This window comes from Faecalicatena sp., from assembly GCF_058819085.1.
Genome location: NZ_JBZUUL010000038.1, coordinates 1 through 57671, shown reverse-complemented (window position 1 = coordinate 57671; position 57671 = coordinate 1). Strand labels below are relative to the sequence as shown.

50 protein-coding genes (1 of these 50 running past the window's edge) are annotated in these 57671 nt (G+C 46.3%); 8 read left to right on the top strand and 42 right to left on the bottom strand.

What is annotated here, in order from left to right; translation table 11 throughout:
* Together AC4OGX_RS17740 and AC4OGX_RS17735 are read right to left on the bottom strand one after the other, a co-directional pair.
* A protein-coding gene (locus AC4OGX_RS17740; RefSeq protein WP_493331999.1) for a helix-turn-helix domain-containing protein crosses the window boundary here: on the bottom strand, positions 1 to 56 show its 5' portion. It extends 241 nt beyond the left edge of the window; the window shows 56 of its 297 coding nt (coding positions 1-56); it begins with the start codon at positions 54 to 56; the stop codon falls past the left edge of the window.
* Between the two features lie 84 nt (positions 57 to 140).
* A complete protein-coding gene (locus AC4OGX_RS17735) occupies positions 141 to 317 on the bottom strand; it encodes a hypothetical protein (RefSeq protein ID WP_493331998.1) in 177 nt (58 codons plus the stop codon).
* Between the two features lie 503 nt (positions 318 to 820).
* Here AC4OGX_RS17735 and AC4OGX_RS17730 point away from each other — a divergent pair.
* The gene (locus tag AC4OGX_RS17730; protein ID WP_493331997.1) at positions 821 to 1006 is read left to right on the top strand and encodes a hypothetical protein; all 186 of its coding nucleotides are present in this window, start codon (positions 821 to 823) and stop codon (positions 1004 to 1006) included.
* Between the two features lie 254 nt (positions 1007 to 1260).
* On the opposite strand, the gene guaA is transcribed toward AC4OGX_RS17730, so the two are convergent.
* Entirely contained in the window at positions 1261 to 2553 is a 1293-nt protein-coding gene (gene guaA / locus AC4OGX_RS17725) for a glutamine-hydrolyzing GMP synthase (protein WP_493331996.1), read from the bottom strand.
* 149 nt (positions 2554 to 2702) lie between these two features.
* Here guaA and AC4OGX_RS17720 point away from each other — a divergent pair, with 149 nt between their 5' ends.
* Genes AC4OGX_RS17720 through asnB form a run of 3 tightly spaced genes read left to right on the top strand, consistent with a single transcriptional unit; the run spans position 2703 to position 6089 of the window.
* Entirely contained in the window at positions 2703 to 3599 is an 897-nt protein-coding gene (locus AC4OGX_RS17720) for a dipicolinate synthase subunit DpsA (RefSeq protein WP_493331995.1), read from the top strand.
* A gap of 6 nt (positions 3600 to 3605) precedes the next feature.
* Complete coding sequence (locus tag AC4OGX_RS17715) at positions 3606 to 4184, top strand: dipicolinate synthase subunit B (RefSeq protein ID WP_493331994.1); 579 nt, start codon at positions 3606 to 3608, stop codon at positions 4182 to 4184.
* Positions 4185 to 4238: 54 nt separating this feature from the next.
* Positions 4239 to 6089, top strand: coding sequence for an asparagine synthase (glutamine-hydrolyzing) (asnB, locus tag AC4OGX_RS17710; protein ID WP_493331993.1), 1851 nt, complete (start codon positions 4239 to 4241; stop codon positions 6087 to 6089).
* A 157-nt stretch (positions 6090 to 6246) separates the two neighbouring features.
* Here the strand turns inward: asnB and AC4OGX_RS17705 are convergent, their stop codons facing one another.
* From AC4OGX_RS17705 to AC4OGX_RS17680, 6 genes are all read right to left on the bottom strand, one after another.
* On the bottom strand, positions 6247 to 7263 hold the full coding sequence (locus AC4OGX_RS17705) for an Rpn family recombination-promoting nuclease/putative transposase (protein WP_493331992.1): 1017 nt from the start codon (positions 7261 to 7263) through the stop codon (positions 6247 to 6249).
* A gap of 371 nt (positions 7264 to 7634) precedes the next feature.
* Positions 7635 to 8306, bottom strand: coding sequence for a YoaK family protein (locus AC4OGX_RS17700; protein ID WP_493331991.1), 672 nt, complete (start codon positions 8304 to 8306; stop codon positions 7635 to 7637).
* A 123-nt stretch (positions 8307 to 8429) separates the two neighbouring features.
* Entirely contained in the window at positions 8430 to 11120 is a 2691-nt protein-coding gene (locus AC4OGX_RS17695; RefSeq protein ID WP_493331990.1) for an ABC transporter permease, read from the bottom strand.
* On the bottom strand, positions 11117 to 11824 hold the full coding sequence (locus AC4OGX_RS17690; RefSeq protein ID WP_493331989.1) for an ABC transporter ATP-binding protein: 708 nt from the start codon (positions 11822 to 11824) through the stop codon (positions 11117 to 11119). The genes AC4OGX_RS17695 and AC4OGX_RS17690 overlap by 4 nt, the downstream gene beginning before the upstream one ends.
* Before the next feature lie 100 nt (positions 11825 to 11924).
* Positions 11925 to 12863: a sensor histidine kinase gene (locus tag AC4OGX_RS17685; RefSeq protein WP_493331988.1), complete on the bottom strand. Its 939-nt coding sequence runs from the start codon at positions 12861 to 12863 to the stop codon at positions 11925 to 11927.
* A complete protein-coding gene (locus AC4OGX_RS17680) occupies positions 12860 to 13546 on the bottom strand; it encodes a response regulator transcription factor (RefSeq protein WP_493331987.1) in 687 nt (228 codons plus the stop codon). The genes AC4OGX_RS17685 and AC4OGX_RS17680 overlap by 4 nt, the downstream gene beginning before the upstream one ends.
* A gap of 256 nt (positions 13547 to 13802) precedes the next feature.
* Here AC4OGX_RS17680 and AC4OGX_RS17675 point away from each other — a divergent pair, with 256 nt between their 5' ends.
* Positions 13803 to 15143: an MATE family efflux transporter gene (locus AC4OGX_RS17675; RefSeq protein ID WP_493331986.1), complete on the top strand. Its 1341-nt coding sequence runs from the start codon at positions 13803 to 13805 to the stop codon at positions 15141 to 15143.
* 143 nt (positions 15144 to 15286) lie between these two features.
* Here the strand turns inward: AC4OGX_RS17675 and ebgA are convergent, their stop codons facing one another.
* On the bottom strand, positions 15287 to 18361 hold the full coding sequence (ebgA, locus tag AC4OGX_RS17670; RefSeq protein WP_493331985.1) for a beta-galactosidase subunit alpha: 3075 nt from the start codon (positions 18359 to 18361) through the stop codon (positions 15287 to 15289).
* Positions 18362 to 18411: 50 nt separating this feature from the next.
* Positions 18412 to 19875, bottom strand: a complete 1464-nt coding sequence (locus AC4OGX_RS17665; protein ID WP_493331984.1) for an amino acid permease — start codon at positions 19873 to 19875, stop codon at positions 18412 to 18414.
* A gap of 390 nt (positions 19876 to 20265) precedes the next feature.
* Here AC4OGX_RS17665 and AC4OGX_RS17660 point away from each other — a divergent pair, with 390 nt between their 5' ends.
* The gene (locus AC4OGX_RS17660) at positions 20266 to 21135 is read left to right on the top strand and encodes an AraC family transcriptional regulator (protein ID WP_493331983.1); all 870 of its coding nucleotides are present in this window, start codon (positions 20266 to 20268) and stop codon (positions 21133 to 21135) included.
* 131 nt (positions 21136 to 21266) lie between these two features.
* On the opposite strand, the gene AC4OGX_RS17655 is transcribed toward AC4OGX_RS17660, so the two are convergent.
* The 4 genes from AC4OGX_RS17655 to AC4OGX_RS17640 form a co-directional block, all read right to left on the bottom strand.
* Positions 21267 to 22112, bottom strand: a complete 846-nt coding sequence (locus AC4OGX_RS17655; protein ID WP_493331982.1) for a MerR family transcriptional regulator — start codon at positions 22110 to 22112, stop codon at positions 21267 to 21269.
* A 138-nt stretch (positions 22113 to 22250) separates the two neighbouring features.
* Complete coding sequence (gene recQ / locus AC4OGX_RS17650; RefSeq protein ID WP_493331981.1) at positions 22251 to 24125, bottom strand: DNA helicase RecQ; 1875 nt, start codon at positions 24123 to 24125, stop codon at positions 22251 to 22253.
* 13 nt (positions 24126 to 24138) lie between these two features.
* Positions 24139 to 24504 carry an MGMT family protein gene (locus tag AC4OGX_RS17645; RefSeq protein WP_493331980.1) on the bottom strand — a complete coding sequence of 122 codons (366 nt, stop codon included), beginning with the start codon at positions 24502 to 24504 and terminating at the stop codon, positions 24139 to 24141.
* A 37-nt stretch (positions 24505 to 24541) separates the two neighbouring features.
* On the bottom strand, positions 24542 to 25033 hold the full coding sequence (locus AC4OGX_RS17640; protein ID WP_493331979.1) for a peptide deformylase: 492 nt from the start codon (positions 25031 to 25033) through the stop codon (positions 24542 to 24544).
* A 156-nt stretch (positions 25034 to 25189) separates the two neighbouring features.
* Here AC4OGX_RS17640 and AC4OGX_RS17635 point away from each other — a divergent pair, with 156 nt between their 5' ends.
* On the top strand, positions 25190 to 26563 hold the full coding sequence (locus tag AC4OGX_RS17635) for an MATE family efflux transporter (protein ID WP_493331978.1): 1374 nt from the start codon (positions 25190 to 25192) through the stop codon (positions 26561 to 26563).
* Between the two features lie 436 nt (positions 26564 to 26999).
* Here the strand turns inward: AC4OGX_RS17635 and AC4OGX_RS17630 are convergent, their stop codons facing one another.
* The 16 genes from AC4OGX_RS17630 to AC4OGX_RS17555 all read right to left on the bottom strand — a co-directional run bounded on the left by AC4OGX_RS17630 (position 27000) and on the right by AC4OGX_RS17555 (position 43507).
* On the bottom strand, positions 27000 to 27842 hold the full coding sequence (locus AC4OGX_RS17630) for a class II fructose-bisphosphate aldolase (protein ID WP_493331977.1): 843 nt from the start codon (positions 27840 to 27842) through the stop codon (positions 27000 to 27002).
* A 1-nt stretch (position 27843) separates the two neighbouring features.
* Positions 27844 to 28812, bottom strand: coding sequence for an N-acetylglucosamine kinase (locus tag AC4OGX_RS17625; protein ID WP_493331976.1), 969 nt, complete (start codon positions 28810 to 28812; stop codon positions 27844 to 27846).
* Positions 28813 to 28822: 10 nt separating this feature from the next.
* Positions 28823 to 29653 (bottom strand): carbohydrate ABC transporter permease, encoded by an 831-nt coding sequence (locus AC4OGX_RS17620; protein WP_493331975.1) that lies wholly within the window; start codon positions 29651 to 29653, stop codon positions 28823 to 28825.
* A 3-nt stretch (positions 29654 to 29656) separates the two neighbouring features.
* A complete protein-coding gene (locus AC4OGX_RS17615) occupies positions 29657 to 30367 on the bottom strand; it encodes a carbohydrate ABC transporter permease (protein ID WP_493331974.1) in 711 nt (236 codons plus the stop codon).
* A 247-nt stretch (positions 30368 to 30614) separates the two neighbouring features.
* Complete coding sequence (locus tag AC4OGX_RS17610; RefSeq protein WP_493331973.1) at positions 30615 to 31346, bottom strand: GntR family transcriptional regulator; 732 nt, start codon at positions 31344 to 31346, stop codon at positions 30615 to 30617.
* 118 nt (positions 31347 to 31464) lie between these two features.
* A complete protein-coding gene (locus AC4OGX_RS17605) occupies positions 31465 to 32643 on the bottom strand; it encodes an SIS domain-containing protein (RefSeq protein ID WP_493331972.1) in 1179 nt (392 codons plus the stop codon).
* Between the two features lies 1 nt (position 32644).
* Entirely contained in the window at positions 32645 to 33649 is a 1005-nt protein-coding gene (locus AC4OGX_RS17600) for an NAD(P)-dependent oxidoreductase (protein ID WP_493331971.1), read from the bottom strand.
* Positions 33650 to 33661: 12 nt separating this feature from the next.
* Positions 33662 to 35035 (bottom strand): family 4 glycosyl hydrolase, encoded by a 1374-nt coding sequence (locus AC4OGX_RS17595; RefSeq protein ID WP_493331970.1) that lies wholly within the window; start codon positions 35033 to 35035, stop codon positions 33662 to 33664.
* Positions 35035 to 35994 carry a hypothetical protein gene (locus AC4OGX_RS17590; RefSeq protein ID WP_493331969.1) on the bottom strand — a complete coding sequence of 320 codons (960 nt, stop codon included), beginning with the start codon at positions 35992 to 35994 and terminating at the stop codon, positions 35035 to 35037. Before AC4OGX_RS17590 ends, AC4OGX_RS17595 begins: the two co-directional genes overlap by 1 nt.
* A 17-nt stretch (positions 35995 to 36011) precedes the next feature.
* The gene (locus AC4OGX_RS17585; protein ID WP_493331968.1) at positions 36012 to 36791 is read right to left on the bottom strand and encodes an SDR family NAD(P)-dependent oxidoreductase; all 780 of its coding nucleotides are present in this window, start codon (positions 36789 to 36791) and stop codon (positions 36012 to 36014) included.
* A 36-nt stretch (positions 36792 to 36827) separates the two neighbouring features.
* Positions 36828 to 38501, bottom strand: a complete 1674-nt coding sequence (gene ilvD, locus AC4OGX_RS17580; RefSeq protein ID WP_493331967.1) for a dihydroxy-acid dehydratase — start codon at positions 38499 to 38501, stop codon at positions 36828 to 36830.
* Between the two features lie 11 nt (positions 38502 to 38512).
* Positions 38513 to 39235, bottom strand: a complete 723-nt coding sequence (locus tag AC4OGX_RS17575) for a polysaccharide deacetylase family protein (RefSeq protein WP_493331966.1) — start codon at positions 39233 to 39235, stop codon at positions 38513 to 38515.
* A gap of 1 nt (position 39236) precedes the next feature.
* Positions 39237 to 39635 carry a hypothetical protein gene (locus AC4OGX_RS17570; protein WP_493331965.1) on the bottom strand — a complete coding sequence of 133 codons (399 nt, stop codon included), beginning with the start codon at positions 39633 to 39635 and terminating at the stop codon, positions 39237 to 39239.
* Positions 39636 to 39653: 18 nt separating this feature from the next.
* Positions 39654 to 40379 carry a polysaccharide deacetylase family protein gene (locus tag AC4OGX_RS17565; RefSeq protein WP_493331964.1) on the bottom strand — a complete coding sequence of 242 codons (726 nt, stop codon included), beginning with the start codon at positions 40377 to 40379 and terminating at the stop codon, positions 39654 to 39656.
* Complete coding sequence (locus AC4OGX_RS17560) at positions 40369 to 42156, bottom strand: MATE family efflux transporter (RefSeq protein WP_493331963.1); 1788 nt, start codon at positions 42154 to 42156, stop codon at positions 40369 to 40371. The genes AC4OGX_RS17565 and AC4OGX_RS17560 overlap by 11 nt, the downstream gene beginning before the upstream one ends.
* A 25-nt stretch (positions 42157 to 42181) precedes the next feature.
* Positions 42182 to 43507 carry an ABC transporter substrate-binding protein gene (locus tag AC4OGX_RS17555; RefSeq protein ID WP_493331962.1) on the bottom strand — a complete coding sequence of 442 codons (1326 nt, stop codon included), beginning with the start codon at positions 43505 to 43507 and terminating at the stop codon, positions 42182 to 42184.
* A gap of 214 nt (positions 43508 to 43721) precedes the next feature.
* Between AC4OGX_RS17555 and AC4OGX_RS17550 the strand changes: the two genes are divergently transcribed.
* Entirely contained in the window at positions 43722 to 44579 is an 858-nt protein-coding gene (locus AC4OGX_RS17550; RefSeq protein ID WP_493331961.1) for a helix-turn-helix transcriptional regulator, read from the top strand.
* A gap of 47 nt (positions 44580 to 44626) precedes the next feature.
* Here AC4OGX_RS17550 and dmpG read toward each other — a convergent pair whose 3' ends face one another.
* From dmpG to AC4OGX_RS17495, 11 genes are all read right to left on the bottom strand, one after another.
* Positions 44627 to 45646, bottom strand: a complete 1020-nt coding sequence (gene dmpG / locus AC4OGX_RS17545) for a 4-hydroxy-2-oxovalerate aldolase (RefSeq protein WP_493331960.1) — start codon at positions 45644 to 45646, stop codon at positions 44627 to 44629.
* The gene (locus AC4OGX_RS17540; RefSeq protein ID WP_493331959.1) at positions 45636 to 46520 is read right to left on the bottom strand and encodes an acetaldehyde dehydrogenase (acetylating); all 885 of its coding nucleotides are present in this window, start codon (positions 46518 to 46520) and stop codon (positions 45636 to 45638) included. Before AC4OGX_RS17540 ends, dmpG begins: the two co-directional genes overlap by 11 nt.
* 33 nt (positions 46521 to 46553) lie before the next feature.
* Positions 46554 to 47480 (bottom strand): 1-phosphofructokinase, encoded by a 927-nt coding sequence (gene pfkB / locus AC4OGX_RS17535; protein ID WP_493331958.1) that lies wholly within the window; start codon positions 47478 to 47480, stop codon positions 46554 to 46556.
* Between the two features lie 124 nt (positions 47481 to 47604).
* Complete coding sequence (locus AC4OGX_RS17530) at positions 47605 to 48372, bottom strand: IclR family transcriptional regulator (RefSeq protein ID WP_493331956.1); 768 nt, start codon at positions 48370 to 48372, stop codon at positions 47605 to 47607.
* Positions 48373 to 48387: 15 nt separating this feature from the next.
* Positions 48388 to 49278, bottom strand: coding sequence for a fumarylacetoacetate hydrolase family protein (locus AC4OGX_RS17525; RefSeq protein ID WP_493331955.1), 891 nt, complete (start codon positions 49276 to 49278; stop codon positions 48388 to 48390).
* A 137-nt stretch (positions 49279 to 49415) separates the two neighbouring features.
* Positions 49416 to 50252, bottom strand: a complete 837-nt coding sequence (locus AC4OGX_RS17520) for an N-acetylmuramoyl-L-alanine amidase (protein ID WP_493331954.1) — start codon at positions 50250 to 50252, stop codon at positions 49416 to 49418.
* Positions 50253 to 50581: 329 nt separating this feature from the next.
* The gene (locus AC4OGX_RS17515; protein ID WP_493331953.1) at positions 50582 to 53785 is read right to left on the bottom strand and encodes a UvrD-helicase domain-containing protein; all 3204 of its coding nucleotides are present in this window, start codon (positions 53783 to 53785) and stop codon (positions 50582 to 50584) included.
* 42 nt (positions 53786 to 53827) lie between these two features.
* On the bottom strand, positions 53828 to 54442 hold the full coding sequence (locus tag AC4OGX_RS17510; protein WP_493331952.1) for a hypothetical protein: 615 nt from the start codon (positions 54440 to 54442) through the stop codon (positions 53828 to 53830).
* A gap of 62 nt (positions 54443 to 54504) precedes the next feature.
* Positions 54505 to 54969 (bottom strand): low molecular weight protein-tyrosine-phosphatase, encoded by a 465-nt coding sequence (locus tag AC4OGX_RS17505; RefSeq protein ID WP_493331951.1) that lies wholly within the window; start codon positions 54967 to 54969, stop codon positions 54505 to 54507.
* A 238-nt stretch (positions 54970 to 55207) separates the two neighbouring features.
* The gene (locus tag AC4OGX_RS17500; protein WP_493331950.1) at positions 55208 to 56158 is read right to left on the bottom strand and encodes a protein NO VEIN domain-containing protein; all 951 of its coding nucleotides are present in this window, start codon (positions 56156 to 56158) and stop codon (positions 55208 to 55210) included.
* Positions 56133 to 57575, bottom strand: a complete 1443-nt coding sequence (locus AC4OGX_RS17495) for a DEAD/DEAH box helicase (protein WP_493331948.1) — start codon at positions 57573 to 57575, stop codon at positions 56133 to 56135. The genes AC4OGX_RS17500 and AC4OGX_RS17495 overlap by 26 nt, the downstream gene beginning before the upstream one ends.
* Positions 57576 to 57671: the final 96 nt, after the last annotated feature.

Below are 57671 nucleotides of genomic sequence, written 5' to 3'. Positions count from 1 at the left end.
TCAGATGCCTTGTAACCATAAATTGCCCTTGTTCTTTTTAAAACATCACCTATCATCTTCTTTCCCCTTTCTTCAAAATATATATGTTAAGTCTAATGACTATTACTCAAAATTAGATAGACCTTTCTGTAGCCTTCCTCTTACTTAAAAATCTGCAATAGATACTGTACAATCTGCGTAAGCATCCACAAAGCTTCAATACCACGAAAGGTCAATTTGAAAATTTTTCCTCTCAGCCTTTTCCACTTCTTTTCAGATTTTTTGTTAGGTTTACGAGGCGCTACCTGAACATTCTGCACGAACAGCTTCTTTTTCATTAAATCATCTCCTTTAGAAGTTAGTAATATAGTTTCTAACCTCCATCCCGAAAGGAGAATGGTGCATACAGAACAGCCTATCTAATTCATTGCGCATCGCCGAGCTTCCCGAGCTCGGCGATGCGTTCGGTGCGAGCGTGCCACGGGTCTTTACGTACCATGCCGGCCCCTAACGATAGAGTACTCAATTGGTACTCCTCAAGTGCAGACGCACTCCATTTTATGGGATTTTGACCTCAATATGTATGACATATTGTTTAGCTGTATCTATACAATACCAAATCTTTTATTTGCTGTCAAGAACAAAATTCGCTATTTGCGAATTTTGTTTCATATATAACAATAATAAATAGCACGAACAGCATTCTTTTGTTTTCTAATTTCTTAAACAAATAATTAAAATAGCTTTTTTACACTATTATTCCTATTTATCCTTAATGCCAATATTATAACCTTCCTATCTGTTTCATGCTGTATTCATCGCAGATAGAAGGATACCGCTCATGGATCAAACATACATTAATGAACTCAGGCAAAAATATATCAAAAACCCACCAGAAGGAATGACACCTAAACTGGTCAGAAATATGACTCACTCCGATTTATTGGATATGCACTACTTCTTAACAGAAGATGATGATCTTGACGATGATGAATTTGAAGAAGGATTCTATATTGACCTTTTTTAACCACCGTCTATATCATTATGCCCGTCAGAAGCGGGCATTTTTCATGCAAGGGTTCTCTAATCGGAGAACTTTCCTTTAATAGCACAAAAAACCTTACCGATTTTCAACTTCATTTCTGAAAATCAGTAAGGTTTCTCTATGTTATTGAAATATTATTCTTTGAATATAGAGCCAAATGTTGCCAAATCGTTACCAGCCACTAAGCAAATATGCTTGCAACCCGTATAAATACTGAACTTTTCAAAGTCATTTCATCACTCAAATTCTATCGTTGCCGGCGGCTTCGGAGACATATCATAGCATACGCGGTTCACGTTCTCAACCTCCGCCAATATTCTTTCCGTGATCTTCTCCAGTACTTCCCAGTCCACCTTTTCGATGGACGCTGTCATTGCATCGATGGTATTGATCGCTCTTACGATCACCATATACTCGAAGCATCTCTCATGATTCTTCATTCCCACGGATTTGAAATCCGGCACAACAGTAAAGTACTGCCATACCTTTTTATCCAGTCCGGCCTTTTCAAACTCTTCTCTTAAGATCGCATCGGACTCTCTTACTGCCTCCAGGCGATCGCGTGTGATCGCACCCAGACAGCGTACTCCCAGTCCCGGTCCCGGAAACGGCTGGCGGTATACCATGTGCGGCGGCAGACCAAGCTCGATTCCGCATGCACGAACTTCATCCTTGAATAACTGCTTTAACGGCTCTACTAATTCAAACTGTAAATCCTCCGGCAGACCGCCTACGTTGTGGTGGGATTTTACCATCTTAGCAGTCTTCGTTCCGCTCTCGATAATATCCGGATAAATAGTTCCCTGTCCCAGGAAGTCAATTCCATCCAGCTTACGTGCTTCTTCCTCGAATACACGGATGAATTCACCGCCGATAATCTTACGTTTCTCCTCCGGATCTGCAACACCTGCAAGCTTACCAAGGAAGCGCTCTGTCGCATCCACATAAACCAGGTTCGCGTGAAGCTGGTTCTTAAACACCTCCACGACACTCTCGGATTCATTTTTACGCATCAGGCCATGGTTTACGTGTACGCATACCAGCTGCTGTCCGATTGCTTTTAATAAAAGTGCTGCAACTACAGAAGAATCTACTCCGCCGGAAAGCGCAAGCAGAACCTTGCGGTCTCCTACCTGACGTTTAATCAGTTCCACCTGGTCCTCAATAAAGTTTTTCATATTCCAGTTTGCTTCTGCCTTACACTGGTCAAATACAAAAGCCTTTAACGTCTCATCATCCGGTAGTTCGCTGTACTGCTTCTCACACTTAGAGCCCGGATAGTCTACAGAAATCATCGGATACCCACAATCATACAATGCAGGATTCACTTCGACTGCCTGTCCGTCCACTACACGATTCTCTCCACCATTTAAAATAATTCCCTTTACATTCTCTAATGCTTTTAACTCTTCCACAGTGATATCATGCGGGTGAATCTCGCTGTATACGCCGAGGCTGCGGATTTGGCGGGCAAGCACTGTGTTATTTGTACTTCCCAGGTCCAGAATAACAATCATGTCCTGTTTCATCTGTCTTCCTCACTTTCTATACTCGTTCATTTTCATTTTCCTCTATTATAACTGAACAATGTGTGATTTTCCATCCATGAAATGAAAATAGCACACTTTTTTCTATTTGCATATAATAAATAAAATTGTATTTTGTCAGGAGTTTCATAATGGAATATCCACAAAACGATTACGCGGTCATCGGCGGAGATATGCGGCAGGTTTATCTGACCGAAGAGCTGGCACACCATCAGAACCGCGTTGTTTACTATGCCCTCATGGACACGCCAGATGAACGCAGATACTCTGACGCTGCTTTCGTCACAGCTGCTGCCTCTCTTAATGAGGCCGTAACTTCCTCACACTGTATCGTCTGCCCGATTCCTTTTAGCAAAAATGGTGTCCACCTGAATCAAAACGTGCTGGATCAGGACGTTCCCCTTTCTTCCCTGCTGGACCTCCTAACAACAGGCCAGTCATTTTTTGCCGGCTGTATCCCTGCGGATTTCAAAAATACAGCACAGGAAAGTGGTGCCTTCGTCTACGATCTGATGAAGGACAGCTGTCTTTCTGTCTACAATACACTTGCCACTGCGGAGGGCGCCATCTGTGAAGCGATCCAGAGAAGCCCTCAAAATCTGCATCACAGCCGGTGTGCCGTACTGGGTTACGGAAAATGCGGCCGCACGCTGATCCAGTATCTAAAGGGAATGTTCTGCTATGTATATGCATGCTCCTATCATCCCGAACAGTGCGCTCTTGCCAAAACATTTACCGATGATGCGGGCGGACTCGATGATTTTGCAGGGCGTGCCGGAGAATTTGATTTTGTATTCAATACCATCCCAGATAAAGTAGTAACTGCTGAGATCCTGGCGCAGATGAAACCGTCCGTCACGATTATTGATATTGCCTCTGCTCCCGGAGGTGTGGATTTTGCCGGGGCACGTCATCTTGGCCTCAATGCAGTCCTTTGTCCCGGTCTTCCCGGCAAATACGCCCCGGCCTCTTCGGCTAAGGCAGTCAAAGAAGTCATTGAAAAAAATAATATCATCCATAAGGAGTGAATCCAATTGTCTTTAAAAGGAAAAACCATCGGAGTAGCCTTTACCGGCTCCTTCTGTACCTTTGATAAAGCATTTCAAGAACTACAGAAACTGGTCGATGAAGAGGCCCTTGTACAGACCATTTTTTCCGATTCCGCCTGCAGTTTTGACAGCCGTTTCGGAAAATCACAGTCCTTCATTGAAAGAGCGGAGGAAATCACAGGGGTAAAACCGATGCTGACCATTCCTCAGGCTGAACCCATCGGCCCCGGCAGCCTGCTGGATATCCTTGTTCTGTTTCCCTGCACCGGAAATACCCTGGCGAAACTTGCAAACGGGATCACCGACACCCCCGTTTTAATGGCCGCCAAAGCTCATCTGCGGAATAATAAACCTCTGCTGATTTCCATTTCCACAAATGACGCGCTTGGCATGAACATGAGAAACATCGGTCTTCTGATGAATGCTAAAAATGTGTACTTCATCCCCTTTGGGCAGGATAATCCCAAAAAGAAGCCCAATTCTATGATCGCGCATACGGAGCTTTTGATTCCTTCCATTGAAGCCGCTTTAGAAGGGCACCAGTATCAGCCTGTCATTCAGTAACTTAAGGGCCTGCGGCTTCGCCGCATTCTAATGTATGTAAAAGGAGACTTAAAAATGTGTGGAATTGCAGGATTTTTTAATCCGTATGTGGATTACAAAACGGAAGAACCAAAATGGCAGCATGTGCTGAAACGAATGAATGCTGCCCAGAAACGGCGGGGACCGGATGATGACGGGACTTACTTAAGCCCCATCTGCGGCCTGGCTCATGTCCGTCTGGAGGTCATTGATCTGGTGACCGGCCACCAGCCTCTTGTAAGGCAGGAACAAGGACGCGAATGTGCCATTGTTTTTAACGGTGAGATTTACAATATGGAGGAATTAAAAGCGCAGCTGATGCTGGAAGGTGTCTGCTTCCATACAACAAGTGATACGGAGGTGGTCCTGGCAGGCTACATGCTGCATGGGAAGGACTATATCAAAAAGCTGAATGGAATCTTTGCATTTGCCTTATGGGATTCTGCATCCGAGGAGCTTTTCCTGTTCCGCGACCGTCTGGGCATCAAGCCCTTGTTTTATACAATGATCGGCGAAACACTAGTCTTTGCTTCTGAAATAAAAGGCCTGTTTGCATATCCTGGTATCAAGCCTGTCCTGGACCAAAACGGTCTGTGCGAAATTTTTGCTCTCGGTCCCGCAAAATCTTATGGAAAGGGTGTCTTCAAGGATATCCTTGAACTCCTGCCGGGACAATGTATTACCTTCGACCGGACCTCCTGCAGTGAAGAATTTTACTGGCAGCTGGAGAGCCGCCCTCATGAAGACAGTATGAAGGAAACCATCGAAAAGACCGCCTGGCTTGTGGAGGATGCAGTGAAAAAACAGATGCTTTCTGACCTGCCAATCAGCACCTTTCTATCCGGCGGTGTGGACAGCAGTCTGGTAACAGCTATCTGCGCAAAAGAATTAAAGAAACAGGGGAAGACACTAGATACCTTTTCCTTTGATTTCGTAGGAAATAACAAGTACTTCAAATCCAACTCCTTCCAGCCAAGCCAGGACCGCCCCTTCGTCGAACAGATGGTAGAATACTGCGGTACCAATCACCGTTTTCTGGAATGCAGCAATCAGGATCAACTAGACTGCCTCTTCAAGGCAGTAGACGCCAGGGATCTTCCCTGTATGGCGGATGTAGAATCTTCTATGCTGTATTTCTGCTCCGAGGTCACCAGCCATAACAAGGTGACACTGACCGGCGAGTGTGCCGATGAGATTTTCGGGGGATATCCCTGGTTCCACAGCAGGCAGGCTTTTGAAACGGATGCCTTCCCCTGGTCAGCAAGCATGGAGCCGCGGCAGGCACTGTTGGATGACAATCTCGTACATGAACTGCATATGGAGGAATATGCCCATGCCGCCTATGAAAAAACGATCCGGGAAACTCCGCTTCTTGCAGAAGATACCCCGGAAGAAAAGCGCCGCCGGGAAATTGCCTATCTCAACCTGCGCTGGTTCATGGTAACTCTGGTAGACAGAATGGACCGGACCAGTATGTATAATGGACTGGAAGCCCGAGTCCCATTTGCCGACTATCGGATCGTGGATTATCTCTTCAATGTCCCCTGGGAAATGAAGTGTCCTGACGGAATCGTCAAAGGTCTCCTCCGCCATGCCGGAGAGGGACTCCTGCCAAAAGAAATCCTTTGGCGAAAGAAAAGCCCTTATCCGAAGACCTATGACCCTGCCTACGAAAAACTGCTTGGTGACCAGTTAAAAGAAGTCCTGTCTGATCCAGGCGCTCCCATCCGTTCACTTCTGGATACCAGAAAAGTCAACGCTTTCCTGAACAGTCCATCAGATTACGGCAAACCATGGTACGGACAGTTAATGGCCGGCCCTCAGATGCTGGCCTATATGCTGCAGGTCAATTACTGGCTGGAGAAATATCAGATTCAGATCATTTAATGCCAATTTTCAGAAGAGCAGCTCCTATTCAGATATGCCAGGCGTATTTGCAGCGAAGCGCATCATGCTCTGAAACAGTTAAAAACAACAATTGGGCGAAAGTTTCTTCTTCACTTTCGCCCAACAAACAGCATCCATTCTGGTATTAAATAACCTGCTATTGACTAATCACCATTTCTGCCACATCTAAGTCCGTCCGTTTTTCGTCCTCCATCAAGAAATCTGCCACCTTCTGAACATAAGCAGGCTCCAGTTCTAAAGCATCTGCTATTTCAGAAAGTTCCATTCCTTTTCCTAATTTCTTCCTGATCATAGCCACAGTTTTAGCCGCCATCCCTTTTTCTATGCCTTCTTCAATCCCCTTGTTGATTCCATCCTGATATAAATCCTCCAATGCTTTACACATATTGATTCCTCCTGACTTTTCTTCTACTGATTTCAGGCTCTGATCCGACCCCAGCATCACTCTTAGTGCATGATAAGACTCTTCATCTATCCGGCTGAAATATGCCTTATTCTCCTGTACATATTTCAGTAATTTCTCTTTGCTTTTTCTATATTTTAGCATACCGAATACCATCTGTAAATCTGTTTGAAAACACGTTAAGTCACTATATTTTCTTGGGTCTATCAGGTTAATCCTGTAATTTGGCACATACTTTTTTAACATTTTATACTCTTCTCGTCCTATCCCCAGCAGACCATGCAGATCCTGACTGCCATCCCACTCCTTTTCACCATAGTAAAATACGATAGTTACCACCGGATACAACAGATCTGTACACTTTAGCCCAGAAAGAAACTCGGCAGAATTTTTCAGTTCTTTGCATTTTCTGCGTTCTTTTCTTATCCCATTTATCTGTTCCACATAACTTAATGCATCATATAACATCCCCCTGACAGGCATTCCGTAATGGACTTCTTCCTGATTTTCACAGGCCAATACCACCACCCTTGTCCCATCCGCTGCCGTCATGCAGATATCTCTGTAACGCTGAACTGTGATTTCTTCCCCATTCGGTTTTCGAATCACCAGTCCCTGTTCCGTATCTTCCTTTTGCAGATTCTCTGCTGTGAAAATTCTTCTTCCCTCAAACAATGAACCATTTACAAAATCCGTAAACCGTTCCTTATTAGAAAGCCATTGTTTCATATAAACATTGTTTTTACCCATATGCAATTTTCTCCTTGTCAGATCATACAAACTCTTATGTACTGAATCTCATATTACAGCACGCAAAACACCACATAATCTATATCACGTAACATACCGACAAGTGCCATTCACTCAATAGACATCACCTGCTTTCAATCTATCGCTATACTTACTTTCAATTTTCAAACATTGAATAAACGGGTGAACAACCCTTGAAATGAAATCTGTAATCTCATTATGATTAAATTTAAAGAATGTTTGAAATGCCCCGGACATCACTTCCAGGTGCATTTAATTTAACACAAAAAATCTCCCGATACAAGTGAAAACAGGGAATGCTTCACTATGAAACATCCCCTTTCTCTCTATGCCTTTCCAGCCTGCATTTTTTATAGATCTTCTTTCACAAACATAAGCACAAATCCCACGAACAGAAGCCCTGCCGCAATCCAAATGACACGCAGTCCCATATGGATGCTCATGAGCGCCCCCACTGCTGCCCCGACTGCAAAAATCAGGATCACAAAGTAGTAATGCATGCTTTTTCTTTTGAGCTCCGGATCCTTTGTGATATGATACCTGCACAGCATTTCCGTGGCACTGCGCATATTTCCGATACACATCGTCGTGGCACAGGGAATCCCCTTAAACTTTCTGAAACTGTTCACCTGCATGGCACACGCAAAAGACATCAGCACATTGGCAGGCATATCCATAGAATGAGGAAGCAGACCAACTATCACTAAAAGAACCGTCTCCACAATCAGAACGATCTGCCGCCAGTGCAGTTTATCAGATTCTTTATATAAATGATGTACCCACTCTGTCACATATACCCCGCCGATAAATGCCGCCAGGGGCATCACATAATGAAGTGCATTCTGGAAATTTCCCTGGGCAAGGTTCTGTCCAAGAAGCACGATATTCCCGGTCTGGGCATTTGCAAATACTTTTCCCCTGCAGTTATAAGAATAGGCATCCTGAAATCCTCCTGCAAGTGTCAGGAATACTGCCAGCATCATTGACTCTGACATCTGCTGGTCTGCTCTCCACTTTATCATCCATCCGGCCTCCTGCTCATTCATTCTTTTCCTATTATAAGGCGTTCTTCCAGAATGTAAAGTGGATTTTTCATAAAAAGACCCCACACCGTTCCATCTGGCTCCGGCAAAGGGCCTTTCTCTTTATTCCCTAATCTCGTCAATGATCTGCTGCCTTAATACAGACTGCCCGGAGATCAAAACCGCTGCAATACAGATCAGTATATTAATCCCTGCCATCCCAAGAATCTGTAATAAAGGCAGAGTACCGTTGGGATGCAGATATAATAATATATGGGTGACAAAATAGTATAAAAACTTCTGTAAAACCAAATACGCCAGAATCATCACTAAGCTGGAATAGATTCCATATCTTAAGCCTTCCTTGACCAGCATCCTGCGAAATCCAGCGTCCGTGATCCCCATGGCACGAAGGATGCCGAATTCATGCTTTCTTGCTGCCACAAGGTACTGCATACTGTTCATGATATGCAGAAGACTGATGATGAAAATAATTGCAGCCACCCCATAAAAGAACACCATTTTCCTCTGCAGATAAAGATTCTGTACCTTGATCTGCTGGGTATAATCTTTCACAATGCACTTCGGGATTCCCGAAACTATCTTCCGTATCTCTCCGGATACTTTTGCCGCATCGGCACCCTCTTTCAGATTGATACTGACTGTCTGATATCCTTCCACCCCGAAGTTTTCCTTCATCTGCTCATTCGTCATGATAATATCCACCTGGTTATCGCCGTCGTCTCCGATAAACGTATCCACCTTTCCCATCGGACGGCTGGTGAGTGCCGCGACTGTAAACCCTTTTTCTGTATACTGATCGTCCGATGCCTGAAACCGAAGGATCTCCGGCAGATTTTCTATCTCTGCATATGGCTTTACAGACGGATTTCCTGGTGTTTTTAAGAGAATCTGATCCCCAACCGCCAGGTCAAATCCATCATAATTCCCTTGCCCGTCCATCAGTGTCTTGAAGATTACGCTGTTTTCCCTGCGCATCACATCCGGCCGGATCTCTCCTTCTAACAGATAGTCATTAAGCGCTGTGAGCATTTCATCATCATACCCATAGATATTGACTTTCAAACGGTAATCATCTTCCCCGGTCTGAACTGCCACCCCATTATATTTTTCCATCAACACAGGATTTGGCTGATTGTCTTTTTGATTGGCGGTTTCCGCATAATATTCGGGCCATTTAAAAATACCGTCTGGAAGAGATATCTCTCCCAGCATATAGCTGACCGGGCTTACTGTTTGTAATTCTTTCAATTCTTTTAACTGGTTAACCGCAGACTGCGATATGGTATCTGTCAGACTGTCTGATTCCTCGTACAACTGGATATCCGATCCCAGCCCATCGTCTGCTTTGAATGTCAATTCATTATGGATCTTTGTATTTTCCGTGACATAGGTGGTTCCGAGGAATATAAGGCTTCCGGCGGACAAGGAAATCAGGATTCCTAAGAATGCCCCCTTTCTGGCAAACATAAATTTCTTCGTCAGCACCCCCGTCAGATTTTCAGATCTTCTGCTATATATCTTCCTGCTTTTGCGCTGTCTCGCGTTCTCATTGGTGAGCAGCTCCCTGGTCGTCAATTTTCTCATTCTTCTCACCAGCAGACCGGATGTCAAAACAATGAAGAACAAAAGGCAGACTGCTCCCCCCGCTATCACAGCTCCTGATATATGAAATGTGTCCGCTGCAGGCAGGGCAGGCATGGAAGTGTCCCTTACCGTACCTGTGTGAGTATAAGAGCTTTCCGGTGGAATAAATATCTGTCCATTCCTTTGATATAGAAGTGCTGCCGCACCATTCCCCACCAGACATCCGATCGGATAACCTATAAGCGAGATCATCAAAAGCTCTGACATCAGCACTCCGAAGGTATTCTTCTCTTCCATGCCCACGGCCTGCATCATACTGTACTGAGACATTCTTTTTACGACAGAGACCTGAAACAGACTGTAAATGATAAAGGCTCCAAACAGCCCCAGTGCCGCAAGTATCACTCTATCAGTCAGGTTCCAGTCATCATTTAAGCTTGCCCATATATAGGGCAGTCCCGCCTCCTTCATGGAGATTCCGACCTTGATGACCTGAAACAAGCCCTCCCTTGATTCACCGCCTAAAAACCGGATCACATACGTGTTGCCGTGCACATATGTCTTTTCATCGATTCCGAGGGCTTTTATAAACGCACTCATTTGTTGGTACGGCTTTCTTGACTCCTCAAATTTCAGATAAATAAATGTCCCGTTTTTTCCATAATCCAATTCCGGATTTACAAAGACCTGCATGGTGTTCAGCTTTGGCATATCGCTGAAAATTCCGCATAAGGTAAAGTTTTCCCCATCCAATTGTACACTGCTTCCCAGCTCCTGCGGGATCTCCAGGTTTCTTAAGGTAAACTCATCCATTGCCACTTCATTTTTCTTCTTCGGATAGTGCCCTTCTATCAGCTCTCTTCCCATCATGTCCAGGTAATCCTGATCTGCATATGCCATCTCGATCTGATAGGGTTCTTCTATTACCTTGCGTATGGTCAGGCTTCCGTCCTGCTCGACCTGATACCCTTTTCCTGTCTTATTTTTCTGATATTTGGTATACCAGGAATCATCACGGCCTATACTGTAATGCCAGTCCCCATATTTATCTTTTGCATTTTCCAGCGCGGCATACCTTCCGCTTCCCAACAGAGAACCGATCCCTGTGAGCAGAGACGACGACAGGATGACTCCCAGAAGAAGGGCCAGCGTCTGCTTCTTATAATATTTCACATAGGCAAATGCCAGACGGATACTGTTTTTCATCGTAATTCACCGCCTTTTGCATAAAACTCCCGCTCGCCGTCGTAAAGCATACCATCCTCGATCCTGATGATCCGGTCACAGGTCTGTGCGATCGCTTCATTATGCGTCACCATCAGAATCGTCTGGTTATACTTTTTACTGCTTGCCTTTAAAAGCCCCATCACCTCGATCGTGGTCCTGGAATCCAGATTCCCGGTAGGCTCATCTGCCAGGATCAGTGCCGGCTTGTTGGCAAGGGCACGCGCCAGAGCCACTCTCTGCTGCTGTCCGCCAGAGAGCTCGTTTGGGTAACTTTTCCTCTTTTCCCACAGTCCCAGCTCCTTTAGCAGTTCTTTGATATAAGCATGATCCACGTATTTTCCTTTGTCGAATGTGACAGGAAGGGCCACGTTATCATATACATTCAAAACGGGCATCAGGCTGTAGTTCTGGAACACAAACCCGATGTTACGCCGACGGAAGATCGTCAGCTCTTTCCGGTTCAGCTTCGCAACATCATGATTCCGGATGATGACATTCCCCTTCGTCGGCACATCCAGGCCGCCGATCAGATTCAGCAGAGTGCTTTTTCCACTTCCGCTGGCGCCAACGATCGCCGCAAACTCTCCGAGCTCCACAGTAAAACTTACATCCTTAAGGGCATGGACCTTGTTTTCACGAAAGCCGTATGTTTTTTCCACATTCTGTACTTCTAAAACCTTCATTATTCACACTCTCCTTTTCTTTTTCACACTGTTATCTTAACAAGGCCCTCTTACAATCTCCCTACAAATAAAAAAGAAATTCTTACAAAACTGTCAGAAATCACTCCCGGCAGTTCTGTAAGAAAACAGAAAAGCTGCTCCCCTCCCCTTTTCGGGATGCCACATTCATATACCCTTTTTCCTTCTCCAAAATCAGTTTCGACAGATACAGCCCGATCCCCGAGCCCTCCAGATTCTCCACATCCGGGCTTCTGTAAAACCGCCGGAAGATCTCTGGCAGTTCCTCCGGTGCGATTCCTATGCCGGTATCCTGTATCCAGATTTCCGTATACATTTCCATGCGGTTCATCCCGATCGTGATCCTCCCGCCCCGGGGCGTATACTTGACCGCATTCTCCAGCAGATTCGCAAATACTTCTGTAGTCCACTTTGGATTGTGGAAAAGGCTGCAGTCCGGGAAATACTTTGTTTCAATCTCGATCTCCTTTGCCTGTGCTTTTTCATATATAAGGTTCACTGCATCCAGGATGGTCTTCCTGATCAAATTCGGTCCGGCCTCAAACTGAATCACGTTCTGCTCCAGCTTTACCATCCTAAAAAGAGAATTTAAGATCCAGTTCACCTTTTCCGACTGAATCCGCATCTTTTTCAGAAACTTCTTCTGCTCCTCGCGTGAAAGCTCTGTTCCATCTGAACCTTCCGATGTCAAAATTTCTTCATACATCATAATGTTGGCAAGAGGCGTTTTTAATTGATGGGACATATTTGAGATCAGGCTTTTCACCTGTTCCTTTTCCTGCTCTGCCTGGCTGATCTCAAACTGCAGCTTTTCCGAAAGACGTTTTGCCCGCCCGGCCAGAGCAGATATCTCTCCTTCCTCCAGATCCGTCAGGGTCACTGCTTTATCGTCCAGAAGCTCATCCAGCATCTGTGTGACTAAGCGGTACAATCGCCTCTTCTGCCTGTAGAAGATCCACGCGGCTGACGCACAGACTGCTGCCAGTACCAGCGCTGCCACTGTTGTTGCGATCCAGTTCATCTTTTCATCACTCCTGTTTCCTTCCAGAGGTATCCGAGTCCGTACACGGTCTTAATGTAAACCGGTTCTGCAGGATTCTCCTCTATCTTCTGCCGCAGTCTCCTGATGTTGACAGAAACTGTATTATCATCCACAAACCGCCCCTCATTGTCCCAGATCCGCTCCAGGATCTGTTCCTTGGACAATACCTGATTCTTATTTTCCATAAAATATAACAAAAGCTTATACTCGATCTTACTTAAAGAAATCTCTTTTCCATCCTGAAAGACCCGGCACTCCCTCTTATCCAGGCAGATGCCGTTGGAATTTAAAAATGTTTCCTCTTCCCCTCTGGATAAAAGCTTTTTCAGCCTTGCTTTTAGTACGGCGACAGAAAATGGCTTGGACATAAAATCATCGACTCCCAGTTCCAGCGCCTTGACCTCATCCAGCTCCGTATCTCTTGCCGTCAGCATCAGAATCGGAATCAGGCTTTGCTTTCTGATCTCCTGACTGAGATCAAAACCGCTGCCATCCGGCAGATTACAATCCAGGATCACGCCGTCAAACATTGTTTCGGACATTTTCTGCCTGGCGTGACAGATTGTTCCCGACGTCTCTATTGTGTAGCCTTCCGCCCCCAGTGAAAAGGACAGACCTTCCTGTAAATCCATATCATCTTCTATGATCAGTATCTTCTTCATTCTTCGATTCTCCGGTATTATTTCCTGTTTCTTATAGACTAGATCTCTTTTTCCAGTATACCCGATTGCCCCCTCGAAGTAAACCGGCGCCTCCGGGAACTCATCAGCCACGAGTCCCTGACAACAGTCAGTGAGGGATTTCATGAGCTTAAAGTTTATGGTATAATACTTATATTTGATACAGTCTTCTGTATCTTTTGAGGAAAAATCATACACAATATAGTATGTCTGTGAACTTCAGAAAGGTGTATTTCGAATGGATAAAGAATATTTGATCAATCAAAAACCTGTTAGAGCGCTCCTCGTTTTTGCATTCCCTATGATCATCGGGAACCTTTTTCAGCAATTTTATACGATGGCGGATTCTGTGGTCGTCGGCCAGTTTGTCGGTGAAAATGCACTGGCCGCAGTGGGGGCTTCTTACTCACTCACCAATGTATTTATCTCAGTCGCCATCGGCGGCGGGATCGGTGCTTCTGTTGTGACAAGTAGAGCCTTCGGTTCCCGTGAATATACGGCAATGAAACGTTCCGTTTATACGGCACTGATCTCCTTTTTGATACTCAGTGTCCTTTTAGGCGCTTTCGGTCTCTGGAAAGGCAGTGAGATCATGCAGCTTTTGAACACCCCTGCAAATGTACTGGAACAGGCAACCGAATACCTGGATATTTATTTTATCGGACTGCCGTTTTTATTTATGTATAATGTGCTCTCCGCCATGTTCAACGCTCTGGGAAAATCCCGGATCCCATTGTATTTGCTGATCTTTTCTTCTGTATTTAATATTTTGCTGGATGTCTACATGGTATACGCCTTAAAGCTCGGCGTAGCCGGGGTTGCATGGGCAACGCTCATTGCACAGGGGATCTCAGCGATTGCCTCCTTCCTCCTGTTTTTACGGGAGCTTTCCTCCTATCCTGTGGAGCATACTGCCCTCTTCGATGTCCGGGAATTAAAAGCAATAACGAAGATCGCCCTGCCATCCATCCTTCAGCAGTCTACGGTCTCCATCGGAATGATGTTAGTCCAGTCTGTGGTCAACAGCTTTGGTTCGGAAATGCTTGCCGGGTTCTCCGCTGCCATGCGCGTGGAAAGTCTCTGCATTGTGCCGATGGCTGCCATGGGAAATGCGATCTCTCCGTATACAGCACAAAATATCGGTGCCAGACAGTTTGAAAGAGTACGCCAGGGTTACCATGACGCGTACAAGATCGTTGCGGTCTTTGCTGTTTTGATCTGTCTTTCACTGGAACTTTTCCATCGTCCTATTGTTCTGATGTTCCTGGGCAGCGAAGGCTCGCAGCTTGCCGTAAATACAGGCATCAGCTACTTAAAATTCATGGGATGGTTCTTCGGATTGATCGGTTTGAAAATGATCACAGACGGGGTGCTCAGAGGTGCCGGAGATATGAAGATGTTTACAGTGGCAAATCTGGTAAACTTAGGTCTGCGCGTCTGTATCGCAGTCACGATGGCCCCACGGTTCGGGATTGCCATGGTCTGGTATGCTGTGCCTATGGGCTGGGCCGCCAATTATGTGATTTCCTTTCTGGAATACCGGACCGGCAAGTGGAAACGAGTCGCAGCAGAAGCTTAAGCCAGACTTTATTCTGCAGATTTTGCTGCGGGCTTACGGCGTAACTGTTCATGGTCGTAAACAGTTACTTTTTGGGGGAAATAAATTCCCCGGATATACAATCAGGAGAGGTGCAGCTTTACACCTCTCCTTTTTTCTTCCTCTTATTTTGCGAAACGGATCCTCTCATGTGCCACATGCTTATCGGCAATTTCTTTCTTATTAAATGGTGTGATCCGGAATGACAGCTTAAACGGTTCAAACTTTGCACGGTATTTATCCAGCTGCCACTGTCCGCAGGAATATGTTCCGAGTGCATTCTGCTTATAGTCGATATGAAGCACGATATAATCACGTTTTTTCAGATCACAAGTATGCTTTGCATCATCCAGATCCTTGTCTTCATACCAGGAAGCACTGAAATTGAAGCTGTTCTCTGTAGATGCCACGATTCCCATACCACGGTCGTTTGTCATAGATACCCATCTGCAGTCCATGTGGTTTCCGTTTTCCTGCGGAACGACATAATTGGTAAATAATCCGTCCACCGTGTTCTCATAGACGCCCATCATGCCTGCTTCTCTGGAATCTGCATAATTCTCTCCCGGTCCCATTCCAAAATAACGTACCTGATCCATGGTCTGGTCCAGATGCATGCTCACACCGATCCTCGGGAACATCTCCGGTGCCAGATCAACTCTGCCGGACGGTGTCCCTTCCACATTGATCAGGACATCGCCTGTCGGGCATACAACGTAAGAGTATCTGGTCTTAAAATGCCATGCACTGTTGGTCGTACTATTGATGGTATCTACCTGTACTTTCAGGAAATGATCTTCCTCCTGATACTGTACCTCTGTCACAACTTCATGCTCTAAATGCAGGAAATATACCTTTTTCAGCTGATCGATGATCTCCATATCATTACTGATCGGCGCCCTCCAAAGTGTCAGACGCGGCCCTTTGCTCATGACCTCCATTCCATCACGTACGACACTGATAATATTTCCGCGTACCAGGTCAAAATCAACATGGAAATTCGCACCTTCTGCACGAAGTGTGGTATGCTTCTTCGTCACTTTCAGACTTCCCTTTGGGATCACTTCGATTCCCTCTCTGCAGATCGGAAGCTGGAACTGTGCCGTCGCCAGCTCATGTCCTGCCGGAGCATATGCAGTGTGGTCTTTCAGCTGATAGGACAGGTTCAGATAATACTCTGCACCCGGTTTTGCCTCAATTGCTTTGAAATCATATGGCAGCCTTATCTCTTTTGCAGTTCTTGCAGGGATAGACGGCAGATCCATGCTTCCTCCCTGGATCATGACATCATCTTCCATGATACTGTAAACCACACGGAACTGGTTCAGGTCTGCAAAATCATAACGGCTCAGCAGACTGACGGTTCCCTGCTCAAGGTCTACCGCTGTCGTTGTCACAGGCTCTACCACTTTTTTATATTCATACAGCCCCGGTGACGGAGTACGGTCAGGCATCAGCATTCCATCGATGCAGAAATCCTTGTTGCTCGGGTCATCCCCAAAATCTCCGCCGTAACGGTAATATTTCTCCCCATCCTCTGTATAAGACTCGATCCCATGGTCGAACCACTCCCAGATAAAGCCTCCCTGCAGCTTGTCATGCGCGTAGAACAGATCCTGGTATTCCTTTAAATTTCCAGGTCCATTTCCCATAGCGTGGCAGTACTCGCAGAGGATATGCGGCTTCCTGGATGTTTCAATGATATCCTTCATAAGGAAGGGTTTCTCCGGGTTCTCCAGCCAGGTATACATGGTGGAATATACATCTGCTGACTCTACATCAAAGTCTCCCTCATAATGAACCAGTCTGGTGGAATCCATCTCATGTGCCACTTCTGTCATTTTGCGGAAGTTACATCCAAAGGCAGATTCATTTCCCAGAGACCACATGATGATGGACGGATGGTTCTTATCGCGCTCGATCATGCGTGTCATTCTGGAAACATATGCCGTCTCCCAGGTTGGATCATCTGTGATCCACTTGTAATCCCCTGTCAGTTCGAATCCATGACACTCCAGATCCGCCTCATCGATCAAATACATTCCATATTCATCACACAGGTCATACAGATAGTAGGAGTCCGGGTAATGACAGGTACGGATGGCATTTACATTAAACTGCTTCATCAGGATGATATCTTTTTCCATCTCCTCCCTTGCAACTACGCGGCCGTTTCTCGGATTGTAATCGTGGCGGTTCATTCCCTTAAACTTGATTGCAACACCGTTTACAAGGAAGGTCTCTCCGTTCAGACGGATATTTCTGAATCCCACGTTCTGAGGGATCACTTCGATGATCTGCCCGTCTTTTTCTACTGTCATGAGAAGCTTGTACAGATATGGGATCTCGGCACTCCAGTGATTCACATTTTCTATAGCTGTTTCTACGCAGACATTTCCATCCTCTGCCGTCCTCTTTTCCGTAAACACAGTCTTTCCCTGTGCATCAAATAACTCAAATGTCACCTGAACAGCCTCTTTTGTACGCAGCGACGCCTCAACCTTGAGAAGCCCGTTCACATATGCATCATCCAGGTCTGCTGTCACCTTAAAATCGTTGATTCCGTCTTTCGGCACACCGAGCAGCTCTACATCACGGAAAATACCGCTCTCCCACCACATATCCTGATCTTCCAGGTAGGTTCCGTCTGACCACTGGTACACACGGACGGTCACATCATTCTCTTCTCCGACATTTACAAGATCCGTAATATCGAATTCAGATTCATTTCTGGCAGCCTTACTGTAACCAGCCTCTCGTCCGTTTACCCAGAGATGATATGCAGAATCCACGCCGCAGAATCTTAAGATGATCTGTTTTCCCCGAAAGCTCTCTTCTATAAAGAAGGTGCGTTTATAGATTCCTGTGGGGTTCTCTGTCGGCACATACGGCGGGTTGATCGGGAAATTATACCACAGGTCAGAATAATGCATCTTGCCGTAGCCCTGCACCTGCCAGTTTCCGGGAACCGTGATATCATCCATTTCGGCAGTATCAAAGTCACTTGCAAAGAATCCCTCCGGACTGTATTCCGGTGCGTCTAGGAACATGAACTTCCAGACTCCGTTCAGGTTCTTAAATGCATGTGTGTATTTGTTATCATTGAAAAGAGCCTTCTCCCTGGTCGGGAATGTTAAAAAGTGTGCTCTTGCAGGCATTCTGTTGATGCCGTCTATTTGATGATTCTCCCAGATTTTCATAATGAAACCTCCAATAAATTTATTTTCTATTATTTTAAGATTTATGTTCGCTATTTCGCAGCCTTCTGCTTTTTCTCATACCGGTTCCAGCAGATCCATGCCAGACCTACGAAGACAACGATACCAACTACATTATAGGCAAGTGTACCAATTGGGTTCGCAGCTCCTGCCGGAAGTGTTCCTGCGATTGCCTGTTTGAGCAGTGTTGGTTCCGGGAAGGTTGACATAAAGAATACGAAAGCAAATACTGCCATCAGGAAAATCCCCGCTGCGATACCGAATCCTCTGTTTCCGAACTTAAAGTCACGCTTCATATCATCCTTCTTCCAGCGCAGTCCGATATATGCCGCGATCAGGAATAGAACAGGAAGCAGTGATGTTGCGGCTGTCATGTTGATCAGCATTTCCAGGAAGCTGTCCATGTTGCCGATTCCAAGTGCAGGGATCACTAACAGGATCGTTACAACGATTCCCTGAACAAATAATGCGTTTGTTGGGTTTCCTTCTTCATTCGTCTTAACAAGCCATTTTCCGAAAACACCTTCCGGGATCTCGGAGAAAAATACTTTTACAGGTGCTGCTGTCCAAAGTGCCAGTGAACCCAGGTTTCCGAGGAATAAGATCACTCCGACCAGACGGACGATCACGCCATTTGGAATCCCGAATTTTCCGGCAAGGATCTTAAAGATATCGAAGATCCCGTTTGAGAAGTTGCCTGCGAGTACTTCGCTCGGAACGACTAATCCGACTGCAACGGCTCCTAATACATACATCACGCCAACGACTGCTGTAGAAAGGATCATGATCTTAACAAAGGTCTTATTTCCACCCTTAACGTCTTTGATGTAAACACCGATACTCTCTCCGCCGCCGACAGCCTGGAGTACCCATGCCATGGTCATGAAGAAGGTCCAGTTAAACTTCGGTGTCACGGACTGCATTGTAAATTCCTGTGCCGGAGCTTCCCCGAATCCGAAGATCACGACGAATGCCAGGATAACAAAAATTACGCCCATCAGAAGTCTGGCACTACCTGCAAATCCTGTTACTTTTGAAATCCAGCTGACACCTTTGATGCATACATAGGTTGCAAGCCAGAAAAGTACGACCGAAATCAGTGCAATGATTCTTGTTCCGTTATCTCCTACAAATACGTTCCTTCCTACAAATGCATAGGAACCGTAGATCAAGGTCTGCGGAAGCAGGGAACAAAAGTAGAACAGGTTTACAAAAAAGTAGGTCCAGGCACCGAGGAATGCCCATTTAGGACCCAATACACATTCCAGCCAGCTGTGCACTCCTGATTCTTTTCCTGAGTTCGCGGATGCGAATTCAGCGATCATCAGTATGAACGGAAGAAAATAAAATACAGAACCAAAAATATATGCCGGGATCGTCGCGAGACCAATCTGAATGCTGTTGTTGATGATGCTCGGAAATGCGAAAACAGCAGAGAAGGTCATCATCATCAGGGCGGCTGCCCCCAGTCTTTCTCTTGAATTTGATTTTTCCATGAGAGTTTCTCCTTATCCTTTATCACTTATCGTTTTATGGTTTACGGTTGAAGCATCTGCGCATCTGCTTTATGATCCTTATTCTATCACTCTGATTTTCGTGTTTCTATCAGATATGTTGAAGTATTTTATACTTATGTTGACACTTTTAAGTTTTCTTTTCTTCACAATCATCTGTCGGTTTTTTCCGTTTCTTCTATTTAAATGCGTTTTTATCACATTTATTTGACAGAAAAATAACAATTTATATCTATAATCAAATTTTTTATGTTTCCGTATTTTAAATTTATGTTGATGGATTATACTTATGTTGACTCACTTGTTTTTACTTCTTGAAGTATCTGACCCCAGGAAGTATAATTTTCATATTACAGGAGAGGAGCAGGATCTATGGGAAAGATATTTAAAGACGATGTCAGTGTCCTGGTCAATGAGGATCCGATCGGCAACGAATTTCACCTCTGTGAATGCGGCTACGAAGAATGCCGTCCGACCAAACCATATGAATTTATCCCGATCGACTATTGGGTCATCCATTACTGCATCGCAGGAGAAGGTTTTTTCCAGATATTAGATAAACAGAACCATATCCACCCCGGGGATATTTTCATGATCCCCCCACACACAAGGAACAAGTATTATCCCGATTCCAAGAATCCCTGGAGTTACCGCTGGATCGGGCTGCGCGGAACGAATGTCAAAAAGATACTCGCCAAATGCGGGCTGTCACCGGAGCATTATGTCATCCATCACAACGTGGACCCCCACCTGGAGTCTTTATTCGAGAAGGTCTACGACCATTTCCAGAAAGATCATGAACTGCTGGCCCTTGGAAGCGCTTACCACCTGTTAGATTATCTCAGTAATAATGTACGCAACGCACAGCTGGATCATCTGACACCAGGAGAACAATATTTCCATGCTGTATTGAATTACATCCACAAGAATTATTTTAACAATATCACCATATCTGATATCGCCTCCGCCAATAATATTGACCGGACCTATGTGTTCAAACTTTTCCAGAAGTATATGGAGATGAGTCCGAGTCAGTATGTGCAGCATTACCGCCTGGATAAGGCCTGTGTCCTGCTGCGGAAGAGTTCTATGAGTATAACAGATATCGGATATGCTGTGGGATTCCAGCACTCTCCATACTTCACCAAATTATTTACCCAGTATATGGGAGTGACACCCTCTGAATATCGGAAGGAATTCATGCAGTTTGGAGGCGATGAGCAGGCGTTTGCGCCGCAGTAAACAAAAAGAACTGTTGTAAAAAAAACTACATCCCGGTTTTTGAGCATATCATTTGCCGGGGTGTAGTTTTTTCTAATTTTTATCGTATCTATTTAGAACCATGAACAGTTACTTCTTATCTTCGTTTCTTCCTATGAATAGAATGCCCGGATCGCTTCTCCTACATATTTTGCAGCCCCATCTCCGTAAGCAGTATCATAAGACTGGATCATCTCAGGGTTTGTCTCATATAATTCTGCCAGATCCAGCATCAGTTTGCTCACATCATCCAGCTGATATAACTGCTTCGAAACAAAATCCAGCTCTCCTATAATCTGTTTCACCTCAAAACTGTGAACGTCTTTTCCTTTCGCTTCTGCCAGCTTTTTATAGAGTGCTTCACTCCTCTTCTGGTAAGAATGGAAGATTTCCTCTGGTACGTTACTTTTCACAGAATCCATTACATCCTCTTTGCTGCCGTACCACTCCACCATTTTCTGATAGCTGTCCTGAGCCTTTTTTGAACCTGCTTTCTGCAAATATTCCTCTTTAAAAGACTCCAGACTTCCATATTGTTCCTTAAAAATATCCTTCTGCTTATCGCTCATTTTCTGCAGCATGAGATCACACATTTCCTCGATATCTGTTTGACTAAATACTTCGAAATTCATAGAATTCTCTCCTTTCAGAATGTCATCGATCGTATCGATCAGCCTGTCCAGTCTGTCTCTTTTGAGTTCCAACAGACGCTTCTGGCTGGTCAGGGTCCTCTCCTGATCAAATTCGGGATCATCCATGATCGCTTTGATTTCCCGAAGCGGGATATCAAATTCGCGGAAGAACAGTATCTGCTGCAGGGTTTCCAGGGCTTTATCGTCATAAAGCCGGTATCCCGCCTCGCTGCATTTTGTCGGTTTCAGGAGATCGATCTCATCATAATAATGGAGCGTGCGCACGCTGATCCCTGTTAGTTCTGATACTTCCTTTACTGTTCTCATTCTGGGTTCCCTCCTTTGATAAGGATACGATACACCCTGACGTTCCGTGAGGGTCAAGTACTTTCTTCAAAAAATTTTTGAGCCAAAACAGTGATTCTCAAATCCGCTTCGCCGTTTCCTTGACAAGGTGAAACTTCTTTAGAAAGATGAAACTTCCTGCTGAATTTTATTCTCTTCCATATATTCCCGGATCATGCCCATGAACTCTTCTCCGTATTTTTCATACTTATTGGTTCCCACACCATTGATCTCCAGCATGGCGCTTTTAGTCACAGGCAGATAGGTACTCATTTCCTTTAGTGTCTTGTCGGAGAAAATGATATACGGGGGCACATGATTTTCCTGGGCCATCTCGTATCTTCTCCTGCGCAGACGCTCGAACAGCTGTGGATACTTCACGTCCACTACCTTCTGTTTCTTCTCCTTCTTTGCCTCTTTGACAGCTGATCTTTCTACCTCTTTTGGCAGTTTCAGGATCACTGGTTCACCGTTTTCTTCACTGAGGAGGTTCCTCCCCTGTTCCGTCATTTTCAGGATCGGGTACTCATTGGTCGTCAGGAATAAATATCCTTTCACGAGCAGGTCATTTAATATCTGCCGGATGCGGACGACCGTCACCTTTTTCAATGCTCCGTAAAAAGGATTCTGATCCAGTCTGAACTGCCGGACCTTTGCATTCTCCGAACCATGGACTGCATCGATCACTGCATTAATCCCGTAGCGCTCCCCGCTCGTCTTAACCAGGCTGATGATGTTGAATGCTTCGCTGGTCACGTCGATATCTTCGAATTCCTTTAAGCAGTTTTCACAATTCCCGCAGTAATTTCCTCCGTACTCCCCAAAATACCGCAGGATATACTCCCTCAGGCACTCATTCGTATAGCAGTAGAACGTCATTTTCCTGAGACGTTCGTTATCCCTTTCCCGGATCAGCTCCCGCTCTTCGTAATCCAGTTCTTCATTCTCGGTCTGTTTGCTGATCAGAAATTCGTTGATCTTCACATCCTGCCCCGAATACAGCAGGATGCACTCTGAGGGCTCACCGTCACGCCCTGCACGTCCTGCTTCCTGATAATAGCTTTCGATATCCTTTGGCATATTATAATGGATCACAAACCGAACATTTGACTTATCGATGCCCATTCCAAATGCATTTGTCGCCACCATGACCGGCCTGACATCATAGATGAAGTCCTCCTGATTCTGTTTCCGCGCCGAATCTGAGAGACCGGCATGATATTTCGCTGCCGGATATCCCTCCTTTATCAGTGTTTCATAGACCTCCTCTACATTTTTCCGGGTATTGCAGTAAATGATCCCGCTTTTATTTCCGTTTTTCTCCAGATAACCAAGAAGTTCCGTCATTTTATTCTTGGGCTTTTTTACTGCGTAGTATAAATTTTTCCGGTCAAAACCTGTCACTACTATGGTCGGATCCTGCAAGCCCAGTATACAGACGATATCTTCTTTTACGGCTTTCGTCGCTGTTGCCGTATATGCTGCAATGACCGGTCTTTTGGGTAATGCATTGATAAAATCCACGATTTTCAGATAGCTGGGACGGAAGTCCTGCCCCCACTGGGAAATGCAGTGTGCCTCGTCCACTGCCACCATAGAGATGTCAACGCAGCTGACCAGTGATAGAAAGGACTCTGTCATCAGCCGCTCCGGTGCCACATAGATCATCTTATACTGACCATTCCTGGCATTCTCCATCGCCTTACGATACTGGGATTCTGTCAGAGAACTATTGATATATGCGGCATGAACTCCCACCTGATTCAGTGCTGTCACCTGATCCTTCATCAGGGAGATCAAGGGGGATATGATCAGGGAGATCCCCTCAAATAATAATGCCGGGACTTGATAGCAGATCGACTTCCCGGCTCCTGTCGGCAGAATCCCCAGGACGTCCCTGCCGGCAAGCGTACTGTCCACCAGTGCCTCCTGCCCGTCCCGAAAGGAATCATAACCAAATATTTCTTTTAGTACTTTATGTTTATCTTTTACCATTCTTTCCTCTTTCTTATATCTCTCTTCTTAAAAATTCTTCCCGCAGATACAGCGCATCCTCCATCGTATTTTTCCATCCATATTTTTTCAGGTCTATCCTCCAGCCGTCCTCGCTCCACGAAACCTGAACGCCTTCGTGTTCCAGCATCTGCTTCTGGAGATCCGGCACGGCAAATGCCGCTGCACCGCTTAAGATTCCTTTCGCATTCACGACCCGGTGTGCAGGGGCATCCTCCCCCGCAAGTCCGCGGTTCAGGGCATATCCCACCTGCCTTGCATTCTTCGGCTTTCCGCACAGCATAGCGATCTGTCCGTATGTGGCGGCCTTTCCTTTGGGAATCTGCTGACAGACGAGGGCAGCTCTTTTATAAAAATCCATATTTGTCCGCCTTTCTCATCACAACAATAAAGATCTGCTACTGCTTCAATGCACCTTTTATAAACAGAGACTTTTCATCCTTAGCCCTCATCACAGCAAGTATTCCGTCCAAATGGTCATACTCGTGCTGTAACAGCTCTGACAGGTCCCCCTCCAGCTTCATCTCACAGTCATTCCATTGTTCATCTTTATATCGGATGATACAGCGCCTGTACCGTTCCACTTTGACCAGAAGTCCCGGGAACGACATGCAGTCATCCATCACATCCACTTTTTCATCATCCGGAAACGACAAGACCGAATTGATGAACACCACAGGGTTGTCTATGTACATGTACAGAATCCTCTTTTGAATCCCGATCTGAGGTGCCGCAACTGCCCGGCCTGCATGATATTTTTCCCGGAAATCCATCAGGGTATCATGAAGATCCCGGATTGTCTGATCCAGGCTCTCCAATTCCTCTCTCTGAACCTCTTTACTTGGCTCATACAGCTTCTCATTTCCTAATAGTAAGATCTCTTTTACCATAATCTGTAACCTCTCTGTTTTTTACCGCAACCAAATTTCCCATATCTTTTAGTATATAACAATGACTGCGAAACTGCAATCGCCGGCAAAAATGTGTTATAATGAAAATATCTATCTAAACTTATCAAAAAGGAAGCGATTGATTTGCCCAAAACTATGACTCAGGATGAAAAATTCAAGATGATGACGGAGATGCCGATCCCCCATCTGATCGGCAGGCTTGCGGTCCCCACGATCATCAGCATGCTGATCACCTCTTTCTATAATATGGCCGACACCTTCTTCGTCGGAAGGATCGGCACCAGTGCGACCGCCGCGGTTGGAGTAGCATTTCCGCTCATGGCTGTAATTCAGGCTCTGGGCTTTTTCTGCGGGCACGGCTCCGGCAACTCTATTTCCAGAAAGCTGGGCTCCAAGGAAATGGATACCGCCGAACAGCTGGCGGCCACCGGATTCTTTATGGCTATATTTCTTGGGCTGATCGTCATGGCACTGGGACTGGTTTTTCTCAAACCGCTCTGCCTGATCCTCGGTTCGACCGACACGATCCTCCCCTATACGAAACAATACCTCGGCATCATCCTGCTGGGTGCGCCCTACATGACTGCCCAGCTTGTTCTGAATAATCAGATCCGGTTTCAGGGAAATGCTGTTTATTCTATGATCGGAATTACTGCAGGGGCTGTTTTAAATATTGCACTGGATCCGCTTTTTATCTTTGTGTTTCATATGGGCATCGCAGGCGCTGCTCTTGCAACGATTTTCAGTCAGTTCGTCAGCTTTGTCTTACTTTTGGCCGGAATCCGGATCTCCAAATGTATCCCCATCCGCTTCCGCAACATCCGTCTGAACAAAGACCGCCTTTCAGAGCTTGTCGGCGGCGGGCTCCCCTCCTTATTCAGGCAGGGGCTGGGAAGTGTGGCAACCATGACCTTGAATCTTGCGGCTAATCCTTACGGAGATGCGGCCATCGCGGCCATGTCTATTGTCAGCAGGATCACCATGTTTGCCGGATCTGCACTGATCGGTTTTGGTCAGGGCTTTCAGCCTGTCTGCGGTTTTAATTACGGGGCGAAAAAATTCGGACGTGTGAGAGAAGCGCTTTGGTTCTGCGTGAAGGTATCCACTGTGGTCTTATTTTTCCTCGCCGTCACGGGCGCACTGCTCTCGGGCAGTCTGGTTGGGATCTTCCGGGATGACCCGGAGGTCATAAGGATCGGAACGACTGCACTGAGGTTCCAGTGCCTGAGTTTTACATTGAATGGATGGATCATCATGAATAATATGATGATGCAGACGATGGGAAAGACGGGATATGCATCCCTGCTCGCATCCGCCAGGCAGGGGCTCTTCTTTATTCCTGCACTGCTGATCCTCCCGGGGCTGTTCGGACTTCTGGGGATCCAGATGGCACAGGCAGTGGCAGACGGCCTGACCTTTGTTGTTACGACGGTGATCTATGTACTTGTCATGAAGACGATGCGGCAGGAAGAGACCGAATATCTACAAAAAAAAGAAATCCAGCGGTAATCCCCTTCCTCCGCCGGATTTCTTTTTTAACACTATGCACTTACTCCTCCGACCGTAACTCTCGGCATCCACAGGAATTTAGACATTCCAAAGGTAATGGTATCCTTGTATTTCAGGCTGCCGGCTGGCAGATATACGTCTCCCATTTCGCTTGAAACCTTTTTGTAACCCTTCTCCTCCAGCTTCTCTCCCTTATTAGCAAACCTTGCTAATACCTCTATATAGGAGCCGCCTCACGTATTGCACACTTCTGGGTACACAACAATGTCTTTCAAGTCCTTTTCATTCATATAGTCTTTCAGTTTATCCTCTAAAATCACTTTCATTTTTAAGTCCTCCTTTACTTTGATCTGGTCTTATTATAACCAGATCAAAGTAAAGATTCTGTGATAAAGTCACAATAGACAGAATACTCTGAAAACGGCGTGCAAAGGGGTCAGACCCCTTTGCAGACTCTCATCTTTTCCATCACCAGCCGGGTCACTGCTTCCCGTCCTGCTGCCCCCAGTTTTTTAGGGTCGATCGTCTCCGGATGGCTTTTTAGCACTTCCTTGATGCCATCGGTAAAAGCAGCACGCAGTTCGGTCGCAAAGTTCACCTTGCAGATTCCTCTCTTGATGCTCTCCCGGACAGCCTCATCGGGCACACCGGAGGCTCCGTGAAGTACAAGCGGCACGTCTACAGCTTTTTGAATCTCTTCCAGTCTTTTCAGGTCCAGTCTCGGCTCTCCTTTGTAGAAACCATGTGCGGTTCCGATGGCAACTGCCAATGAAGAGATCCCGGTTCTTTCCACGAATTCCTTTGCTTCCAGCGGATCGGTATATGCATCCGTTTCCCCGCCGTCCAGATCATCTTCCTTTCCGCCCACTTTTCCCAGCTCTGCCTCCACCGGTACTCCTACGCTGCTGCACATTTCCACCACTTTTTTCGTAATCCCGATATTCTCCTGAAACGGTTTTTGTGAGCCATCGATCATGATCGAGGTATACCCTGCATGCAGAGCCTGGACAGCAAGTGCGTAGTCCGAGCCATGATCCAGATGCAGAGCGGCGCAAATTCCCGTCTCTTCTACTGCACGCGCTGCATTTGCATAGAAGTATTCCGGGGATGCATATCTTACTGTAGAAGGAGTCGTCTGCATGATCACAGGAACATCAAGTGCTTTGGCAGCCGCAGCCACCGCCTGCACCATCTCCATATTTTCTACGTTAAAGGCTCCCACTGCATAATGCCCTTCCCGGGCCTTTAACAAAATTTCTTTCGTTGTCACTAACGGCATATCATTTCCTCTTTTCACTCATCCAATTTTCAATCACTCTGTGGATCTTCGTTCCCGCCACGCTATTTACTGCCATCAGCGCAGCACCCTCGACCGGGGAGAACATCGGAGACAATAGATATCCGTTCTGTTCCTCCACAGCTCTCTTAAGGAACGGCAGTACAAACTCCTCTGCATGAAACAGCCCTCCCGAATAGGATACCGGAACCCTTTCCCTGTCCCACAGCTTCTTTAAGATGCTTCCGGCCATACTGCCCAGCTCTTCTGCTGCCTCCTGATAAAGTCTCCGGGCCGGGACATCTCCCTGTCTCGCTGCCCGAAGCAGCAGCCTCTGCATGGAAGCCACCTTACTGCGTTCCCCGATATACTCTTGGTCCATCCTCCCGATAAAATCCATTTCCCCATCCAGAGAAAACTCCTCTTTTATAATGTCATACAACGGACCTCTTCTCACACGTCCGTCCGCCTGCTTGGAGAACAGCTCCATGGTCCTGCGCCCCAGCCAGTAACAGGAGCCTTCATCACCGAAGAAGGTGGACCATCCGCCGCTCCTTGCACAAAGGCCCGCTTCGTTTTTACCAAAAGCGATACTGCCTGTTCCTGCCACCACATTGACTCCCGGCTGAAGTCCCAGGGAGCCTGCCCAGCCGACCTCCACATCGTTTGTGATATGGATGGGGCGATCCATAAATATCTCCTTGACAGCCCTGCTCACGAGCCCGTCCTCTACTTTCAGCTCGCCAAAGCAGGGAAGTCCCACCACGATCGAAGACAGCCGGTCCTCTTTTAATCCCGCCTTCTTAAGACACGCTGACGCACCCTCTTTCAAAAGCGCAGCCGTCTTCTCAATTCCGATCTCTTTATAGGAACAGCCGCCTGTCTTTTCCTCTGCCAGACATTCCCCGTTTTCGTCTATCAACAGATATGCGGTCTTCGTACCTCCGCCATCGATTCCCAAAAAATATTTCATAAGCTTCCACCTATCCCTTAACACCGCCGACAGTCAGGCCCTCTACGAAGTTCTTCTGGGCGAGACTGAAGATGATCACGATCGGTATGATCATCATTGCCGATGCCGCCATGATCAGGTCGGTCTGTGTACCGCGGTCACTAAAGAATGCACCGATACCTACAGTCAGTGTAAATAATTCCCGTTTACTTACAGAGATCAACGGCCACAGATAAGAATTGTAGCTTGCCATAAACAGGTAGATGAACAATGCCGACAGCATTGATTTTGACATCGGCAGTGCGATCGTAAAGAAGCGCTTGAAGTGTCCGCACCCGTCCATCTCAGCAGCCTCCAGATAATCATCTGCCAGATCCAGGAAGAACTGTCTCATCAGGAAGATACCGAATATATTTACAAAATACGGAACCGTCAGCACAAAATAACTGTTTGTCAGCTTCATGCCTGCCATCAGCTTGTAAAGCGGGATCATAAGTGTATCATAGGGCACCATCATAAATGCCAGGATACACATAAAGATAAAATTTCTTCCCCTAAAACGGTACTTCGCAAATGTATATCCAATGATGGCACTGCTCAAAACTCCCATCACTGTATTGAGGATACTGGTTCCAATGCTGTTGGCGTAATAGCGGATAAAAGGAATACTGTCCAGCACCCGTTTAAAGTTGGTCGTGACCCACTCATGAGGATACATGGTCGGCGGCATCTGTAAAAGCTCAGACTGTCCCTTAAAGGCCGATACCAGCATCCAGTATAATGGCAGGATCATGAAGAATGCGCCGATAAATATGACGATCACTCCAATATAAAAACCGATTGAATGTTTCTTTTTCTTCATCGCTTATGCCTCCTGTCCTTTGTAATGCCTGGTCTTCACTTTCCGTTCCTTCGTAATGAACCACTGGATCAGACTGAAGAACAGAATGATCAGCATCAGAATCATAGACATCGCAGATGCATAGCCAATATCACTATTCTTGATACCCTTGTTCATAATATGGAGCAGAAGCACCATCGTACTCGTTCCCGGTGTACCATCTGTCAAAATCTTGACAGGTGTGAAGAACATGAAAGCTACTGTTGTTGTCATAACACAGACAAACAGGATATTATTCTTGATCAGAGGCAGCGTGATCTTAAAAAACTTTGCAAGCGCCCCTGCGCCGTCTACCTCTGCCGCTTCATAATAACTCTTGTCGATCCCCCGGATCGCTGCCAGTATGATAACCGCATAATAGCCAAATACCGCCCAGATCTGCACGATACACAGACAGATCAGTGCCTGCCCCGCAGAGCTTAAAAATGGCTGTGCCTTCATCCCCAGTGCCTCCAGGATCGCATTGAACAGACCATAGTTCTTGCTGTACAGCCAGTCCCATACAAGGCTGATCGCTACTGCTGAGATGACCGATGGCAGAAAATATACAAACGTAAATGCCTGCCTCATCTTATTTCCAAGTGAATTCAGGCCTGCGGCCAGTAAAATAGAGAGAACGACTGTAGCCGGAACAATGATGACTGCGGCCATAACTGTATTTTTTAAAGATATCAAAAATGTTGGATCCTTGGTAAAAGCCTTTATGTACTGGTCAAACCCGACGAACTTAAACGTTGGATAAGCCATATGAGCATTGGTAAAGCTATACATAATGACTGATATAAAGGGTATGACGAAAAATATTAAAAACCATAAAAAGGTAGGTACTAATACACAAAACAGAAAGATGTTACGACCCCGGTTCCGTTTTGAGCCTTTTCTTTTTCCCATAAATGCCTCCTTTTCAGGCCTTTATTCCGTTTTATTTCAATTCAACCGTATAATGGAATACCTCTCCGTTCACGATGCTCTGGCAGTATTCGATGATGTCCGCTCCGCTGTAGGTCACGCGTGTCAGGTTGATCGCCGCATCATTGACCCGCAGGCCCATGTCTTTTGCATCCTCCCTGGAAAGATTCACAGCCGAGAAGGTCTCCACAGCCTTCTCCGGGAATACATGGAAGATACGAAGTGTCTTATACAGCCCATTATTGGCAACCATCTCACCGGTCAGATCCGGCACGAATTTGACCGGTATATATGACTGCTCGATCGTATATGCTTTATCATCCATATATCGGATCCGCTTGATCCAAAATACTTTTTCATCTGCCTCTAACTGCAGTGCTTCCCTGATGGAAGCCTCCGGAATAATTTCCTGAAATATTATTAATTTTGCTGTTTCTTTGATACCCAGCTCTGTCAGCTCCTCGCTAAAGGAATAAAACTTGTGCAGCTTCTGGCCGATAGAACGGTTCAACACAAAGGTTCCCCTGCCGCGTTTTTTTACAAGGTAATTCTCTTTCTGCAGTTCGTCGATCGCTTTGCGGACCGTGATATTACTGACCTCAAACATTTTAGCGATCTCTGCCTCAGAAGGGAGCCTGCTCCCCTCCGGCCATTCATTTGCTAAGATTTTTCTTCTGATTTCCTCTTTCAGCTGATAGTAAAGCGCAACAGGTATATCTTTTCTAATTACGTTCCCGTTTGACATAACCATTTCTTCCTTTTCTAAGTATATTTATATACTATTATACCATCATAATTTTAGATGTAAATTGCTGCCAGCCCTGTAAAACAAAGCACGGGAATCTATAGTTACCATTTCATTTCTATATATCGTAGATCACAATCCCCTGTACGACCCTGTTGACATCTCCCTTCGGACACGGATTATCTGTCGTAAATCCTTTTTCCAAAGACTTCTTCATTGAAAGCAGCTGTGAAAAAACAAGAGAGAACATATATGCACCCATTTCCGAATCCCTTGGAAGCTTTGCAGGAATCTGGTAAACTACCTCATAATCTTCCCCGGTGATCTCTCCCTTTGTCTCCTCTGGCTTTACAGTAACGACCAGATTATGCTGCTTCTCGCGGATCAGCTCATTAGCCAGGTCTGTATCATATTTTCTGCTGTACTCCTGGTTTGAGATAAAGTGAACCGTAAGCGTCTCATCATTGATCACCGTCTTTGGACCATGACGGAAGCCTGTCGGCGCGTCATATCCTGCATGTACATAGCCGTCAGACAACTCCATGGACTTGATGGACGCTTCTCTGCTGAGGCCCTTTAATGCCCCGGTACCAAGCCAGATGATCCTGCGGTAATCGTTCTGAGCGATCTGTCCTGCCATATCCGCCAGACTGTCGATCTGTTCCTCCATTGCTTTTGCCATTGCTTTTACATATCCTGTGTAGGTCTCCATCTCTTTATAATGGAACAGACACCAGGTCGCAATGCTCATACAGCTGACACTGCTCGTCATGGCAAATCCCTTGTCACATGTCTCTGGCGGCAGGTCTAACACAAGGGAATCCTCCATCTCATATCCGCATTTTGCAAGGCTGCTCTCCTTATCGCAGACGATCACGATATTGTAAAGCTTTTTCACTCTCTTTTTGGCAAAACGGACTGCCGCGATACTCTCCGGGCTCTCTCCTGAACGTGCATAAGAGATCAGCAGGGTAGGCACATCAAACAAGGTCGCATCCGGCGCACTGATGATATCCGTTGTATGCACATTTTCTGTACGGATCCCCAGCTCCGAAGCCAGCATATACAAAAATGTTTCACCGACAAATGCGGAGGAGCCGGCACCTGTTGTCACGATCCGAAGCTCCTTTTCGGCCAGCACCTTGTCCATAAATGCTGTGATCTCTTCTTTCCTTTCCAACAGCTCATCTGCCAGTGTATTCCACACCTCCGGCTGCTGCGCGATCTCAGTCACCGTATGAATGCAGCTGTGCTCCTCATAATATGTAATTGGTTTTCCAAATAATTCCGTGTTCATTTTAATCTCCATTCCACTGCGGGTGCTTCCCCGTCAGTTCAGTTCCTGTTGTTTCTTGATTCAGCAGCTTGATCATGTGGTATGCGGACTGCATTGCCACGTTATGGATCTCCCTGTCTGCCAGACCGCCCATATGAGGGGTCAGGACTACATTATTAAGTTTAAACAGCTCGCTTTCGTACAGCGGCTCCTCTTCAAATACATCCAGTGCCGCTCCTGCGATGCGGTGCTCCCTAAGAGCCTCCAAAAGCGCCTGGGTGTCAATGATCCCGCCTCTTGCGGCATTGACGATCACGGCATTTTGTTTCATGGATGCGATCGTATCCGCGTTGATGATATGATACGTCTCAGGTGCCAGCGGACAGGCCGGCACGAGAATGTCCGCTTCTCTAAACAAAGTCTCTCTGTCTACATAAGTCACACCGTACTTTTCGGCCAGCTTTGGTCTCTCACTGGTGCTGCTTACAAGCACCTTCATATCAAAGCCTGCCGCCCGCTTTGCCACGGCCTGTCCGATGGCACCGAAGCTGATGATCCCCAGGGTCTTTCTTGACACTGCGTATCCCCTGGCTACACCGTCACACCATTTTCCTACGCGGATATTGCGGTCTCCTTCCGGGATCCGCCTCATCACCGCGAGGATCAGGCCCCAGATCAGGTCTGCCACTGCATCAAAATTCTGCCTTGGCACATTACAGATCGTAATGCCCCTCTTCTCAAACGCTCCGATATCCAGATGGTCTGCCCCGGCACAGTTCAGCGAAATTGCCAGAAGCCCTTCTGCATGTTCTGCAAATGCCTCACCTAAGGGGATATCTGCCCCCATTAAGATGCCGGCCGGCTTTTCTGTCAGGCTGTCCCAATATTCAATCAGATCCTTCTGCGTGTACCCTGTCCGATCCTTCTCTTCAAGCAGGATCGGTTCCAATCCTGCCTCCCGAAGAGCTTCGAATGCCTCTTCTTCCTGTTCGAAGGAAAAGGAGATGATCAATACTTTCTTATTCATAAGCAGATCTCCTTACATATACTGCGGCAGATAGTCCTTGTGTTCCTCGATAAAGTCCCTGACCAGATTCTCTGCTGTCTCATAATCGGTTACCGCACCATCCAGCATCATTGCGTCTGCCCAGAGCTGTCTGTCGCCTTTTAATGCTGCCTCAACCGTAAGATCTACAGAAGCAAGACGTTTGATGATAATGTCTTTGATCGGTCCTTCGAATCCGTTCACGTGCATCGAAGAAAATCCTCTTGCTGTGGCAACACCCGGAATCTCAAGAACCGCATCATCCGGGATCCCCGCAACGGCACCCTCATTCGGGATATTCACAGAGAATACCTTTCTCTCATCCAGGAGCAGAGACCTGATAATCTCTACCAGCTGCTCGTGCTCTCCGTCCGCACGCTTGAACAGGTCTGCCTCAACCTCACCTTCGGTCTCGCCCTGGTCCAGCATTGCTTTATAGGTTGCCTCACCTCTGGCGATCACATCATCGATCGGGAAAGCATCTATGCCGAGTGTGGCTCCGTAATAGTTTCCTTCCGGGAAACGTTCCGGGAAAAACTCTACCGCATGGCGGTCCACAACGGCCGGAAGTGCACCATAACGCTCGAAGAATTCCCAGGAAAGCGGGTTGTCCATATGGTTCGGTATCTCTTTATCCTCCAGAAGCGGGTTGAAGAAATTGCGCACATGAGGGTTTCTTACATTGTCCTCCTTCTGCTTCTGCACGATGTCTAACAGTTCCTGATGTACATCTTTTCCGTCCACACGGATGTCATACAGCCATGTCAGATGGTTTAGGCCGGCTCCGATGGTGGTCAGTCTCTTCACATCAACCCCCAGCATTTTTGCCAGATACTTCTCTCCATAGATCACTCCATGACACAGACCGATGATCTTCACATTTGTGACTCTCCTTACAGCTGTTACGATCGCTGTCATCGGATTCGAATAGTTAAAGAAATATGCATCCGGGCAGAGCCGTTCAATGTCCCTGGCGATCTCAACCATGACAGGGATCATTCTCTGCGCCCTTGAAATTCCGCCTGGCATGATGGAATCTCCTACCGGCTGATAGATCTTGTATTTTCTCGGGATCTTAACATCCTGCTCCCATGCACGTCTTCCCCCCACCGCGATAGTCGTAACTACAAAGTCAGCCCCGGGCAGCAGTTCCTTTCTATCGGTAGAGGCGCTGATGAGGATGTCTGCCCCCTTTTGCTCCACCATTTTTTTAGCCAGCTTTGTGATCGATTCTAATATGACCGGATTGATATCACAAAGTGCGATCTCCCATTTTCCAAACCCGGACTGGATAAAATCTGCGATCAGGCCTTTTGTAAATACTGCGCTGCCTGCACCGATCAGTACGATCTTCTTTCTCTCTGCCATTATCTGTTTCCTCCTCTTTCCCATGCACTTACCATTGCCTCATTGCATGCCTTTAAAAACTCTTTTAAAATCTCAATCTGTCTTTCATATGCTGCCTGGTTCAATTCTTCTACCATTGCTTCCTTCATGAAAAGCTTGATAAATCCCGGCTCTTTGATCCCAAGTTCATACATATCAGAAGTCTCCATGTTGTCATATACCCGGTCAAACTCCTTTTGGTTGCTGAACTTGTCGATCTCTGCAAAAATCCCCGCGGGCTGCTTTTTATAGCTGTAGATCGCACCAAAATATGCATACAGTGATAAGCTGTCCTTATTTTTCAGATAGTACCTGAACCCTTCGGCATACTGTCCAAAATTATCCGGATCTGCATAATTGACTTCCACGCTGCTGATACTGCTTTCCATCTCATTCAAGACCTGATCGAATGCATTGACCAGGTTCAGGGAATCTGCCATTTTCTGATAATCCAGTGTAAACCCCTTTTCGTATGCGGCCTCCACGATCGCCTCAGCGCCGCTTTGCACGAACCCGCGAAGGATGACTGCCTGTTCTTTTCTTGTCCTGCCCGACATATCTGCAAATACCGCATCCGGCATAAACAGTTTAAAATATTCCGGCTCATCCCTGTTGATCTCAAACTCCGGGCGTTCCTCAATGTTCTCAAGCACACAGCCATAGCTGTGGTGATTATTCTGTTCATCCAGCTCGATCATCAGCCCCGGCCTGGTAGACGGGAAATAAATCAACCCGATATGCAGGTAATATCCGATTCCTGAACGCTTACATGTCACGCGGCACCTCAGCCCGTACCAGTGGCGTCCGATACAGTCCTTCGCATCCCGGATCACCTGAAACCCTGCAATATCACTTTGGATGCTCCCGATCGCATCAGCCAGGATATCCCCAAACCGATGCATGGATGAAAGCGCCTGAATATCAATATGAAGTTTGTCCAATGTCCCTTCCTCCTGTATTATCTCTTCTTCCATGCAAAATCTGGATTCTGTACACATAGCTTTCCACCGCTGATCTCGATAAAGGTCCCTGTCAGGTAGGAAGCCTCCCCAGATGCCAGGAAGGCTACTGCATCTGCCACATCCCGGGGGCTGCCCAGGCGGTGAAGTGCGATCGCACTCTCCAGTTCTTCCTTCTTACTGTCAATGACGCCCCTTGTCATGCCCGTCTCGATCACTCCCGGAATGAAACCATTGACCCGGATATGATCCGGTGCCAGCTCTGCCGCCAGAGTCTTTGTCAGGCTGTACACTGCTGCCTTGCTGGCCGCATATGCCCCGCTGCCTGCTGAGCCGAGAAGTGAGGCATAGGAGGCTGCATTAATCAGGACTCCGCCCTTTTCTTTCATACATCTTTGGCATTCCCTTGCACACAGGAATACCGATTTCAAGTTTACATTCATGACCGTATCCCACTGGCTTGTCTCCATATCACAGACAAACGCCTGTGGGTAGATCCCTGCATTGCTCACAAAGATATCTATGTATCCAAAATCTTCTAAGGCCTTTTTGAAAACCGCCTGTACGGATTCCTCCTTTGACACATCCATCACATAGGACTTTACATTTCCGTACGCCTTTAGCTCCTGCTCGGCTTCCTTCAAGGCTTCTTCATTCAGATCACAGATAAATACCTGTGCCCCGCTCTGAAGAAATTTCCTGGCGATCGCAAAGCCGATTCCCTTTACACTGGCGGCTCCGGTCACTCCCACTGTTTTTCCTGTATAATCAAATGCCATTCTTCTAACCCCTTTCTGCATGACACAATACATCTGCTACATCTCGATCACGGCGCCTCTGCTGGCAGAAGCCGCTAATTTAGAGTACACTCCAAGATATCCCCTTGTGTACTTTGGTTTTGGCAAAGTAAAGCCCTTCCTTCGCTCCTCAAGGACCTCCTCTGGTACATGGAGCGTAATGCTCTGTGCCGGAATATCCACCGTGATCTCATCTCCATCCTGTACGAATGCAATCGTTCCGCCCTCTGCCGCTTCCGGGGAAATATGTCCGACAAAGCAGCCATTATTCGTACCGGAAAATCTGCCGTCTGTAATGAGTGCCGTAGACTCGGCCAGTCCCATGCCGTAAAGATACTTCATGGCCTTGTACATTTCGCGCATTCCCGGGCCGCCTTTCGGCCCCTCATACCGGATGACAACTACATTGCCCGGCTTGATCTGACCGCCTAAGATCGCTTCCTCTGCGGACTCCTCACTGTCGAATACCCTGGCTGTCCCGGTAAATACATGCATATTTGGCTTGATCGCCGACGGCTTTGTGATACAGCCCTCCGGGGAGAGATTGCCTTCCAGAATGGAGATTCCTCCAAACTTACTGAATGGTTCGCTCAGAGTCTTGATGATCTCTCTGTTCACCCGGACCTGTCTGTACTCTTTTAGATTTTCGCCGACCGTTTTCCCGGTCACTGTCATAACCTCCAGATTCAGAAGGGATTCCAGCTCCTTCATCACCTGCGGGATCCCACCGGAATTATGGAAATCTTCCATATTATATTTGGAGGAAGGATTCACCTTTGCGATCAGAGGTGTGGTCATCCCGATCTCCTTAAATTTCTCTGTCATCACCCAGCTGTCGATCCCTGCCTCCCTGGCAACTGCCAGCAGATGCAGGACTCCATTTGTAGAACCGCCTGTGGCATTGAGTACCCTGATCGCATTTTCCAGGGATCTCTCATTGATGATCTGATCTGCAGTAATATTTTCCCGGACCAGAGATACGATCCTCTCTCCCGTTTCAAAGGCGATCCTGGTACGGTCCGCATAGACTGCCGGAATCAATGCTCCATGAGGAAGCGTCATCCCTAAGCTCTCCGCAAGACAGCACATCGTGTTTGCCGTCCCGTAAAAAGAGCATGATCCGCATCCCGGGCCGCATGTATTCTCCATGCGGTACAGTTCCTCTTCCTCAAGCCTGCCTGCCTTGACCATGCCGCAGCCCTCTGACAGGGTGGTCAGATCAGAAGCCCTCCCGTCAAACACCGGGCCTCCCTGCATGGGACCTCCCGGAAGTAAGATTGCCGGCAGTCTCAGTCTTGCAGCCGCCATCAAAAGCCCGGGAACGATCTTGTCACAGGAACCAAGAAGGACGATCCCGTCCAGCTGGTGTGCCTGCACCATAACCTCTACATCATTGGCGATCAAGTCGCGGGAAGGGAGAATGAAACGCATCCCCTCATTTCCCTGGGCTGTTCCGTCACATGCCCCGATCACGCCGAATTCTACAGGTGTCCCGCCTGCCGCATAGATCCCGCGTTTCACGCTGTCTGCAACAGCTCTTAAGTTGTAGCTGCCCGGCACCAGTTCGCTCCACGTATCCGCGATCCCGATGATTGGTTTTTCCAGATCCTTGTCTGAAAATCCCATGGATTTATATACTGCCCGGTTAAAACTGAAATCGGGCCGCCTTAATATTGCTTCACTTCTTCTCACGTCTTTTCCTCCTACCTGATCTTTTCCAGTTTCAGGTTGCTGACTACATATTTATATCCGGCCTCTTTTAAGTATTTATGTGCCCTTGTGTTGTAGCTGTATTCTTCCCCGTACAGCCAGCAGAATACTTCTACCTCGCGCCCGATCTTTTCCTCCAGATACCGTTTTGCCACAACGATCTCACGATACATATCTTCGTCCGGCGTTTCCTTGGTGATCTGGAAATGATTTCCGGTGTGGCAGCAGATCTCATGTCTGGAGGCGATCTCTCTTACTTCCTCCCAATTCAGGGCGATCCTTTTATCCGGGTACAGGCTTTCGTCCGTAATGTTCAGTTCATGCTCCTCACTAAATGAAAGCTGCTCCTCTAACGGAATGTCCATGAAGAAACTTGGAAAATAGAACCACCCGGTAAAGTTGTATTTATCCAGGATCGGCAGCATGACGTCATAGTGGTTCCTGAATCCTTCAAATATAGCAGGGATCAGGCCAGGCTTCTCATAAGGCCATTCTCTGGTCTGAAAGAACTGCTCTAAATCCTTCATCGTGACCGGCACGAAATGCTCACTGAAATACTTGATCTCCGCCTCGAAACGCTCTGCATTGACGGGGTTGGTATTATGGTAGTTCACCACACGGATATAAGAGCTGTTGATCAGATACCGGAACATTTCCAGGCATCTTTTATCCCTGGAGATGATCTGTAAAAATTCTTCTGCATTCAGATTGTTCATCTTATTTTCCTCCCGTCTGCTTCTTTTTCTCTTCCACGAATTTCTTCACAACCTCGCGGTAAGGGATCACACTTCCATCCGCCCCTGCATGGAAGAACATCTCTGCCATGGCACTCATAGCCGGAGCGATTCCCTGATATTCCCCAAGCACCTCCGGATCCTGCTGCTCATAGAGGCTGGCAAAGATCATGGCTCCCGCCGCCATCAGAAAGCGGAACTCTTCATCCTGCCCTGCCCCCTTGTATGTCGTGTTCCAGGATGCCGTTAGGTCATCCAGACCAATGACTGCCGGGATGCCCTCATCCGCTGTTACACGGCTGTCGCAATATTTCATCATTTCCTCATAGGGCTTAAGATCCTGGTTTTCAATGTCTTCTAAGATATCCCTTAAGCTTTTCATCTGCTTCCTCCTTGCTCATCATCTGATTTTCTCTATCTTTAAATTGCTGACCACATATTTATATCCCGCCTCTTCCAGATGCTTATGTGCACGGATATTGTAGTTATACTCTTCTCCCGCCAGCCAGCAGAATACATCTACCGGCTTCTGGATATGACTCTCCATGCGGCGTTTTGCCTCTACGATCTCTCTGTGCATATCTTCATCCGAGGTTTCTTTCGTAATCTCAAAGTGACTTCCGGTATGGCAGCAGATTTCATGGTCCCTGGACAATTCTTTGATCTCCTCCCAATTCATGGCGATCCTTAAGTCCTCATACATGTACTCACCCGTTGTCCTCAGTCTGTGGCTTTTACAAAAGGCGAGCTGCTTTTCTCTCTCTACATCCGGAAAAAAGCCCGGTATATAGAACCATCCGGTAAAATGATATTTATCCAGTATCGGCTTCATGATGTCGTAATGGCTTCGGTATCCCTCAAATACTGCCGGGATCAGGCCCGGCTTCTCATAGGGCCACTTCCTCGTCTCAAAAAATGTATCCAGATCTTTCACCTTCACCGGCACAAAATGTTCGCTGAAATATTTGATCTCATGCTCGATCTGCGCCGCATCCCTGTCATTTGTGTTGTGGTAATTCACCACCCTTATGTATGCATTATTTACAAGGTAACGGAACATCTCAAAGGTCCGTTTATCTTTTGCAACCGTTTTAGCAAAGGTATGTATGTCAAAATTACTGCTCATGTTCCTTCTCCTTTTGCTTTCTGCATAATGCCTCTGTATAGGAAACCGTCTCCACGGCTTCGGTATCTTTGATCTGCCGGCACTGGAAGAATTTTTCTGCCACCGCCTCCATTGCAGGAAGGATGGCTCCTCGTCCGCTGCCGCCTTCTTCTGTCATCTGCTGGTCGATCAGGTCCGTGAACAAGAGTGCGCCCACTGCCTGGTAAAAGCTTAATTCGTCTTCTGCCCTGGATACCTCAAAGGGCTTCTGTCCATCTGTCGTAAGGTCATCTAACCCTATGATCATCGGAACCCCTTGGGAATCTCTGTCTCTTTCCCCGCAGTATGCGATCACCCTTCGGTAATTCTCCAGATTGTCCGCACCAAGCTGTTCGATCAGATCCTCGATGCCATCCGCCTGCTCCTTTGTATCATAGAAATTAAGCTGCCCCAGATTTTCCACCATCCGCCTTTTCTGATAATGCCGGTATGCGTAACTTAATATACACACTGTCGTACCTTCTATCAAAAGGGACGCCATCCATACTCCCTTTACATTCAGGTAGAATGCCCCGCCGATTACAAAGATCACCGGTAAGAACAGAGTCCGCATGAAGGAAAAGTATATTGCTTCCTTTGATGCCTGTATGGATTGGAAATAGGAGATCAGGATCATGTTTACAGCGGCCAGAAGATAGGAAACGGCGACGATCCTGATCGCCCCCGATGCCTGTATCAGAAAAGCTGCATCCGGTTTTAAGAAGATCTTTACAAACCATTCCGCCTTCCATTCGATCAATGCAACAAACACCACCGACATCCCGAATGCCCATTTTACTGCCAGATGGGTGAACCGCCTGGCACGGAAGAATTTGCCTGCCCCGCTGTTTGCACTGACAAGGGGCTGCATGGCATTGGATATCCCATTGATAGCTGCCAGCACAATGGTATTGATATTTACGACGATCCCATATACGGCGATCACAGTTGTTGCTGCATTTCCGGCGATCCTGATCAATACCGTGTTATAAACAAAGGTAACAATCCCTCCGTCGATCTCTGTAAGAAAGGTTGACATCCCCACCTTCATGATGTAGAAGACATCCCGCACATTTGTATCTGTAAAGTTGAGTTTTAAGTTTGACTTCTTCCTGAAGGTTGAGAGGATCCCAAGGATCACTGTTGATGTCACTGCCAGCGATGTGGCAAGAGATGCACCAACCATGCCTCCGTCGAATACATAAATGAATAAAACATCCAGAACGATATTTAAGGAGCAGGAAAGCAGTGTTCCTGCCATTGCCAGCCTTGGCGCATTGTCATTTCTAAGGAAGCTTGTGAAAAAACATTCTCCCATGTAAGAAACCGAAAAGATCAAAACCCATTTGACATAATCCGTCACACCCTGGCGCAGCTCTCCTGTGCCGCCCAGTACGGATACGATAGGATCTAAAAATATCAGTCCCAGCAGGGTAATCACCGCGGCAATCATAAGCAGGGCCGCGGCTGCCCCGGTGTAAACACTCCTCGCTTTTTCTTTTTTTCCATTTGCCACATATGCGGAAAACATGGCACCTCCGCCGGTTCCGAACAAAAGTCCCAGAGAATACAGGACCGTTGTCACCGGCCAGGAGAGGTTCAGGGCCGCTAAGCCCTGCTCTCCTAACTTCTGACCGATACATAAGGTATCGATAAAGTAGTTGAAGGAAATCATCATCGTAGCTGAAACACTTGGAATCAGATACTGTAAAAAGGTCTCACTCACATTTCCCTGTAACAAATCAATTTTTTTCTTCATAAATCACCGATATGTCTTTCCTGCTTTATCTGCTCAAGTTTTCCTCGATCATGGCATTGCCTTCCTCTTCCATTCCTTTCAGTGCCGCATCGATGTCTCCGTCTACAAGGAGCTGTCTTAATTTTTCTCTTACGATCGTGTAGGTCAGTGTAGATGGTGTCTGCATATAAGCGCCTTCCTCCACTGCGTATGGAAGGATGTCCTTTGCGATAGAGATCGCCTTCTCTACAGAGCCTTTGTTTGGATCGTATTCCAGGTCTGTCAGGGCATCTACTCTTGCCGGAAGGGCACCTGTCTTATAAGCCCAGTCTCCTGTCTGCTCTGCTGTGGTCATGAATTTAACAAATTCCCATGCTGCTTCTTTGTTCTCGCACTTCTCGGATACGATGTATCCCCAGCCGCCTGTTCCAAGACTGATCGGGTCTGCTCCTTCTACCCATGACGGCATGTTGAATACCTGCCAGTCCACATCCGGGATATCGATAGCAAAGCTTCCTGAATACCACGGAGCGCCTACACACATTGCTGCCACTCCCTGGATGAATGCATCATAGCGTGTCTCACCCTCGTCGCTGACTGCATCCGGTCCCTGTGTGTACTTTAACAAAGTTTCTGCCGCCTGCTTAGCCTCCGGTGTCTGGAACTTCACGGCATTGTTCGCCTCATCCTTATAGTCTCCGCCGTACTGTAAGATCAGAGAGAGGAAGTTTGCTTCCCACTGTGCATATGTATAAGCAAGCCCGGAGCGTTTTACCTGTCCGTCGGCATCCTTCACCGTCAGCTGGTTTGCTACTTCCAGAAGTTCTGTAAAGCTTGCCGGTCCGTTGTTATCGATCCAGCTCTGTGGAAGGCTGATCCCCTCTTCTTTCAGGATATCCATGTTCACATACAGACTTGGAGACTCAACATTGATCTCTGACGGAAGACAGTAATACTTGCCGTCATACTGCTTGTTCTTTAAAGCACTTTCATAATAATTCTTTTCGATCTCCTCTTTGCTCATTACGCTGTCAGGAATCTCCTCGATCATCCCGCCTTTCGCCCAGTCAGTGATACTCTGCCATGTCTGCATCACATCGGGCTGTTCTCCTGCTGAAAATGCCTGGCTTAACTTGTCCCCAAATTCAGGGAAGTATTCTACTTTGATCTTCACATCCGGGTATTCCTTCTCGAACGCCTCGATGGCAGGTCCGAAGTAGGCTTTCCACGCTTCTGTGTCCTGTGTCCAGAAAGTAAGATCTCCGTCGATCTTTCCGTCTCCGTCTTCCCAGTCTTTCTTGCCCCCGCATCCGGCCAGTAAAGACATTGTCATTGCTGCTGTCAACAATAATGCAACCACTCTTTTCTTCATTTTCTTTCCTCCTATGGAACTCACTTTTTATATCCTTATGTTAGCATCCTATTATAATAAATTCTTAATTTATATTTACTTATTCTTATCTTATATTTACTTTCTTTTGTCTATTTGCACAATTATTTTTCTTTTTCTGTATATTAATCATATCTTTTATAAAAAAGATAAAAATAACAAATGTATAATATTTCACACACAAAGGAGAAACCAGATGAATCATACAGCAGATAATTTTTCTACCAGAACAGTTGAGTTCTCCGACTCTTACGAGCCTGTCGCAGCTCCGGGGCAATGGTGCATTGCCCTGATCGAACAGGGAAATGGCAGTTCCCTCTGCCAGGATCTGATCAAGGATTTCCAGAACAGGGATTGTTTCTTAATACACGGGAGCAGCCCCCGCATTACCCTGTCGTACAGCCAGGGACGCCCCATAAGGCTTTTTCTGTTACACTTTCGTCTGGAAGAAGCCGAATCCTATGACACTGCAGATCACAGCAGACAGATGCTCAAACAATTCTTTGACCCTGATACACCTTTTCAGCACTTTTCACTTCCCAAAAAGAACTACGACACCATCCGTTCTTATTTAAAGCTTTTAAGCCAGCTGCAAAAGGATGCCTTACCCGCATCGCCCACCATTTTTTATCACACATTTTTGTCGTTTCTTTTATATTTTGTACAGACAGGTTTCATCCTCTGTCCAGAGAAAAAACAGGATGGAGGGCGGCTTTCCTCGCGGAAGATCATCATCGCACAGGTAAAACATCTCATCCGGCAAAATTATGCCGATCCGCTGCCGCTTTCTTATATTGCCGATTATGTATTTACCAATCCCAGTTACCTGAGCCGCATATTCAAAGCAGATACAGGGATTTCTCTTTCCGCATATATCAACCAGATCCGCATCGATAATGCGAAGCTGCTCCTCGAAACTACGGATGAACTCGTCATTGACATCGCCGTTGCATGCGGGTTCAACCAGATTCCGCATTTTAACCGCATCTTTAAACAGTTTACAGGGATATCCCCCTCGGAATACAGAAAGAAAACCAGGCAGCCCTATTCATAATTAAGGGTGCCTGGCTTCAAAAAACGGTTCGCTCGTTTTACAGAAAGCTACTTATTTTCACTTGTTTTATTTTGTGACAGCTGGTAGGCCACATCTACGATCATATCTTCCTGTCCGCCGACCATACCGCGTCTTCCCAGTTCTGTCAGGATGTCCTTGATCTTTAGGCCGAACCGATCGGCTGCCCGCCTCGCATGAAGAAGAAAACTGGAGTATACACCGGCATATCCGAGCATCAGGGAAGCCGTATCGATCACCTGCGGACGCAGCATGATCGGCTCCACAGCCTCCTCTGCCACTGCAAGTATTTTGTCCAGATCTATCCCTGTCGTACAGTCAAGACGTTCTAACACGGCGGACAGAACCTCAATCTGGCAGTTTCCTGCTCCTGCCCCCAGACCTCTTAGGGTTCCGTCAATATAGGATGCCCCCTCTTCCACCGCAGCAAGGGAATTTGCCACTGCAAGCCCGAGATTATTGTGGGCATGGAAGCCCACAGGAATGCTCAGTTTTTCTGTAAGGAGACTGATCCGGCGGCGTACATCGTCCGGCATCAGAAAGCCGGCTGAGTCTGCCAGGTTCACATAATCCACCCCCGCATCTTCAAACAGCCGCGCCTGTTCCAGGATCTTCTCCGGCTCGGCCATATGGACCATCATAAGAAAACCGGCTGTGAACATTCCTCTTTCCTTCGCTGCTTTGATATGCTGGAGAGATACATCAGCCTCTGTCACATGAGTTGCGATCCTGACTGCACGAACCCCATGATCATAGGCCTCCTGGAGGTCTGTGATAGTGCCGATCCCCGGAATCAGCAACGCTCCCAGCTTTGCATGCCTGATCACCTTGGAGGCCTCCGCAATCAGCTCGATATCCCTTGTCCCGGAAAATCCGTAGTTGATCGATGATCCCGCGATCCCGTCTCCGTGGCTGACCTCGATGATATGGACACCTGCTTCGTCCAAGCCCTGCGCGATCTTACTTACCTGCTCCTTTGTAAAGCTGTGGCTCATTGCATGGCTTCCGTCACGCATGGTAGTATCTATGAAATGGATCTTACTTTTCATCCTGCTTTCCTCCTTTTAAAAATCTTTCTTCTGCTATTTTCTCTGCCACCTCAATCGCTGCAGAATTGATAATATCCAGATTCCCGGAATATTTGGGAAGGAAATCTCCGGCCCCTTCCACTTCTATGATGACTGTCACCTTATTTTTGTCCATGATCGGCGGGGTACGCAGCTTATAGCCGGGTACATATTTTTGTATCCTTTTGACCATCTGATTTACTGCATCTGTGATCTTCTTTTCATCCGGCTTTTTCACGATAGAATGAATGGTATTCGTCATCATCAGCGGCGGCTCTGCCGGATTCAGAATGATGATCGCTTTTCCTTTATCCGCGCCCCCCACACTCTCTAAAGCCTTAGAGGTCGTCTCCGTAAACTCATCGATATTGGCTCGGGTTCCCGGACCGGCACTCTTCGAGGAGATGCAGGAGATGATTTCCGTGTATTCGCTGTCGGCTGCCTCGTTGATCGCATAAGCGATCGGCACTGTAGCCTGTCCTCCGCAGGTTACCATGTTGAAATTCATCTCTTCGGAGAGAGAATCCAGGTTTACACACGGTACCACATATGGACCTACAGCTGCCGGAGTCATATCGATAGCGATCTTCCCGGCTTTTCTAAGCAGTGGCGCATGCTTTTGATGTGCTTTTGCCCCGGTAGCATCGAATACAATCTTAATATCATCCCTGTCCAAAATCGCTTCCACACCCTGTGTCGTTGTCTCGAATCCCAGACCTCTTGCACGGCGGATTCCTTCTGACTCCACTATTCCCACCATATAGGCCATCTCCAGATTTCTGCTTCTCATGACCTTGTACATCAGGTCCGAACCAATGTTGCCTGGTCCGATGATCGCTACTTTTACTTTTTCCATTTGTGTTCCTCCTTCTTGATCGTTTTGGATTTGTTATTTTAATATGGTAATCTTTTTATAAAGCTCTTCAAAATCTGACTTTACAAAAAATCCAGTTGCCTCCTGCAGGGCGTTGGCAGCGGAAATAGCACTTGCATACCGGAGGATCTCCTCATCCGTCCAATGATTTTTGATGCCGATGGCCAGGCCGGCTAACATAGAATCACCACATCCAACAGTATTGACTGCCTGGATCAACGGGACCCGGGCCTCATATACACCGGAAGGTGAGGCCATCACGGAGCCGTCCTTTCCCAGTGATACCACAACATACGAGATCCCCTTGTCTCTGATTTTGACGGCAGTCTCACGAAGTTCGTCCTTCGACATATCCGCCTTTTTAGTGATCTGCTTTATTTCATCCTGATTCGGCTTGATCAGGTCAGGCGCTGCCTCAATACATTGTAAAAGCAGCGTACCGCTGGTATCCACCAGGACGGGTATCCCGGCTTCCTTTGCCATCTGAATCATCCTGATATAAAGCTTCCCATCTACGCCTTTGGGCACACTTCCTGAAATCGTAACGACATCTGCCCCGGTCAGGAGCTCGCGGTACTTCTCTTCCATCTCTGCTGCCTTTTCCGGCAAAACAGTCTCTCCGCCTTCCAGAAGCTCCGTCTGTTCTCCGGTCTTTAAATCTTTAATGTTAATGCAGGTGCGCGTCTCTCCCTGCGTATGGACAAATGCGGTTTCAATCCCGTCCTTTTGCGCCAGCTCCTCCAAAAGCTGCCCTGTATGGCCGCCTGCAAAGCCCGTAGCTGTCACTGCTTCTTTGGCTGTCACTGCCACCCGCGAGACATTCAGGCCCTTTCCTCCGGCTCCATACCGGGAGCTTTTAACACGATTTACTTCCCCTGTCTCAAGTTTCTCAACTTCGTACCGCTTGTCGATTGCGGCATTCAATGTGACTGTTACAATCATCTGCTTTTCACTCCTTTTTATTTCGTTCGGTATTATTGAACATCGTTCTTATCTATTCCTATACAGAAGAGCCTGCTTTATACAGACTCTTATGCTCCATTTTCCTAACTATCGCTCAAAAAGATCAGCCGCGAAAACCCAATTTTTTAGAGATTTCTGCTGCTGCCCTCTTGATCTGTGATGCCGCCTCTTCCATTTTTTCTTCTGTCATCTTCACGGCAGAGCTAGAGATACTGATGGCTGCTACCGGCTTCCCCTGATGGTCATGGATTGCCGCGGCGACACATTTCAGACCCAATTCCACTTCCTCATTATCTGTTGAGTATCCTTTTTTTCTGATATCGGCTAAAGCCCTGAGTACCTCCTCTTTCTCAGTCATCGTATTGGGAGTCAGTGCTTCCAATTCCTGGCTGCTTAATATCCACTCGGCATCATCTAAGTTTAACTCTGCCAGCACAGCCTTTCCGATACCAGTGCAGTACATCGGAGCCCTCTTGCCTACCTGTGAATACACAATTCTTGTGTCTGGCGCATCCATTTTATCAATATAAACCACTTCCCGGTCCTTATACACCGCCATATGTACCGTCATTCTAAAATGCCCGGACAAGGCTTTTAGATATGGTCTGGCAATCTCTCTAATGTCCATGCGCTCCTGTACGATACAGCCCATCTCGAACAGCTTGAGCCCCAGGCGGTACCGCTTATTGTCGGGATTTTGTTCCAGATACCCCTCCTGCATGAGAGTGTTCACAAGACCGTAAACAGTACTCTTTCCAAGTCCCATGAACGCTGCGATCTCCGTGATCCCTGCCTCTGAGACCGGGCCGGACAGATACTCAAGAATCTGCAGTGCCCTCTCAACTGACTGGATCGTCACACCCTGCTTCATATCGCTCCTCCTCTTCTATTCAATCCGGTTTACCAGGCTTCCAAGCGCCTCGATCCGGCACTCTACCACATCACCCTTATTCAGGAAGCGCGGAGGTACAAACCCCATCCCTACTCCCTGGGGGGTACCTGTAGAAATGATCGTCCCTGCTTTTAATGTCATCCCTCTGCTTAGCTCCTCGATCACATATCCGATATCAAAGATCAGGAGGTCTGTACTGCTGTCCTGCCTGATCTCTCCGTTGACCAGGCTCTGAATCTTAAGCTTCGGTGGATAGGATATCTCATCCGCAGTTACAAGGGCCGGTCCCATGGGGGTAAATCCATCCAGACTCTTCCCAAAATACCACTGTGTATGCCTGGTCTGCAGGTTTCTTGCACTCACGTCATTTAAAATGGTATAGCCGAGTATATATTCCTCTGCATCTTCCGCTTTCACATTCTTTGCATCCTTACCAATGACTACAGCCAGCTCCACTTCATAATCCAGGCTGTCTACAAACTCCCCGTAAGCAGGAATCGCCTGCTGATGTCCCACAGCCTCATTCACACGCTTTGAAAAATAAACAGGATAGGAGGAGCGGATATCAAATGATTCCTTCTCAAACCTGGCCGCTTCCCTGGCATGTTCCAGATAATTTACCCCCAGACAGATCACATCCTGCTTCGGGTGGGGAATCGGTGCTCTTAAGACCACCTCATCCACTGACAGGGTATATATGCTTTTCTCCTCTGCCAGGCCTTTCAGTCGTTTTTGCTCCTCCATTGAAAGAGAAGTGATCCATTCATTCATGTCAGAATATGGGATGTCCAATAATTCAGACGGCGCGATCCTCTGCGCATCTGCGTCTAAAAAACCTATCCTGTCCTCTGACTCACCTTTGTTTCTGTAAGTAACCAGTCTCATAGTTTCTCCTTTTTCATTTGCTCTTTACTTGGCCTTGGTTGTTCGTTATTATTGAACATTGTTCTTATAAATTTTATTATAATCCAGACGGTGCAGATTATCAAGAGAAATTTTATGTACTTGGTACTCTTATACCGTTAGAAACGATCCCTCTCAGCACAATATTTTTCTATCCCCTGAGCGATCCCATCCGCCATTTTTTCCTGGAAGTCCTCATCTGCCATCAGCATATCTTCTCTTTCATTCGTCATAAACCCCATCTCCAATATGACAACCGGAATTTTACTCCAATTGATCCCGGTCATCGTATCATTGATCTGGATCCCACGATTTTCAAAGCCTGTAGACTCACAATAACTCTGTAGCAGATCTGCTGCCAGTTTGCTGCTCTCATCGTAAAGGCTTCCGGCAGTCGGATTTTCCTTCGATGCGATCAGACATAATGCACCGGAACTTTCCGGGCTCTCACTGCCATTTGCGTGGATTCTTACACACAGCAGTGCACCGGACTCGTTTGCCTGCCTGGCCCTGTCCTGATTGCTGGCCGCTGTTTCATTATCCTCTCTGCTCATCACAACATCGTATCCTCGTTCACTCAGCCGTTCCCTTACCTTTAAGGCAATATCCAGATTCAGCTGATATTCTGCAAGGCCGCTGTAACGCCCCGCAGTGCCTGAATTATTCCTCTGCTTCATGACCCCGGATCCCGGGGAATTTTCCTCCATGCCACTCATGTCTACTCCCGGCCCCTGATGTCCCGGGTCCAGGGCAATGACTGTCTTCTGCGGGACGGAAACTATTTCTGCTTGTTCCTGATCTTTTATCTGCCTGTGCGCCTCTGACAGCCTTATGTCCGCCTCCGCCGCTTTCAATCTCCACTGCTGCTTCTCTTTCGCACAAAAGCTTATTCCTGTCAATATCATCATCAATAGGGTCGTGGCAGCCAGTATGACCAGCCCTCTTTTACACTTCATAACAATTTCCCTTTCTGTGGATCTGCTCTATAGTTTGTCTCTTAGTTCCCTTATTCTGAAGTCCCTTTGGGCAGGGTATATCTTTAAGTATATGCGTCATATTTCTGCATTATGAATACTTAACTATATAAGACTTTCTTATCTATTTTTCCAAAAATATAGACAATACAATAAAACGACATCCATATCCCTGGGAATCTCCCAATGATATGAATGCCGCTATTTCTGCCGTTCACTGAAATATTAACACTTTTTGTGTCTACATGGAACCGTATATAGACAGAATATTCTGAAAACGGCGTGCAAAAGGGTCTGACCCCTTTGAATTTCTACATAAACTCAAACAGATCCATCTGCTTTCCACTATCTGCATTTTTCCGTTTATCCGCTTTTTCTCTGACCACCTCTTTCATCGGAAGTTCCCCGATCAATGGGGACTCTTCCCCCGAAACAGTCAGGATCAGTTCCTCCTGCGCCCTTGTCATTCCTACATAGAACAAGCGCCGCTCCTCTTCGAGATCGATCCTGCCTTCCTTTTCAAAAGGAATCATTCCCTTTCTCACTCCATAAATGAAGGTAACCGGGAATTCCAGACCTTTTGCACCATGCAGGGTCATCAAGGTGACTGCCTCACCTGTGTACTTTTTAGATCCGCAGCGCTTTAGATCACTTTCCACACCCAGACTCAATGCCTCCGCAAACTCTGTCATGCTTTTATAAAAGACCGTCATTTCTGCTAATTTTTTCATGGATGTACTGTCTTCCAACCCCATTTCTTTTATCCATGTTTCTAAAAACTTCTGGGGCTTACTCTTCTTATACAATGGCTTGAATTTTTTATACATGGCTTCAAAAACAGTTTCTGTGACTACGTTTTTATCCAGTTTCCAAAGAAACTTTAAGCTTAACTTCTTTGAAAATCCATCCCCTGCATCCGCAAGGCATTTAAAAAATGCAATGCTTCCCCTCACATCATCTTCCATTAAAAAATCTTCGCGCCCTGATGTAACATAAGGAATTCCTTCCTTCCGCAGACAGGTTTCAAGCAGCTGGGCCTGTCTGTGAGTACGGTACAAAATTGCAATATCTGAAAAGCCCCGGTTCTCTTTTTTCCCAATACCAATTTCCTGGGCATCCAGCATTCCAATCCCGCCTGTCAACCGATTGATTTCTTTCGCAATAAATATAGCTTCTCCCATTTTGGTTCCTGCACTGACAAGACGTACCGGGCTCTCGTCCTCTTTATGCGCAGTCAAAAGCCTTTGTTCTCCCGGATTATGCGAAATCATCTCTGCAGCCGCTTTTAGGATAGAAGGGGTGCAGCGATAGTTCTCGGTTAAGCGGATCTCATGAAGCTCGGGAGCATCTCCGGCAAGCCTTGCAAAACATGCAGCATCGGATCCCCGAAAGCCATAAACCGACTGGTCAGGATCCCCGATCACAAAGAGCTCTCTTCCCTTCTGGTTCCACGCCCTGATCAGACGATACTGAACCGGATTGATGTCCTGGAATTCATCTACGAGCAAATAAGAAAAGCGTTTCTCCCAGCCCAGGGCCGCACGGTCATTTTCTATGATGTACAGTGTTTCAAGAAGCAGGTCATCAAAATCCAGCATATTTTGTTCTTTTAAAATCTGCTGATAGTATTCAACTGCTGTTTTCCACTCCTTCTTCTCTGCTTCTGTCTGAACTGACTCCTCACAACTTGATCTACAGCCTGATTCAAAACCCGATTTTTCTAATGAGACCAATCTCAGGAACTGTTTTGGCGTCATATCCAGGCCGCTCTGCTCCAGCACACTGCGGGCTGCTTCCATTGCTGTTACGTCGTCTGCCAATGTGAATTCCATTCCCTGAGACTTCAAGAAATTCAAGCATATCGCATGAAAAGTACCGATCTGTAGTTGACTCACATTCCGGGCACGGCCCAGCTGTTTCTTAATCCGTTCTCTCATCTCGCCTGCTGCCTGATTGGTAAAAGTAACCGCCGTGATCTCTGACGGCTTTACTTTCCGCACCTCCAGTAAATACATCAGATGAGAGATCAATGTTTTCGTCTTTCCCGTTCCCGGCCCTGCAATGACAGCAATGGCCCTTTCCACTGACCGCACGGCCTGCTCCTGCTTTTCATTTAACTGATCTGCTGTCTTTGCAGCTGTACTGCTATTTGGAATCTCATTACACCCTCCGGCATTGTCCGGTGCTGCCTCATTCACAGACTTCTTTCTCCTGGTCTCGGCATGCGTTGTTTCTATATGCAGTGCCCCGAAGAAATTCATCTGCCCGTCTAAACTGTCCAGATCTTCCTGGTTAAATAATTTTATCGTCCCATATTCGCCATCAAACCCGGGAAGTCTTTCGACCTCTCCTTTTCGAAGCCTTCTGATTCCTTCCGCTACCAGATGCCCTGATACTTTTTGGATCTCCTCCGTCGGGATATTTCTCAATATTTCAAATTCCGGCCCCAGCTTCTGCAGCATTTTCTGATATTCTTTTTGTACCTTAACACTTGCAGAAGAGGTTCCGACAGAAGCTCCGATCACCTCCGGCAGAGGTACCAGGCTTTCAAAAGGCTTCCCCTGCTGCAAAACAAATCCTTCTTCTCTGTCTGCCAGCTGTTCAATCCTGTGTGACACCCCAATTGTCAGTTTTCTTCCGCAGACCGGGCAGATTCCCCCATACTTTTTGGTTTCTACAGGATTCAGACAGATCCCGCATTTCCTATGTCCGTCGAAATGATATTTCCCTTCCTCCGGAAAAAATTCGATCGTACCATACAGGCCTCTGCCTTCCTGTATCGCTCCACGCAGTCCTGAAAACGATAACCCGATGTCTAAAAGATTCGCTTCCCGTCCTAATTTAGCCGGAGAATGTGCATCTGAATTTGAGATCAGCTGATACTTGTCCAATGCAGATACCCGCCATATCATCGGCGGATCAGAGGACAGGCCCGTTTCCATCGCATGGATATAGCCTGACAGATCCCCAAAGCATTCCTCTACACTGTCGAAGCCTGAAAATGCCCCGAACAAAGAGAAATGCGGCGTCCAGATATGAGCCGGAACATACACCGCATCCGGGCAAAGCTCCAGCATGATCTCTAACAGATCATGACAGTCTATCCCCAAAATGGGCCGTCCATCAGAATGGATATTGCCGATCGCCTCTAACTTTTTTGCCAGAAGTTCAGCCGCCTCAAGTCCCGGAAGCAGAATCAGGCTGTGTACCTTCCTGACCTTGTCGTATTTCTTATAAATGGAACTGATCTCCCCGGTAATAACAAAACGCGGCAGCATAACATCTGCCACGGAATCATCAGGTATCCGGTATTCCTCTTTTAAAACATAAAGCCCTTCCTCTGCAGGTTCCAGCTTTTCCTTCATTTCTTCCCGCCATGCAGGATGAGTGAAATCCCCGCTGCCGACGATCTGGATCCCTTTCCGCCTGGCCCACAGGTCCAGATTCTCCAGATTGCAGTCCCGGCTTGTGGCACGCGAGTAGTGGGAATGTATGTGTAAATCCGCGATATACATATCAAACACCTTCTTCTTAAAAAATTTCCTCTGACTGATGGTTCACCTGATTTTCTGGTTATATCTTACAATATCCGATGAAAGCCAGTCGACTGCATCCTGCCATGTATAAAATGTAGTACTACCTTTTCTCCTCATCAGCCGGGAAAAATACGTGCTGACCACAGCAGCCCCACCTCTGGTTCCTTTGGCAGTCATTTCCGGCACAATCGGATATTTGGAAATGATCTTGCTATATTCCTGCTTTTGATAGATTGGATTCCGGCTGCTGAGCAGAGAAATATTTTTCGGTAGATGGGCAGGCTCAGCCAGCATGTGCATAGAAAAATATATATCCAGCGCCTTACCAACTAATTCTGCAGACCGGTATACACCGAACGAACAGGATTCCACCGTCCTTTTGGTTTCATCGATAAGAGCGCACAAATAAATATCTCCGTCCAATTCAGTATGATATCGTCCGATACCGACACATAACCTGACCGGCCCCGCCGCCTGAATGGAATCTGTCAAAACCTGCTCCGGGATCACTGCCTCCCGACTGCCCCATCCCGGCCCTGGATGCAGTTCCTCATCCTGCTTCCAGCGGTAGATCTCATCCGGGATATTTTCATAATCCTCCAAGTATAAAATCGGGTTATAATCTTGAAGCTTCATCTTGATTTCCTCTGTATTCTATGTTCAGTATCCTTTAATCAGTATTCCCAGTCTTTAAACTTTTACAATCTGTCATGCTCTAAAATGTATTGAAGCAGGCCCTCACAGCCCTCCACAATGTCATTGTAGGTCTTGTCAAAATTGCCTGTGTACCAGGGATCTGCAATATCCCGTGGATTGCCGCTAAAATCCAGAAGCTTGTGCACCTTATGGTCCGGATCTGAGCCTATGATCCGTTCGATGTTCCGGATATTGCGGTATTCCATACCTATCAAATAGTCGTAATTCTGATAATCCTGCTTCTTAAGTTGTACGGCATATTTGCCTTTGGTGCTGATACCGGCTTCCTTTAACTTCTGTACCGTTCCGTAGTGGACCGGGTTGCCAAGCTCCTCCCGGCTGGTCGCAGCGGATGCGACGGTGAAAAGGTCACCCATGTTACGCTTGTTAACCATGTCACGGAAAACGAACTCTGCCATGGGGGAGCGGCAGATGTTGCCGTGGCAGATGAATAAAACTTTTATCATAAACGAAACTCCTCCTAAAATCCTGTTTCTGTCTCGTTTTACCAATTATAATTTCTGCCAAAAGATTATTAAATTTGTAACAGGATAAGAAAAATACGGCAAGTTGAGGACATGAAACAAAAAAGAAGCGGAGAGATTACTACTGCCATTATTCTATCATAGATTATAGAATTTTATGAGCTAGCTTTACTCGATGGCTCATATTACATATTCAATTAAGCAACTATTTTTACATAATTCAATATTCTATATGCCTTACATAAAACGACTGCGTTTCTATCAACCACTCGGACGATTGCATAATTACAATTGCCGGATTTTTGATAATTATTGGACTGTAATCAAATAATTTAATCTTACTCAAATCTACTAAATACAAATAATAATTTGAGTCCATCAATTTCGCTGTTTCATATTCGTTATTCGACCAAAAAAAGGCATTTCCCGCAGAAACAGCCTTCACTTCGATAAAACGGTCATATTCACACGAAGTTTTACCATTAAATGAAACAATATCATAACCTGCACCGACATCAATACTTGATATTATTTTTACTTTATGGGCGACTTTATCCCCAAGGCGATGCTGCTCATAGGAAAGCACAAACTGTTCGGCTCTTTCACCTGTAATTGCATTTTCTTCTAAATGTTTTCTTAACCGCTCTAATGAAATCGTTCGTTGCTGCTTTTTACAATGTTCGGATACAAGTTTTTCATAATCAACTGCTATATAAAAAACTGTTTTCGTTTTGGATCGCGTTGCAACAAAAAAGCCCTGACTAACAAGTATATTTCTTACAGCAGCATATGCTAATGGTAACATTTCATTATGAAACAAGAACCGCTGAGTGGTAATTTCAAACGAGAACATCGAAGCCGTTAAAATTCCATCATTAAATAGCCTTCCAATGCTCTTCTCCGTAATATATTTATTCAATTCCTCAGCAGAAAAAACATGTGGCAACAAATCGTAATTGAGAGACACTGTCTGAATCACATGAATAAATTCAAAATATTGGCAATAATTTATCATTTGTTCTACCGCAATCTGATATTGACCTGGCGCATGAATACATAAAATTCTCAAATCATCAACACTCATATCTCCATGTGTAGCCAATGATTGCAAGAAAAAAATGATCGCATCTTTCGTTCCTGGAAATTTAAGATTTCTTAGTTCTTCTAACATAATCTCTAATCAACGCCTTTATATCGTCACTCCCCAAATCATCAGTTACATTGTCAAACAACGGAATAGGCATGCTTTCCATAATTTCATTCATACGTAGTTCTTTCTCATTCAGTCTTATATCAATAGTTTCATCTATTGTATCTTGTGAAAGAATAAAATAGTAGTGAGTCTCTACTTCTGACGTAAGACCATAGCGATGAATACGATCTTTTGACTGCACAAAATGTGCAGCATTAAACGAACGTTCAATATAAATTGCATTATGGCACGCCTTATGAAGAGAAATAGATTCAGCAACTGCAAAAGGATTTGCAATAATAACCTTGTAAGGACAATTTGGTTGTTGAAACTCCCTAACAATCCTTTCACGAGTTAAAATTTCTTCATCACTCTCATCCACAATACCTTCCTTTTCTACCGGTATCGCACCATAGAGTTCCTGACTCTCAATTCCATAATCGTGTAAATAACGTTTTAATCCGTGGATTGTATATATAAAAGTTGCCCAAATAACCACCTTACCACCCTGCGCAATAATTTGTTCAACCAACGTTTTTGTGGCTTCATATTTTGCGGGTATTTCAAACTGTTCATATTCCATTATAGATTTAAGCACTTCTGTATCATTTATTGCTTGAAAAGCTTCTCTAGGAAATTCATCATCCATCGCAAAATCTCGTAAAGGAGTCTTAAGCATTGCAGGATTAGAAGCAGCCTGCATAAGCCTAATCATCCGTGCTTGGGCAAGAGAAGCTCTAAATCTACATGTCATGTCAATTATACCTTCTTCAAGCATTGCATCCACATATTTTTTTTCGATGTAATTGTAAATTCGTTGTTGGATTGGACTCATTGGTACGTGTATTGCTGGGTGAATCGTGGCTGGCGGTATATTTAAGTCACTTTTCCGAATTCTAATAAAATATGGTGAAATATTACGAATAAGTTTATTCACTCTCACATCTGCACCACGAGCAGACATATCCCGCAATTGGTTAACTTGATAACCAATAATATTTTTAGTGGGCCAAATAAATTTGAACATATTATATAAATCTTCATATCCATTTGGAGCCGGAGTTCCGGTCAATACTACTCTTGCTTTACTGTATTTTGACAAATCAAGAACTGATTGTGCAACAATGCCTCCCGATGAATTCTTGGCTTTATGTGCTTCATCTAAAACAACCATAACCTTATTGTTACGAAGAAAAAAAGCCAACTCCTCTTGTAATGCTGTCAGTGATTGATATGAAATTAGCGTCAATTCTGCTGTATGGGTTGAGGCTAAGTAATACTTTTTCTCATTCTTATCAATACCACCCGCAAGTCGCTTTACACTTGGTTTACGACCAAAGCACTCCTCATATTCCAGCTCCCAAGGTCCAAAAGAGCTCAATGGTCCAACAATCAATAACTAAGACTTCCCATACCCCAAATGGGCTTCGCACCTTGAAAATTCAATATTTCAGCTAACAAAATAGCAATTTATGCCATCGCAGTCCCTGGA

Excerpts from the sequence above, each read along its gene's own strand:
- AC4OGX_RS17735 (WP_493331998.1), bottom strand. The coding sequence starts at position 317 with ATGAAAAAGAAGCTGTTCGTGCAGAATGTTCAGGTAGCGCCTCGTAAA.
- AC4OGX_RS17730 (WP_493331997.1), top strand. The coding sequence starts at position 821 with ATGGATCAAACATACATTAATGAACTCAGGCAAAAATATATCAAAAAC.
- guaA (WP_493331996.1), bottom strand. The coding sequence starts at position 2,553 with ATGAAACAGGACATGATTGTTATTCTGGACCTGGGAAGTACAAATAAC.
- AC4OGX_RS17720 (WP_493331995.1), top strand. The coding sequence starts at position 2,703 with ATGGAATATCCACAAAACGATTACGCGGTCATCGGCGGAGATATGCGG.
- asnB (WP_493331993.1), top strand. The coding sequence starts at position 4,239 with ATGTGTGGAATTGCAGGATTTTTTAATCCGTATGTGGATTACAAAACG.
- AC4OGX_RS17705 (WP_493331992.1), bottom strand. The coding sequence starts at position 7,263 with ATGGGTAAAAACAATGTTTATATGAAACAATGGCTTTCTAATAAGGAA.
- AC4OGX_RS17700 (WP_493331991.1), bottom strand. The coding sequence starts at position 8,306 with ATGATAAAGTGGAGAGCAGACCAGCAGATGTCAGAGTCAATGATGCTG.
- AC4OGX_RS17695 (WP_493331990.1), bottom strand. The coding sequence starts at position 11,120 with ATGAAAAACAGTATCCGTCTGGCATTTGCCTATGTGAAATATTATAAG.
- AC4OGX_RS17690 (WP_493331989.1), bottom strand. The coding sequence starts at position 11,824 with ATGAAGGTTTTAGAAGTACAGAATGTGGAAAAAACATACGGCTTTCGT.
- AC4OGX_RS17685 (WP_493331988.1), bottom strand. The coding sequence starts at position 12,863 with ATGAACTGGATCGCAACAACAGTGGCAGCGCTGGTACTGGCAGCAGTC.
- AC4OGX_RS17680 (WP_493331987.1), bottom strand. The coding sequence starts at position 13,546 with ATGAAGAAGATACTGATCATAGAAGATGATATGGATTTACAGGAAGGT.
- AC4OGX_RS17675 (WP_493331986.1), top strand. The coding sequence starts at position 13,803 with ATGGATAAAGAATATTTGATCAATCAAAAACCTGTTAGAGCGCTCCTC.
- ebgA (WP_493331985.1), bottom strand. The coding sequence starts at position 18,361 with ATGAAAATCTGGGAGAATCATCAAATAGACGGCATCAACAGAATGCCT.
- AC4OGX_RS17665 (WP_493331984.1), bottom strand. The coding sequence starts at position 19,875 with ATGGAAAAATCAAATTCAAGAGAAAGACTGGGGGCAGCCGCCCTGATG.
- AC4OGX_RS17660 (WP_493331983.1), top strand. The coding sequence starts at position 20,266 with ATGGGAAAGATATTTAAAGACGATGTCAGTGTCCTGGTCAATGAGGAT.
- AC4OGX_RS17655 (WP_493331982.1), bottom strand. The coding sequence starts at position 22,112 with ATGAGAACAGTAAAGGAAGTATCAGAACTAACAGGGATCAGCGTGCGC.
- recQ (WP_493331981.1), bottom strand. The coding sequence starts at position 24,125 with ATGGTAAAAGATAAACATAAAGTACTAAAAGAAATATTTGGTTATGAT.
- AC4OGX_RS17645 (WP_493331980.1), bottom strand. The coding sequence starts at position 24,504 with ATGGATTTTTATAAAAGAGCTGCCCTCGTCTGTCAGCAGATTCCCAAA.
- AC4OGX_RS17640 (WP_493331979.1), bottom strand. The coding sequence starts at position 25,033 with ATGGTAAAAGAGATCTTACTATTAGGAAATGAGAAGCTGTATGAGCCA.
- AC4OGX_RS17635 (WP_493331978.1), top strand. The coding sequence starts at position 25,190 with ATGACTCAGGATGAAAAATTCAAGATGATGACGGAGATGCCGATCCCC.
- AC4OGX_RS17630 (WP_493331977.1), bottom strand. The coding sequence starts at position 27,842 with ATGCCGTTAGTGACAACGAAAGAAATTTTGTTAAAGGCCCGGGAAGGG.
- AC4OGX_RS17625 (WP_493331976.1), bottom strand. The coding sequence starts at position 28,812 with ATGAAATATTTTTTGGGAATCGATGGCGGAGGTACGAAGACCGCATAT.
- AC4OGX_RS17620 (WP_493331975.1), bottom strand. The coding sequence starts at position 29,653 with ATGAAGAAAAAGAAACATTCAATCGGTTTTTATATTGGAGTGATCGTC.
- AC4OGX_RS17610 (WP_493331973.1), bottom strand. The coding sequence starts at position 31,346 with ATGTCAAACGGGAACGTAATTAGAAAAGATATACCTGTTGCGCTTTAC.
- AC4OGX_RS17605 (WP_493331972.1), bottom strand. The coding sequence starts at position 32,643 with ATGAACACGGAATTATTTGGAAAACCAATTACATATTATGAGGAGCAC.
- AC4OGX_RS17600 (WP_493331971.1), bottom strand. The coding sequence starts at position 33,649 with ATGAATAAGAAAGTATTGATCATCTCCTTTTCCTTCGAACAGGAAGAA.
- AC4OGX_RS17595 (WP_493331970.1), bottom strand. The coding sequence starts at position 35,035 with ATGGCAGAGAGAAAGAAGATCGTACTGATCGGTGCAGGCAGCGCAGTA.
- AC4OGX_RS17585 (WP_493331968.1), bottom strand. The coding sequence starts at position 36,791 with ATGGCATTTGATTATACAGGAAAAACAGTGGGAGTGACCGGAGCCGCC.
- AC4OGX_RS17575 (WP_493331966.1), bottom strand. The coding sequence starts at position 39,235 with ATGAACAATCTGAATGCAGAAGAATTTTTACAGATCATCTCCAGGGAT.
- AC4OGX_RS17570 (WP_493331965.1), bottom strand. The coding sequence starts at position 39,635 with ATGAAAAGCTTAAGGGATATCTTAGAAGACATTGAAAACCAGGATCTT.
- AC4OGX_RS17565 (WP_493331964.1), bottom strand. The coding sequence starts at position 40,379 with ATGAGCAGTAATTTTGACATACATACCTTTGCTAAAACGGTTGCAAAA.
- AC4OGX_RS17560 (WP_493331963.1), bottom strand. The coding sequence starts at position 42,156 with ATGAAGAAAAAAATTGATTTGTTACAGGGAAATGTGAGTGAGACCTTT.
- AC4OGX_RS17555 (WP_493331962.1), bottom strand. The coding sequence starts at position 43,507 with ATGAAGAAAAGAGTGGTTGCATTATTGTTGACAGCAGCAATGACAATG.
- AC4OGX_RS17550 (WP_493331961.1), top strand. The coding sequence starts at position 43,722 with ATGAATCATACAGCAGATAATTTTTCTACCAGAACAGTTGAGTTCTCC.
- dmpG (WP_493331960.1), bottom strand. The coding sequence starts at position 45,646 with ATGAAAAGTAAGATCCATTTCATAGATACTACCATGCGTGACGGAAGC.
- AC4OGX_RS17540 (WP_493331959.1), bottom strand. The coding sequence starts at position 46,520 with ATGGAAAAAGTAAAAGTAGCGATCATCGGACCAGGCAACATTGGTTCG.
- pfkB (WP_493331958.1), bottom strand. The coding sequence starts at position 47,480 with ATGATTGTAACAGTCACATTGAATGCCGCAATCGACAAGCGGTACGAA.
- AC4OGX_RS17530 (WP_493331956.1), bottom strand. The coding sequence starts at position 48,372 with ATGAAGCAGGGTGTGACGATCCAGTCAGTTGAGAGGGCACTGCAGATT.
- AC4OGX_RS17525 (WP_493331955.1), bottom strand. The coding sequence starts at position 49,278 with ATGAGACTGGTTACTTACAGAAACAAAGGTGAGTCAGAGGACAGGATA.
- AC4OGX_RS17520 (WP_493331954.1), bottom strand. The coding sequence starts at position 50,252 with ATGAAGTGTAAAAGAGGGCTGGTCATACTGGCTGCCACGACCCTATTG.
- AC4OGX_RS17515 (WP_493331953.1), bottom strand. The coding sequence starts at position 53,785 with ATGTATATCGCGGATTTACACATACATTCCCACTACTCGCGTGCCACA.
- AC4OGX_RS17510 (WP_493331952.1), bottom strand. The coding sequence starts at position 54,442 with ATGAAGCTTCAAGATTATAACCCGATTTTATACTTGGAGGATTATGAA.
- AC4OGX_RS17505 (WP_493331951.1), bottom strand. The coding sequence starts at position 54,969 with ATGATAAAAGTTTTATTCATCTGCCACGGCAACATCTGCCGCTCCCCC.
- AC4OGX_RS17500 (WP_493331950.1), bottom strand. The coding sequence starts at position 56,158 with ATGTTAGAAGAACTAAGAAATCTTAAATTTCCAGGAACGAAAGATGCG.